Genomic DNA, 57,671 nt, shown 5'->3' on the forward strand with positions numbered 1-57,671 from the left:
GCGTCCTGGAGGATTCGAACCTCCGACCGCCTGGTTCGTAGCCAGGTACTCTATCCAGCTGAGCTAAGGACGCGCAGATCTTCTTGCTAAGAAGTTGTGAAGTAAATCACATTCATTTCTTACGAAACAAAAAAAAGGCCATCGGGCCAGTCAATGAATGGCGGTGAAGGAGGGATTCGAACCCTCGATACGGGATAAACCGTATACTCCCTTAGCAGGGGAGCGCCTTCAGCCTCTCGGCCACCTCACCGTTTTCATTGTTATATCTCAAAAGAGATATGGCGCGTCCTGGAGGATTCGAACCTCCGACCGCCTGGTTCGTAGCCAGGTACTCTATCCAGCTGAGCTAAGGACGCACTTTTTGTTGATAAATCAACGTTGCAAGAATGGCGGTGAAGGAGGGATTCGAACCCTCGATACGGGATAAACCGTATACTCCCTTAGCAGGGGAGCGCCTTCAGCCTCTCGGCCACCTCACCGTCTTGCGGAGGCACATATTACGTTTTACCGAAAATATGTCAAACACTTTCTTTGAAAAAATCTACGAAACTGGCTTAACCGTTGCTGATTTAATCAAAGTGACTATTAAACGAACTTTATCACTCTATTATGATGAAAAAAAGAGAGTCTTCTCTGAAAAAAAGACATTTATTTTCAAATAACTTTCTGAAGTTCGAATCAACATTATTGATGAATTCACAGCCATACTCAACACAATAGTTTCTGCAAATTTTCAAAAACAGTAAAAACTAAAAAGGCCAACCCTTCGGTTAGCCTTTTTCATTCAAACTAAGCTCTGTAAACAGGAGCGACTTAGTAGTTACCTGAAGCAACGTTGCCATTGCCTTTTTCAGCTTGAATGCGCATGTAGATTTCTTCACGGTGAACTGAAACCTCTTTCGGAGCGTTAACGCCGATACGCACTTGGTTACCTTTAACACCTAGTACAGTTACAGTCACTTCATCACCAATCATCAGTGTTTCGCCTACGCGGCGAGTCAAAATTAGCATTCTTTGCTCCTTGAGTAATCTCTAAATTTTCTTGCTACAAAGCTATTATCCAACAAAAGTTATATTTTCGTAAACTACCTTGTTAGCGAAAATCAGCCTAAAAAGGCATGTTTTTGTTGAATGTTTAATGCTTCACTAGACGTAATGTAAGCATCATGCAGAATGTTTGCTGCTGTATCCACACATTCGGGTGCTAAAACTAGCATCATAGTGAGTGCATTCGTTGCGCTGAAATTGATCTCAATATCTCGCTTTGCCAACAAATCGCATGCGTGCTCTACCATTCCATTGGCCTCAAGCCCCACTGCGGTCAACAGGCTTACCACTTCACTATTACGGATTTTGTCGCTGAACACCAGATCGAACTTGGCACATGCATCTTGTTTTATCATGATACCTGCCCGTTCTGTTTCCTCGATCACATTCCAAATGTCGATACCCAACATCTGACATTGTTTTGTAGCACTAGATAAATGTTCTTTATCGACTTCGATTATGGCAAGGTCACGTTGAATGGCTATACCAGAGACGGCTTGATTGCCTAACTCCCCCTTTACCAGACTGCCTTCATTAACATCAAATGTCGAAAGCACGCGCAGTGGCACATTATTCTTCCATGCAAATTGCACTGAAGGTAAATGTAATACTTTCGCGCCTCGGCTTGCCATCGCTTCCATGGAAGGAAAATCGATAACCGCCAATTTTCGCGCGTTTTTCACTACACGTGGGTCACAAGTATAAATACCATCAACGTCGGTAAAGATTTGACACTCATCAGCGCGCAATGCGCCTGCCAGTGCCACTGCGCTCGTATCTGAGCCACCTCGACCTAATGTGGTGATATCCCCGTTCTCATTCACACCTTGAAAGCCTGCAACAATCACGATTTGGTCTTGCTCAAGCAATCCCAGAATTGTCTTAGTATCAATGTGTTTAATCGTTGCGTCATTGTGTTGATTATCCGTCACAATATTCGCCTGTGCTCCGGTAAGCGAGCGTGCAGCATGACCCAATTTATTGAGTGTCATTGCTAACAGTGCCATTGACACTTGCTCACCAGCAGAGAGCAAAACATCAAGTTCTCGAGCTGTAGGCACGCTATCTATCTGTTTAGCGAGGTCCATCAGTCTGTTTGTTTCGCCTGACATTGCAGACACGACAACAACAACTTGATTGCCATCATTTTTCGCCTTAATGATGTGTTCAGCAACTTGGTGGATTCTTTCAATTGAACCCACTGAGGTTCCGCCAAACTTTTGCACGATAAGGGGCTTTTTCACCAGTCTTCACCTTCCCAAGACCGAAGTCTCTTTAGAACTGCTTACATCTTCAGTATTTCCTTTTAGAAAAATTATATAAGCAGTAGTTACAACAAAAACCAAATAGCCTAAATGACTCGGTTAACTTTTGGTCAATTAAACCACTTGGCTGCTAAAAAAAATTACGCTCAATCAAAGAAACTTGATTGAGCGTAATTTTAGTAGTTAAAAGCTTATAAGCGCTCTTCTAACCAAGGCTGAACTGTTTTAATTGCCTCTGGTAGTGCGGCTACATCAGTACCACCAGCTTGAGCCATGTCAGGACGACCACCGCCCTTACCACCGACTTGCTCAGCAATCATCTTAACTAGATCACCAGCTTTTACTTTACCAGTTAGATCTTTAGTCACACCAGCAATCAGACCAACCTTGTCACCTGTTACGTTGGCAAGCAGTACGACACCAGACCCCATTTGGTTCTTGATGTCATCAACCATAGTACGTAGGTTCTTGCTGTCAGCGCCTTCAAGAGCTGCGACTAGAACTTTTGTACCATTGACTTCAACCGCTTTGCCCATGATGTTAGCGCTTTCTGCTGCTGCCATCTTATCTTTTAGCTTCTGCACTTCTTTCTCTAGCGCTTTTGCTTTCTGTGCAGATTCTGCCAGTTTCTCTTCATACTTCGCGTTTTGAGCTTCAATCGCGTCTAATGCAGCCTCGCCTGTTACCGCCTCAATACGTCGAATACCTGCAGCAATGCCGCTTTCTGAAGTGATTTTGAATAGGCCAATATCACCTGTGCTTGATGCGTGAATACCACCGCAAAGCTCTGTCGAGAAGTCCCCCATAGACAGTACGCGTACTTCGTCGTCGTACTTCTCGCCGAATAGAGCCATTGCGCCTTTCTTCTTAGCAGACTCAATGTCCATCACGTTGGTTTCAATCGTGTGGTTACGACGAATTTGCGCGTTAACTAGACGCTCAACTTCTTTCAGTTCTGCTGCAGTTACTGCTTCTAGGTGTGAGAAGTCGAAACGTAGGCTGTCAGCTTTCACTAGAGAGCCTTTCTGCGTTACGTGCTCACCAAGAACTTGGCGAAGTGCTGCGTGTAGCAAGTGCGTTGCTGAGTGGTTTAGAGAGATAGCTGCGCGACGCTCTGCGTCAACGATAGTTGCTACTTCGTCGCCTTTCGCTAGAACGCCTTCTGCCATTACACCGTGGTGTGCGATTGCGTTACCTAGCTTTTGAGTGTCTTCAACACAGAATACACCAGCTTCAGTACGGATTTCACCAGCGTCACCACATTGACCACCTGACTCTGCGTAGAATGGTGTCTCACCAAGCACGATGATTGCTTTGTCGCCTGCAGATAGAGATTCTACTTCGTTGCCTTCAACGAACATCGCCGCTACAGAGCTAGAGCCTTTAGTACCTGTGTAACCACAGAATTCTGTTTGCGTATCAACTTTGATTGCTGCGTTGTAGTCAGTACCGAAGTTACCCGCTTCACGCGCACGTTGACGCTGCTCTTCCATCGCTTTCTCGAAACCTTCTTCGTCGATTGCGAACTCACGCTCACGTGCTACGTCGTTAGTTAAGTCAGCTGGGAAGCCGTAAGTATCGTAAAGTTTAAATACGGTTTCGCCGTCTAGTACTTTACCGTCTAGGTTATCTAGTGCTTCGTTTAGAATCGCCATACCGCGCTCAAGTGTACGACCAAAGTTTTCTTCTTCGATACGCAGTACTTTTTCAACCACAGCTTGTTGACGCTTCAGCTCTTCACCAGCCGTACCCATGATGTCAGCTAGAACGCCAACCAACTTGTGGAAGAATGCACCTTGTGCGCCCAGCTTGTTACCGTGACGAACTGCACGACGGATGATACGGCGTAATACGTAACCTCGACCTTCGTTTGAAGGCATAACGCCATCCACGATCAGGAATGAACATGAACGGATGTGGTCAGCGATAACGCGTAGTGATTGGTTTGATAGGTCTTCGTAACCGATCACTTCTGCTGCTGCTTTGATAAGAGCTTGGAATACATCGATTTCGTAGTTTGAGTGAACGCCCTGCATGATTGCAGAGATACGCTCGATACCCATACCAGTATCTACCGATGGTTTTGGTAGCGGTTCCATAGTCCCGTCTGCGTGACGGTTGAACTGCATGAATACGTTGTTCCAGATCTCGATGAAACGGTCACCATCTTCTTCAGGCGTGCCAGGACGGCCACCCCAGATGTGCTCACCGTGATCGTAGAAGATTTCAGTACATGGACCACAAGGGCCAGTGTCGCCCATTTGCCAGAAGTTATCAGACTCGTACGGCTTGCCGCCTTCTTTATCACCAATGCGAACAATACGATCAGCGGGTACGCCAACTTTCTTGTTCCAGATGTCAAACGCTTCGTCATCGGTTTCGTAAACAGTTACCAATAAACGATCCGCTGGCAGTTTAAGAACTTCGGTTAGGAATTCCCAAGCAAAGGAGATCGCATCTTCTTTGAAGTAATCGCCAAAGCTGAAGTTGCCTAACATTTCAAAGAATGTGTGGTGACGAGCAGTAAAGCCAACATTTTCTAGGTCGTTATGTTTACCACCAGCACGTACGCAACGCTGAGCCGTAGTCGCTCGAGTGTAGGCTCGTTTTTCTAAGCCTAAGAAACAATCTTTAAATTGGTTCATACCTGCGTTTGTGAACAGCAGGGTTGGGTCGTTATGTGGAACTAACGATGAACTTTCTACGATTTGGTGTCCTTTGCTCTCAAAGAACTTGAGGAACGCGTTACGAACCTCATCAGTGCTCATGTACATGCAGCTCTTCCTGAAAATAGTCGAGTTAGAATTTTGCCGTATTGTAGATCATGCAAACAGCTGAGACTAGTTTTCTTGAGGAAAAGAGGGAGTAGGAGAAAAAATTTGAAGCAAAACAAAAATCAGTGCGGACGACTGACCGTTAATCTTCGTCCTCAAAGCTCAGCGCGTAGCTGATTTGGTCAAAACTGTAGCCGCGATACTGCAGAAAACGAACTTGTTTTGCGTACTCTTTTTGGTCTTTGGCTTTAATACCTTTGAATTTCTTTTCTGCCGCCTGTTTAGCCAGTTCAAACCAATCTTGCGGCTCTTCAGCCATAGCTTGCTCAATCACCGATTCCGCAACACGCTTCTGGTTTAACTCTTGACGAATTCGACGCTCTCCATGTCCTTTGTATACATGCTGTCTAATTTGACTCTTCGCGTAACGTAAATCATCTAAATAGTTATGGTCTAGGCAAAAATTAATTGCGATGTCGATGTCTGATTCTTCATAGCCCTTCATCGATAATTTTTGGTAAAGCTCATACTGACCATGATCGCGACGGCTAAGCAATTGGATAGCTGCCTCTTTGCTCGATAATGTTGGCGCCTGGCGTTTTTGGTACATGATGATCCTAAAAGTATTTTTGCTGTACAGGCTCTCAATGGCCTTTGTGATAATTCGATTTTTGATTTCAATAGATACAACAAAGCCCCGCATTGCAGGGCTTTGTCATTTATTAATCTATGAAAGATTAAAACTCTTCAGCTTGCTCTGGCGCTTCACCAGCTTCAGGCGCTTCCGCAAGTGCTGGCGCTAGCAACATTTCACGCAGTTTTGTATCGATAGTTTTAGCCACTTCAGGGTGCTCACGCAGGTAGTTACACGCATTCGCTTTACCTTGACCAATCTTATCGCCATTGTAGCTATACCAAGCACCGGCTTTTTCAACTAACTTGTGCTTCACACCTAGATCGACAAGTTCACCTTCGCGGTTAAAGCCTTGGCCGTACATGATTTGTGTGTTTGCTTCTTTAAATGGTGCTGCAATCTTATTCTTAACAACTTTGATGCGCGTTTCGTTACCTACGACTTCGTCACCTTCTTTGATTGCGCCAGTACGACGGATATCTAGACGAACAGAAGCGTAGAACTTAAGTGCGTTACCACCTGTTGTTGTTTCTGGGTTACCAAACATCACACCAATCTTCATACGGATTTGGTTGATGAAGATACACATACAGTTAGACTGCTTTAGGTTACCCGTTAGCTTACGCATTGCTTGAGAAAGCATACGTGCTTGCAGACCCATGTGGCTATCGCCCATTTCGCCTTCGATTTCTGCTTTCGGTGTTAGCGCTGCAACAGAGTCGACAACCATAACATCGATAGCACCAGAACGTGCAAGTGCGTCACAGATCTCTAGCGCTTGCTCACCTGTGTCTGGCTGAGAAACTAGCAATGCATCGATATCTACGCCAAGTTTCTTCGCGTATACAGGATCTAGAGCGTGCTCTGCATCGATAAACGCACACGTTTTGCCTTCACGTTGCGCAGCAGCAATAAGCTCAAGCGTTAATGTTGTTTTACCTGAAGATTCTGGGCCGTAGATTTCTACGATACGACCCATTGGTAGACCACCAGCACCCAAAGCGATATCAAGAGAAAGAGAACCCGTTGAGATGGTTTCTACGTCCATTGCGCGGTTATCACCAAGGCGCATGATAGAGCCTTTACCGAATTGCTTTTCAATTTGACCTAGCGCAGCGGCGAGCGCTTTCTGTTTGTTCTCGTCCATTACTTTCTCCGATTTATTCATCTTCTTTGGGCGACGAATAGTAATTCATTTTTCTTAAGCAGAAGAACTGCTCAGCAATGAAAGTTATTATACTGTTGATTCATACAGTGTCCATACCTGTATGAAAAAAATTTGGCTGACCTAAAGTCGTGATTTGCTCTAGCCCTTATCAATGCTGGGCTAAAACAATTTAAGAAATTCTAGAGTAGATGTTGATACAATTGAGTCAGCGCATGCTCGACCGCTTTTTTGCGAACTTCTGCACGGTCACCAGTAAAATGCATGGTTTCGACTTGCTGCCAACTTTGGTTATCAGCAAAAGCAAAGCAGACCATGCCGACTGGTTTCTCTTCACTGCCACCCCCCGGCCCTGCAATACCACTGATGGACACACCGATGGTCGCATTGGAGTTTTTCATTGCACCCTGTACCATTTCAATCACAACTGGCTCACTCACTGCACCATGCGCTTCTAACGTTGAAGCTTGCACACCAAGCATCTCCATTTTCGCTTCATTACTGTAGGTGACAAACGCACGGTCAAGCCACGCTGAACTACCAGCAATGTCAGTAATGGCGGTTGCAACACCACCACCAGTGCATGATTCTGCGGTCGTTAAAAGATGCCCGTGTTTAGCCAATAATGCGCCTAAATCGGCACTCAATTTTGTTGTTTTTTCCATAGCCAAAATGCCCTTTGTCTCTTTTTACTTGATAGGGATTCACGTATCCTAAGCCGCTACGGAAATAAACAAAAGAACTTACCTGTGAAAGCTGAACAAAAACACACACCGATGATGCAGCAATACCTCAAGCTAAAAGCTGAGAACCCAGAGATTTTGCTGTTCTACCGCATGGGCGATTTCTACGAACTCTTTTACGATGATGCCAAGCGAGCTTCTCAGCTTCTTGATATTTCATTGACCAAACGTGGTGCGTCTGCAGGTGAACCTATCCCAATGGCGGGTGTGCCATTTCACGCCGTAGAGGGCTACCTGGCAAAACTTGTTCAGCTTGGTGAGTCTGTGGCGATCTGTGAACAGATTGGCGATCCGGCCACCAGCAAGGGCCCAGTAGAACGTAAAGTTGTGCGTATCGTTACACCAGGTACTGTGACGGATGAGGCGCTGCTTTCTGAGCGTGTCGATAACTTAATCGCAGCAATTTACCATCACAACGGTAAGTTCGGTTATGCGACGCTGGATGTCACCTCTGGTCGCTTCCAACTGACAGAACCAGAAACTGAAGAAGCGATGACAGCCGAGCTTCAACGTACCGCACCACGTGAGCTACTGTTCCCAGAAGATTTTGAACCTGTACATTTAATGGCGAGCCGCAATGGTAACCGTCGTCGCCCAGTCTGGGAGTTTGAGCTTGATACGGCTAAGCAACAACTCAATCAACAATTTGGCACAAAAGATCTGGTTGGTTTTGGTGTAGAACATGCGTCCTTAGGGTTATGTGCTGCTGGTTGTTTGATCCAGTACGTAAAAGATACTCAACGTACGGCTTTACCTCATATTCGCTCTTTAACGTTTGATCATCAGGATCAATCCGTCATCCTTGATGCTGCTACCCGACGTAATCTGGAAATTACTCAAAATCTAGCAGGCGGAACCGATAACACGCTCGCTGCAGTACTCGACCATTGTGCAACTCCGATGGGCAGCCGAATGCTGAAGCGTTGGTTGCATCAGCCTATGCGTTGCATTGAAACGTTAAACAATCGCCTTGATGCGATTGGTGAGATTAAAGAACAAGCTCTGTTTGCTGATCTTCAACCAACGTTAAAGCAAATTGGTGATATTGAACGTATCTTAGCGCGCCTTGCATTACGCTCTGCTCGCCCTCGCGATATGGCTAGACTTCGCAATGCCATGCAACAGCTACCAGAGCTAGAATCTGTCACCGCTTCTTTGACCCATCCGTACCTAACGAAATTGGCGAAGTATGCAGCTCCGATTGACGAAGTATGTGACCTGTTAGAGCGCGCGATTAAAGAAAATCCGCCGGTTGTTATTCGTGATGGTGGCGTCATCGCTGAAGGCTACAATGCGGAGCTCGATGAATGGCGAAAATTGGCAGACGGTGCAACAGAATATCTTGAGCAGCTTGAGCGAGATGAGCGTGAACGACACGGTATCGATACGCTTAAAGTAGGCTATAACAACGTTCATGGCTTCTTTATCCAAGTGAGCCGTGGCCAGAGCCATTTGGTTCCACCGCATTATGTACGTCGCCAAACACTCAAAAACGCTGAACGCTACATCATCCCAGAGCTTAAGGAACACGAAGACAAAGTACTTAACTCGAAATCTAAAGCGTTAGCACTTGAGAAACAGTTGTGGGAAGAACTGTTTGATCTATTGATGCCAAACCTTGAGAAGCTGCAAAACCTAGCTTCTGCTCTGTCTCAACTGGATGTATTACAAAACCTAGCAGAGCGTGCAGATTCGTTAGATTACTGCCGCCCAACGCTTGTGAAAGACGCAGGAATTCACATTCAAGCTGGTCGTCATCCAGTCGTAGAACAAGTAACAACAGAGCCGTTCATCGCGAACCCAATTGAGCTGAACCCAGCCCGTAAGATGTTGATCATTACCGGTCCAAACATGGGTGGTAAATCAACCTACATGCGTCAAACTGCGCTGATTGCATTGATGGCACATATCGGCTCTTATGTACCGGCAGAATCCGCACAGATTGGTTCTTTAGATCGTATATTTACTCGTATTGGTGCGTCAGATGATCTTGCATCTGGCCGCTCGACCTTCATGGTAGAAATGACCGAAACAGCCAATATTCTTCACAACGCAACTAAGAATAGTTTGGTGCTAATGGATGAAATCGGACGCGGTACTAGTACTTACGACGGTCTGTCTTTAGCTTGGGCAAGTGCGGAATGGCTCGCAACACAAATTGGTGCGATGACCCTATTTGCAACCCACTACTTCGAATTAACAGAGTTACCAAGCCAGCTGCCAAACTTAGCGAACGTTCACTTGGATGCCGTAGAACATGGAGATAGCATTGCCTTTATGCACGCAGTTCAAGAAGGTGCGGCAAGTAAGTCTTACGGTCTGGCTGTTGCGGGCTTAGCAGGCGTACCAAAAACGGTCATCAAAAATGCGCGTAACAAGCTATCTCAGCTAGAGCTACTGGGGCAAAACAGTGACACACCACGTCCAAGTGCAGTAGATGTGGCTAACCAGTTGAGCCTGATTCCAGAGCCTAGCGAGGTCGAACAAGCTCTGTCAGGTATTGACCCTGACGACTTAACGCCACGCCAAGCTCTTGAAGAGCTGTATCGCTTGAAGAAGATGCTGTAAACAGACTCACACCGACGAGCAAAAAAGAAAAAAGGCTATGGGGAACCATAGCCTTTTGTGTATCTAGTGAAATACGGATTATTTAATCGTCTTCTACGTTAAACAAGTTTTCCATATTCAAACCTTGTTTGATTAGGACTTCACGAAGACGACGTAAACCTTCCACTTGTATTTGACGTACTCGCTCACGTGTCAGACCAATCTCTCGACCAACTTCTTCCAGCGTCGAAGGCTCATAGCCTAGTAGGCCGAAGCGTCGTGCAAGCACTTCTTTCTGTTTCGGATTCAACTCTTCTAACCAATGAATCAACGATGATTTGATGTCGTCATCTTGAGTCGAAACTTCTGGATCAGAGTTGTTTGCATCAGGAATAATATCCAGCAGCGCTTTCTCACCGTCACCACCGATTGGCGTGTCGACAGAGCTAATACGCTCATTAAGGCGTAACATTTTGCTTACGTCTTCGACTGGAATATCTAATTGAGCAGCAATTTCTTCTGCGGTCGGTTCGTGATCGAGCTTTTGAGAAAGTTCACGCGCAGTACGCAGATAAATGTTCAGCTCTTTCACTACATGGATAGGTAGACGGATCGTGCGAGTTTGGTTCATCAACGCTCGCTCTATCGTTTGTCGGATCCACCACGTTGCGTAAGTAGAGAAACGGAAACCACGTTCTGGGTCGAATTTTTCGACCGCTCGGATCAAGCCGAGGTTACCTTCTTCAATCAGATCAAGTAGTGCTAGACCACGGTTACTGTATCGACGAGAAATCTTAACAACCAAACGTAGGTTACTTTCGATCATACGTTTGCGTGCCGCTTCGTCGCCACGTAGGGCGCGTCTTGCGTAAAGCACTTCTTCTTCGGCAGTAAGTAAAGGTGAGAAGCCAATTTCGCCCAAATACAACTGAGTTGCATCTAAGCTTTTACTGCTCGCGTCAAATTCTTCACGCGCAGTCGCTTTGCTTTCTGTGGATGATGATCTTTCGAGTTCGTTATCAATGGTCTTCACTGACGCATTGTCAAATGCAAACTCTTCAACTTTGGTTACTGTGTTGCTGATACTCATAACGCCTCCCCCTGGCGAGTTAGCAAGACATGACAACTCAATATGTCGCTAAATGATGTCGCAAGTTGTTTTTCAAAGTTTTAAGGCAAATAGCGTTTTGGATTCACTGATTTACCTTGATAGCGAATTTCAAAGTGTAGTTTGACCGACTTTGCACCTGAACTACCCATGGTGGCGATTTTTTGTCCGCTTTTTACGCTTTGTCCTTCTGTGACCAGCAGTTTGTCATTATGTGCGTATGCGCTTAAATAATTGTCGTTATGCTTTACTATAATTAAGTTGCCATAACCTCGTAGCGCATTGCCTGAATAAACGACTGTGCCGGCTGCGGTTGAAACGATAGGTTGACCACGCTGTCCTGCGATGTCGATACCTTTATTTCCCTGTTCTCCCGCCGAAAAGTTCTTGATTACTCTCCCTTTTGTTGGCCACAACCACTTTGAGACTTTATCACTCTTTGCTGTGGTAGTTGGCGCTTTTTGCTTCACTTTTTGGTTATCTTTTGAACCAACATACTCCTTTGTTTTCGATTGTTCAACCTTCTTTGGAGGCTGTTTTTGTACGACTTTAGGCTTAGTCTCTGTAGGTTTTTGACTAGAGTTTTTACTCGAAGGTTTAGGTTTAGAGGCTGTTGATGTTTTCGTCACTGGAGCTGGGGGTGTCGTAACAACAGGAGCCACAACGGGTTCAACTTTTTGACCATATTTAGGGGCGACATATTTCGGAGCCCAAAGTTTTAGCCTCTGTCCTGGGTAGATAGTGTAAGGCTGAGTTAACTCATTGTAACGAACAAGATCATTTACATCTTTATCTGTGACATAAGCTATGAAGTAAAGTGTATCGCCTTTTTTTACCTCATAATAACTCCCTCTGTAACTCCCTCTTTCAAGGCTTGAATAGTCTTTTTTTAGGCTAGAGACAGGTGCAGGGGAATGCGCTGCACAACCAACTAGTCCTGCAGCAAACACAAAGCTAATACCAATATGACGTAGTAACTTATTCACCTATCCCTAACCCTTAAGCTAAATCACCCGCAACCAGAGGTACGAACCGAACCATTTCTACAACGGTAGAGAGATATTCGTCTCCCTTACGCTCTATTTTTAATAACTGTTGTTCCGTATCTCCAACAGGAATGACCATTTTGCCGCCATCTCTTAATTGTGAGAGAAGAGCTTGGGGAATCACTTCAGCGGCAGCGGTAACAATAATAGCATCGAAAGGACCTCTCGCTTCCCAGCCCTGCCACCCATCAGCATGCTTAGTTGAAACATTGTAAATATCCAATTGCTTCAGGCGACGCTTTGCTTCCCATTGCAACGATTTAATTCGCTCAACGGAGTATACATGATCAACAATTTGCGCCAGTACCGCGGTTTGATAACCCGATCCCGTTCCGATTTCCAGAACACGACTCGCCGGCTCTAGCTCAAGCAACTCGGTCATACGCGCAACGATATAAGGCTGAGAAATAGTTTGTCCCTGACCAATTGGTAACGCATTGTTATCATAGGCTTGGTGCATCATCGCTTGAGAAACAAAGCTTTCTCGTGGCAAGCGTTGGATAGCATCCAGAACTCTTTGGTCTTTGATGCCACTGGAGATAAGAAACGCTATCAACCTGTCAGCATGTGGGTTACTCATTACTTCTCTTCCTTTAACCAACTATCCATAGCACGCAGCGACTCGTGAGCGGTGAGATCAACTTGCAGAGGCGTCATTGAAACTCGGCCATGCTCAATTGCATAAAAGTCCGTGCCCTCTCCTGCATCTTGCTCCTTTCCTGGTGGCCCTAACCAATAAATGTCATGGCCTCTCGGATCTTTCTGCTTGATCATATTCTCTGCGTGATGACGTGCACCTAAACGCGTAACTTCAATTTCACCTAAATTCTCTGATGGTAAGTCAGGCACGTTTACGTTCAGTAGACGATTCGTTGGAATCGGCGACGCTAAATGCTGTTGTACAATTTGACGTGCAATTTTAGCGGCGGATTCGAAATGTCGCTTACCCACTAGAGAAAAAGCCACCGACTGAACGCCAAGGAAATGACCTTCCATGGCTGCTGCTACTGTTCCAGAATAAAGAACATCATCACCCAAATTAGCGCCATGGTTGATTCCTGACAGAACAAGATCAGGCAAATCATCTTTCATTAGCTCATTCAGCGCGAAATGCACACAATCCGTGGGCGTGCCTTGCACTGAGTAGATATTTGGGGCAATTTCAGTCACGCGTAATGGTTGTTCTAATGTGAGTGAATTCGAAGCACCTGAACGATTTCGATCAGGTGCGACAATGGTCACTTCAGCGATATCTCTCAACTCATCAGCGAGGGCATGAATCCCTTGAGCATGAACACCATCATCATTGCTGATTAAGACTCTTAAGGGCTTCGGGTTTCGTGAATCCTGTTCCATTAGTATTCTCTTTCTACTTCAACCTCATTAACTAACTCACGAACAATAGAGGTCGCAAAAGATCCCGCATCCAGTGAGAAAGTCAGCGTAATGTTGTTACCTTCAACCGTCCAAGCTAAATCTTTTGGCTTCAGCGCAATATCGCGACGATCGTGGCGCATGCGATTACCACGAATCAACGCCATGAGGTCAGGCTCTTCGTCTAAAAACGGTTGCTCTAATGCCAGAGCCTCGGCTTGAGTAGGCAGTGCATTATCGCCAGCAAGCGCAGCGGTAATTGCCGCTTCACCTTGTGCAAATTGCACTTGCAAATCAGTGATGTTGTTTGCATCAATCAACTGAGTGCCTGAATTCGTCTGTGCAATGTCACCATCAATGAACTTATCAAACACACAATTCTCTAGACGAGCTGAAACGATGCGGTTGAAAATCCACGAACGAGCCGCTGATAAATACATGCTTCGCTTGTTTTGATTGCGGGTACGAACGTTTTCGCGTCCCCATCGACGTGCTTCTTCAAGGTTGTTGCCATCGTTACCAAAACGCTGACTACCAAAGTAGTTTGGCACGCCAACTTGTTTCACTTTTTCAAGACGTTGCTCTACATCCGCTATATCTGTCACTTCAGACAAAGTAACCACGAACTCGTTCCCTACTAGGTCACCAGGACGCAGTTTTTTATTGTGACGATCTGTTGCAAGGATTTCGATACTTGGGTATTGAGCCAAAAACGCTGAAAAATCTGGCGTTTCACCTTTTGGTAAATGGACACTTAACCACTGTTCCGTCACCGCATGACGGTCTTTAAGACCCGCCCAGCTAACGTCTTTCGACTTAACACCACAGGCTTTTGCTAACTCGTTAGCAACGAAGCTGGTGTTCTCGCCCGTTTTACGGATACGAACCATTAAGTGCTCGCCTTCGCCCGTAAAGGCAAAACCTAAATCTTCGCGAACCTGAAAATGCTCTGGCTGCGCTTTAATTTTTGCCGATGCAACTGGCTTACCCGTTAGGTAAGCCAATGAAGATAAAATGTCTGACATGATGTGTTTCCGCTGATATCACAGCTTAGAGGAGCAAATTGCTAGTTATTGCTTAAACAGAAGTACAACGGCTTCCGTTGCAATGCCTTCTTTGCGTCCAGTAAAACCGAGACGTTCTGTCGTCGTCGCTTTTACGTTGATGTTACTAATGTCGGTTTCTAGATCTTCGGCAATTGCCGCACACATTGCGTCAATGTGTGGTGCCATTTTAGGCGCTTGTGCCATGATGGTTACATCAGCATTGCCAAGGCGGTAGCCTTGCTCTTTGACTCGACGGTAAACGTCTTTCAGTAGTTCACGACTGTTTGCGCCTTTCCATTTATCATCCGTATCTGGGAAATGACGGCCAATATCGCCGGCAGCAATCGCGCCCAGCAGAGCATCCGTTAACGCATGCAACGCTACATCGCCGTCTGAGTGTGCAATCAAACCTTGCTCATAAGGGATTGCTACACCACCAATAATGACTGGGCCTTCACCACCGAATTTATGTACATCGAAACCATGACCAATTCGAATCATTTTCTATCCTTTCTCTTTATTCGCCGCGCTCACGGCTTAGATAAAACTCGGCTAACGCAAGATCTTCTGGCTGAGTGATTTTTATATTGTTCGCATTCCCTTGAACTAAGGCTGGCTTCTCGCCTAGCCATTCCAAAGCCGAGGCTTCATCGGTAATGGTTACACCCTGTTCTAATGCGTCAGCCAGTGCTTGAGTAAGCTGCTGAGTTTTAAACATTTGTGGAGTCAGTGCATGCCACAATGCTTCTCTATCTACCGTATGATCGATATCTTGTACTGCGTTTGCTCGCTTCATTGTATCTCTCACAGGAGATGCGAGAATGCCACCCGTTGAGTGAGCGCAGCAAACATCAATCAAACGGTCAATGTCGGATGTTAATACACATGGCCTTGCAGCGTCGTGAACTAATACCCACTCGCTTTCCAGATGCTCATTGACATAGTTTAGCCCTGATAACACAGAGTCTGCTCTTTCTTTACCACCAGCTACACGAATCACATCTGGGCGCTTAGCAATGGACAATTCTGGGTAATATGGGTCGCCGTCAGTAATGGCAACGACAACCTTAGAAATATTTGGGTGAGAAAGCAGTTTCTCTACGGTATGTTCCAGTACCGCCTTACCTTCGATCAATAAATATTGCTTAGGGCGATCTGCCTTCATTCTGCTACCCACACCAGCAGCAGGCACAATTGCGATATGCGATGAGTTCATATCCAACATTTTAATGGTTTTCCTCACCTATAATGCGGTAAAAAGTCTCGCCATCTTTAACTAAACCGAGCTCATGACGCGCACGTTCTTCAATCGCATCAAGACCTTGCCTTAAATCATCAATCTCAGCGAACATTTCATTGTTGCGAGCTTGTAGCTTGCTGTTCACTTGTTGCTGAACTTCAATTTCATCTTTTACTGTGTAGTAGTCAGACACTCCGTTTTTACCAAACCATAGAGTGTATTGAAGCAAGCCAAACAGTAGCGTAAGGGCTATAACAAAGATTCGCATATCGCTGCTAACATTCTGTACCGGAAGGAATTAGATAAGGTGACATATATAGCATAAATGCGAGGTTGCCTCTAGGGGAGAAAGGGAGACTCACACGCTCCTTACAAGAAATAAGCAGCAAAATGAAACAAGCTCATAGGAAGCGCTCCTTACCCATGACCAAAGTAAGAGCCAAAAATACAAACCTATAAATACAAAAAAACCGCCGTAGCGATGGTTTCAAAAAGCTATTTAGCGAAACTTTACTCAATAAGAATTAAGCTTGACCTTTAACTTCTTTAAGATCGCTTACTTGAAACATGGACTTAGCGCTTCCGTTATATAAAAAAACACCCCGCCAAAGCAGGGTGTTTTAAAAGCTTTAAGTTAAGCAGCTAATTCAGTGAAGAATTAAGCTTGACCTTTAACTTCTTTAAGACCGTTGAAAGGAGCGCGCTCACCTAGAGCTTCCTCGATACGGATTAGCTGGTTGTACTTAGCAACACGGTCAGAACGGCTCATAGAACCAGTTTTGATTTGACCTGCAGCTGTACCTACCGCTAGGTCAGCGATAGTTGCATCTTCAGTTTCGCCAGAACGGTGAGAGATTACTGCTGTGTAACCTGCGTCTTTAGCCATCTTGATTGCAGCTAGAGTCTCAGTTAGAGAACCGATTTGATTGAACTTGATAAGGATAGAGTTAGCTACGCCTTTCTCGATACCTTCAGCAAGGATCTTAGTGTTAGTAACGAATAGATCGTCACCTACTAGTTGAAGCTTGTCACCTAGTAGTTCAGTTTGGTGCTTGAAGCCATCCCAGTCAGACTCGTCTAGACCGTCTTCGATAGAAACGATTGGGAATTGGTTAGCTAGCTCAGCTAGGTAGTGGTTGAACTCTTCAGAAGTGAAAGTTTTACCTTCGCCTTTCATGTTGTAGATGCCAGCTTCTTTGTCGAAGAACTCAGATGCTGCACAGTCCATAGCTAGAGTAACGTCTTTACCTAGTTCGTAACCAGCAGCTGCAACAGCTTCTGCGATAACTTCTAGAGCTTCAGCGTTAGATTTAAGGTTAGGAGCGAAACCACCTTCGTCACCAACTGCAGTGCTGTAGCCTTTAGACTTAAGAACTTTAGCTAGGTTGTGGAATACTTCTGCACCGATACGTAGACCTTCTTTAAGAGTCTTAGCACCAACTGGTTGGATCATGAACTCTTGGATGTCAACGTTGTTGTCTGCGTGCTCACCACCGTTGATGATGTTCATCATTGGTAGAGGCATAGAGAACTGACCTGCAGTGCCGTTTAGCTCAGCGATGTGCTCGTATAGAGGCATGCCTTTCGCTGCAGCAGCAGCTTTAGCGTTTGCTAGAGAAACAGCTAGGATAGCGTTAGCACCGAATTTAGATTTGTTTTCAGTGCCGTCTAGTTCGATCATTACTGCGTCGATTGCAGCTTGGTCTTTAGCGTCTTTGCCAACTAGAGCTTCAGCGATTGGGCCGTTTACAGCTTCAACTGCTTTAAGAACACCTTTACCTAGGAAACGTGCTTTGTCACCGTCACGTAGCTCAAGAGCTTCGCGAGAACCAGTAGATGCGCCAGATGGAGCTGCCGCCATACCTACGAAACCGCCTTCTAGGTGTACTTCAGCTTCTACAGTTGGGTTACCACGTGAGTCGATGATTTCACGACCTAGAACTTTAACGATCTTAGACATTAATGTTTCCTCTCGTTTCAAATATAAATGTCAATCTTAAAGGGCAGCAGCACAACCTTCGCCGCCGCCCGTATCCTTTTACTTCTCGAATTCGCCGCGTGCGTTTTGGCCCGCAGCCTTAACAAAACCTGCAAACAATGGATGTCCATCGCGAGGAGTCGAGGTGAATTCTGGGTGGAACTGAGCCGCTACAAACCATGGGTGAGCTGGGTTCTCAATCATTTCCACTAACTTCTTGTCCGCAGATAGACCTGATACTTTTAGGCCTGCTTTTTCGATTTGCGGACGAAGCACGTTATTCACTTCGTAACGGTGACGGTGACGTTCATGGATCGTCGCGCTACCGTACAGTTCACGAGCTTTAGTCCCTTTCTCTAGGTGACATAGCTGTGAACCAAGACGCATTGTACCGCCTAGGTCAGACTTTTCAGTACGCTCTTCTACGCTACCTGATTCGTCTACCCACTCTGTGATCAAACCTACCACAGGGTACTTCGTCTCTTTGTTAAATTCTGTTGAATGTGCACCTTCCATACCCGCAACGTTACGCGCGTATTCGATTAGTGCAACTTGCATACCCAAACAAATACCTAGGTAAGGCACGTTATTTTCACGTGCATATTGAGCCGCACGGATCTTGCCTTCAATACCACGATCGCCGAAGCCACCTGGTACTAGGATTGCGTCCAAACCTTCTAGAAGTTCAACGCCTTTTGTTTCGATATCTTGTGAGTCTACATACTTAATTGTGACGCTTAGGCGGTTTTTCAAGCCAGCGTGTTTAAGCGCTTCGTTCACAGATTTGTATGCATCTGGTAATTCAATGTATTTACCAACCATACCGATGGTTACTTCACCAGTAGGATTTGCTTCTTCGTAGATAACCTGTTCCCATTCAGAAAGGTCTGCTTCAGGAGCAGTAATACCAAAGCGAGCACACACAAGGTCATCTAGACCTTGAGATTTAATCAACTGAGGGATCTTGTAGATAGAGTCTACATCCTTCATTGAAATTACTGCTTTTTCTGGAACATTACAGAACAGTGCGATTTTTTTACGCTCATTCGCAGGAATAACGCGATCGCTACGGCAAACTAGGATGTCTGGCTGAATACCGATAGATAGAAGTTCTTTTACAGAGTGTTGCGTCGGCTTAGTTTTCACTTCGCCCGCTGCCGCTAGGTAAGGAACAAGTGTTAGGTGCATGAACATTGCGCGCTCACGGCCTAGCTCAACAGCTAGCTGACGAATCGCTTCCATAAATGGTAGTGATTCGATATCACCAACAGTACCGCCAACTTCAACGATAGCCACATCATGGCCTTCAGAACCTGCAATAACGCGATCTTTGATTGCGTTAGTGATATGAGGGATAACTTGAATAGTTGCGCCTAGGTAGTCACCACGACGTTCTTTACGAAGTACGTCGGCATAAACACGACCTGCAGTGAAGTTGTTACGCTTGGTCATCTTGGTACGGATGAAACGCTCGTAGTGACCAAGGTCAAGGTCAGTCTCTGCGCCATCTTCTGTAACGAACACTTCACCATGCTGAGTAGGGCTCATTGTGCCCGGGTCAACGTTGATGTAAGGGTCAAGCTTCATCATAGTCACTTTAAGACCACGAGCTTCTAGAATAGCCGCAAGAGATGCTGCTGCAATACCTTTACCTAGAGAGGATACAACCCCGCCAGTAACAAAAATGTAATTTGTCGTCATGTTTAACCTGAAATTGGTTGAATGAGGGAAATGGAGTGCTTCTGGACGGGAGATAAATATACCAGAAGCTCCTTACCGCCACAACGTGAAATCTATCACACCGTAATTTTTTATTTTTTGCTTCAAATCAAAGTGAGCAAAGACAAACCAAAGTCCGTTTTCGTGTAACCAAACAAGCTGACCTTATATTATGTATTCTGCCAGTTTACCTCTGCCTCGATTCTTCTTGTTTTACTTCATCCCAAAAATGGTCGAGTTCTGATAAAGAACAATCTGTAAGTACTTTGCCTAACTGCTGGACCTTGCCTTCAACTTGTTTAAAACGTCGCGCAAACTTTACGTTTGCTTTTCCTAGCGCGACTTCTGGGTTTTTATCAAGGTGGCGAGCCAAATTGACAGTCGCAAATAGCAAATCACCGAGTTCCAACTCAACTTTCTCTTCATCGGGCTGAACTTGCAGTACCTCTTCCATGACTTCGTCAATTTCTTCTCGTACTTTATCGACAACCGGGCCAAGTGAATCCCAATCAAACCCAAATTTTGCACATTTTTTCTGAATTTTTGTAGCACGAGAAAGTGCCGGTAAAGAGTTTGGTATTGAGTCTAGGATACTTTCTTCCGCTTTGCCTACTAGGGCTTTTTCTTTTGCTTTTTCCGCTTCCCAGTTCGCGTTAATTTCCTCGTCAGATTCAAACTCAACATCTGAAAAAACATGCGGGTGGCGACGAGTCAGTTTTTCGTTCACGGTTTCGACGACATCCGAAAAGTCGAACAGCTCTTGCTCTTTCGCTAGCTGACTGTAAAAAATCACCTGAAACAACAAATCCCCTAGCTCTTCTTTTAGATTGGGCCAATCTCGATTTTGAATCGCGTCCACCACCTCGTAGGTTTCTTCTATTGTATGCGGAACGATGGTGTCAAAGGTTTGTTTTAAGTCCCAAGGGCAACCGTTTTCTGGGTCACGCAACTTCGCCATGATTTGTTCTAATTGTTCAATTGGATGACTCATTTTTTGTTCCTTTAAACCTTTCTACTAAAGAAAAAGGTGAGCGGCCAAAACCACTCACCTTCTACATTATATTTTCTCAGCAGCTTTCACTAAGTAATTGTTACTTTGACAAGGCAACAAGTTTTCGCGACTCCTGAGCATAGCCTACTATGTGATGCCCCTGAGCCGGCACGTCGGAATAAGTGCAGCTAACGCAGATAAAAAGCCAAATATGACGCAAGTGTAACTCTGTAAATAGTTGAAGTTGTAGCTAGGCGACAAACAAACGAGACTCCTGAGCATGGTTCACCATGTGATGGAGCGAGTGCGTGCAGTCAACAACGCTACAACGATAACTATGACGAGAGTTTTAGCCGAGGCGTTTCACCGTCATGACATCCTTGATCTGTTCCACACGTTTCGAAACCCGCGAAAGCACCTCAATATTGGTGACTTCTAGGTCAAAGTCCATGATGGCAAGTTGACGTCTGTAGTCGACTCGGTTCTTCATACTGGTCACTTTGATCTTTTCGTTGGCGAACAGTGTCGTAATGTCTTTGAGTAGACCACCTCGCTCCATCGCTTCAACACGCACGGTGAGGATGTATGACCCCACAAAGCCGCTGCCCCAGACTGTATCGATGATGCGCTCTGGCGCATGATGGCGCAGTTCTTCTAGCTGTTCACAGTCACTACGGTGTACTGAAATCCCACGACCTTGCGTTATGTAACCAGAGATATCGTCACCTGGAATTGGCTGACAGCAACGTGCTAGATGTGTCATTAGGTTATCGACGCCTTCTACTACAACTGCGTCTTTTTTCGGTCGGCTTTGCGCGGGTGATTTATGCTCAGCTTCTTGCAGTTTTTCCAGTGCTTGCTGATCTTCTTCCTCTGCCGTTGGCTTGTTAACTAACGCATTGATATGGTTAATTATTTGGTTGATACGCAAATCACCGCTACCTACACCAACATACAATTCATCTGGTGTTTTGACGTTAAACCGCTTGAGGGCGTAATGCTCTGCATCTTTTAACGTTGCGCCAATTTTGGCTAACTCATGCTCAAGGATTTCACGACCTGCTTCAAGGTTCTTCTCACGGCTTTGTTTTCGGAACCAGGCGTTAATTTTGGCACGCGCACGACCAGAATGAACGAAGCCTAATGATGGGTTTAACCAGTCACGTGATGGGTTAGGTTCTTTCTGAGTGATAATCTCGACTTGGTCACCCATATGTAATTTATGCGTGAACGGCACAATACGACCTCCGACTTTGGCACCGATACAACGGTGTCCCACTTCGGAGTGAATGTGATAGGCAAAATCTAGCGGCGTTGCCCCCATTGGCAAATCGACAACATCACCACGTGGTGTAAAGGCATAAACACGGTCATCAAAGACTTGGCTACGCAGCTCATCGAGCATTTCGCCAGAGTCAGACATTTCTTCTTGCCAATCCAATAGCTTACGCAGCCACGTGATCTTCTCATCATAACCGCTTCGGCTGCTTGCCCCTTCTTTATATTTCCAGTGCGCGGCAACACCCAGCTCCGACTCTTCATGCATTTGCTTGGTACGAATCTGGATCTCGATGGTTTTGCCTTCTGGCCCTAGAATTACTGTATGGATCGATTGATAACCGTTTGGTTTAGGGTTAGCAACGTAGTCATCAAACTCGCTCGGTAGGTGCTTGTATTTGGTGTGAACTACGCCTAAAGCCGCGTAACAATCTTGCAGTTTGTCTGCGATGATACGCACTGCTCGCACATCAAACAGCTCATCAAAGGCCAAACTCTTTTTCTGCATTTTTCGCCAAATGCTGTAGATGTGCTTAGGTCGACCACTCACTTCGGCATTGATGCCCGACACTTCCATTTCGTGCGTGAGGTCTTCAACAAAGTCTTTGATGTACTGTTCACGAACAATGCGTCGCTCAGAAAGCTGTTTGGCAATTTGTTTGTAAGTTTCCGGTTGTTGGTAGCGGAAAGCGTAATCTTCAATTTCCCATTTCAGCTGACCGATGCCTAATCGGTTTGCTAGCGGCGCATAGATGTTGGCACACTCTTTTGCCGCCGCACGTCGAACTTCATCTGGCGCTTTTTTAACTTCAATAAGATTACAAATTCGTTCCGCGAGCTTGATAACTACGCAGCGGAAGTCATCCACCATGGCAAGCAGCATACGGCGTACGTTATCTACCTGAGATGACGCTGCACTGCCTTCCATGTTGACGTTGAGTTGGCCAATAGCAGCCATTTCTTCAACGCCGTCGATTAATTTTATGATTTCTTTGCTGTATTTCTCTTCCAGAATTTCTCTGTTAAAAGCACCACTTGAAACCAAAGGAAACAGTTGAGCAGCCACTAAAGTGGCTTGATCCATAGACAAGGTGATCAAAATTTCGATCATTTCTCGTCCACGCCACAACAACAGCTCCGCTTGCTCGTTATCAGCTAATACCGTCTGGCAATCTCGATATACTTCGATTAAGCGTGAGGCTGTGTTTTTCTCTTGTCCTAGGCTAGCCACCCAGTTTTCGAGTTCAAACTGTTCATCTTGGTTTAAATGCGCGCTTCTTACCGCAACCATCTCATCATCCTAATTATTATATTCGTGTGGTTTGACTAACACCGTCCAGGTTAGTTCTTTTTACCGCGCGTACACGCTGGCTTTATGACCACCCACCACAAATAAGGGGTCAAAGTCCTAAAGTTAGGACTTTTCAAACAATGCCATCGATTCTAGATGACTGGTATGAGGGAACATGTCCAGCATACCTAATTTAGTTAATTTATAGCCTTGCTCTATCAAGCTTTGACTATCCCTAGCAAGGGTAGCAGGATTACAAGAAACATAAACTACACGCTGTGCGCCAAGCTCAGAAACTTGATCGATGATCCCACTCGCTCCCGCGCGTGCCGGGTCTAATAATACTTTATCAAACCGCTCTGCGGCCCAGGCTTGGCCTTCAAAATCTTGCTCAAGGTTAGCGTGATAAAATTGCGCGTTATTGATTTGGTTCAAAGATGCATTGTTTGTGGCTTTTTCTACCATCTCTGCAACACCCTCTACTCCAACCACGTACTTAGCTAATTTCGCAACTGGTAAACTAAAGTTGCCTAAACCACAGAACAAATCTAACACTCGGTCACTCTTTTGTGGGTCTAACCACTCAACCGCTTGTTTGACCATTTGTTGGTTTACACCTTGGTTTACTTGAATAAAGTTATTTGGTGCAAAAGGGATTTTCACTCCAACTTCTTGATAAAAAGGCATATCGCCTTCGATAAGGTCTAATTGTTCTGTCGATGGCATTAAGTACAACGATGCGCCATGACGTTTTGCCAACTCCGTTAGAGATTGAGTTTCACTCGTTGTCAGAGCGCTCAAGTGGCGCAGCGTAATACACGGCCCATTATCACCAAGTACCAGCTCTACATGACCTAATTGTTCCGGCTTTTTGAACGCTTTTAGGGCTGAGTAAATCTCTGGCAGCAAAACATTCAGTTCCGGTGCCAGCACTGGGCAATCGGTCACTTGCGCAATTTGCTTACTCTGCTTTTTACGGAAACCAAAATGTAGCTGACGTGTTTTTTTATCAACAAACAAGCTCACTCTCGCACGGCGACGGTAGGCCTGCGAATATCCCAATAACGGGGCATCTAGTTCAATGTCACTGCCTGAAAATTTTCGCATTAGCTGACGCAACGTTTGCTGTTTGTACGTCAATTGTTGGTCATAATCTAGATGCTGCAAATCACAGCCACCGCACTCATGATAATGTGGGCAAAATGGCTCCACACGAGCTTCACTCGGCTTAAGGATTTTAATCAACTTACCGCGAGCGTATTTGCTCTTTTCTTCCACCAATTGAGTGACCACCTCCTCACCCGGCAGTGCTCCATCAATAAACAATGGCTTCTTTTTGAGGTAAGCAATGCCTGCGCCGTGGTGATCTAAACGCTCTACTTGCACTGCTTGGTGCCGAGTATTGAGTTGGGTTTTCTTTTTCGGTTGAAAGATGCGTGCCATGCTCTATGCCTGATTTATGTGTAATTGCTCTTCGGCTTCACTATTCTTGATTGCAGCCGTTGTGTGATTCGAGTGACTTGATTATGCTTACCGTTTATTCGGTGACGTCACTTCTTTGCTCAAGGCTTTATCGTGCGCTTGAGAAATAATGCGTTATTTTCCCATATCCAGACTCCGATGTAATTAGATAACATGACCAGATATGGCTTACGAGCACGTGTAATTACACTAACTCTCGCTCCCACTCTCATTATTGGTTTATTACTGAGCGGCTTTTTCTCATTTAACCGCTACCAAGACCTTGAGAAACAAGTTATCACCACTGGTAACAGCATTATTGAGCCGCTGGCGATTGCCAGTGAAACTCATCTACTATCAGAAAGCCGAGAGGCGGTACGTCGCTTGATAAGCTACGCGCACCGCAAAAACTCCAAACTGGTTCGTAGTATCGCGGTATTTGATGAACATCATGAGCTCTTTGTGACCTCTAACTTTCATCCTAATTTTGAAGCCTTGATGTTTCCCAAAGATAAACCGATCCCGCAACTGGGTAATTCGGAAATCTACGAAAACTCACTGATATTGCGTGTCCCCATTTTGTCAGAAGGTCACTACTTAGCGGAGTTGTCGAACGAAAGCCAAGGCACAAAAGCGATTGGTTACATCGCCGTCGAGTTAGATCTCTCCTCCTTGAGGCTGCAACAGTATCAAGAAGTCTTCTCTGCTTTTTTAGTTCTGGTTCTCGGTCTTGGCTTAGCAAGTGTGTTTGCTTCACGTCTAATGCACGATGTGACCCAACCTATCACCCACATGAAGAATGTCGTTGACCGCATTCGCCGTGGTCATCTGGATGTGCGTATCGAAGGCAAAATGCACGGTGAGTTAGACCAGCTAAAAAATGGCATCAACGCCATGGCGGTATCGTTATCAGAATATCACGTGGAGATGCAGCACAGTATAGACCAAGCCACGTCCGACTTACGTGAAACGCTTGAGCAGCTAGAAATTCAGAACGTTGAGTTGGATATCGCGAAGAAACGCGCGCAAGAAGCGGCCAGGGTTAAGTCAGAGTTCTTGGCGAACATGTCGCACGAGCTGCGTACTCCGCTCAATGGGGTGATTGGCTTTACTCGTCAAATGCTTAAAACGCAGCTTTCTAACAGCCAAACGGATTACCTACAGACGATTGAGAAATCGGCGAACAACCTGCTGAATATCATCAATGACATTCTCGACTTCTCGAAACTTGAAGCGGGTAAGCTGGCACTCGAAAACATTCCTTTTGATTTCCGAGAAAGTTTAGAAGAGGTAATTAACCTACAAGCCACAAGTGCACATGAGAAAGGGTTAGAAATCACCCTAAAAGTGGACCCTAAAATTCCACCAGGTTTAGTTGGGGATCCACTACGTATCCAGCAAATTTTGACGAACTTAGTCGGTAACTCAATCAAGTTTACCGAGCGAGGCAACATTGATGTTAGCGTAGAAATGCGCTCTCAATCAGGAGACTCCGTCGAACTGCAATTCATGGTGCGTGATACCGGTATTGGTATCTCTGAGCGTCAGCAAGCGCAGTTGTTCCAAGCCTTTAGCCAAGCAGATGCAAGTATTTCACGTCGTTACGGCGGTACTGGTCTTGGTCTGGTTATCACTCAGAAACTGGTGAGCCAGATGGGCGGCGAAATCAGTTTAACCAGCCGTCTACACCAAGGTTCAACCTTCTGGTTTACGGTGCGCTTGCACTCAACCGAGATGCCAATGAGCGAACTGATTGAAGTGGAACTTCTGACTGGGAAGCAGTTACTGCTGATTGAACCAAACATGCAAGCCGCGTCCGTAACCCAACAGATTCTAAGTCAGGAGGGTATTTTAGTAACCTACCGCTCTTCGCTACCAAACAACGAAGAACAATATGATTATGTACTGTTGAATTTAGCGGCCAACCAGACTCACGATGCGGAAGTTATTACACCTTGGATAGAACAAGCGAAACGCATGGCTCCGAGTGTTCTCCTAGGGACACCGAGTACCGAATTGGCGCTTGCGGACCAAATAATGACAGAGCATCACGTCCAGTGCCTGACGAAACCATTGTCTCGCCGTAAGTTGCTACAAAGCCTGATTAGCGAACATGTAGAATCGCCACCGGTATTAAGCGCTCCAATTACGCCAAGCGAAGGGGACCGTTTACCTCTCACTGTACTAGCAGTGGATGACAACCCTGCAAACTTGAAGCTGATCTCTGCACTGCTCCGCGAACGAGTAGAAACCGTCACCGCCTGTAGCAATGGCCAGCAAGCGGTGAACCTGGCGACAGAGAAAAAGTACGATTTAATCTTCATGGATATTCAAATGCCACAAATGGATGGGGTGACCGCTTGTAAGCACATTAAAGAGTTGGAGCTAAATAAAGACACGCCAGTGATTGCGGTAACGGCACATGCCATGGCAGGGGAACGAGACCGCTTGCTCTCGGCAGGAATGGATGACTACTTGACCAAACCTATTGAAGAGCATGTGCTACAACAGGTTTTGGTTCACTGGAACCCAAATGCTTGTACAGAGAGCATTGGCAAAGTCGCCCCTTCATACGTTGATGAACCTGAAGGAAGCGCACCACAATCCGTTTCTTCGCCTCAGCAGGATGTGATTATTGATTGGCAAGCAGCCTTGAAACAGAGCGCGAATAAAGAGGATCTCGCTAAAGACATGCTACGCATGTTGATTGAGTTCATCCCTGAAGTAGAAGCAGTCGTTGACCAAGCTCTGGAGCAAGAAGATATCTCTCGTGATGACCTAATTCATGTCATCCATAAGCTGCACGGCAGTAGTTCATATTGTGGCGTTCCAAGGCTGAAATCACTCTGTGCGACGCTTGAGCAAGCACTGCGCTCAGGGATCAGTCTTGAGGAGGTTGAGCCTGAAATGTTCGAGCTGCAAGATGAAATGATTAAAGTAACAACAACCGCAAAGTTATACCTTGAACAGTGATCTATTGAAGAGAAACAAAAGCCAGAGCAAATGCTCTGGCTTTTTAGTATTTTGTTTAAGACTTACAAGCTAGGATTCAAAAATGACCGTCGCCACAGCGTAATGACGCTCATCGGAAATGGACAGGTGAATGTGGTTAACACCCATCGCATCCGCTATTTGCTTGGCTGTGCCCGTCAATGCGAGTACTGGTTTTCCAAGCTCATCGTTCGAGATGGAAAAGTCGTGAAACGTGACTCCTTTTGCGATCCCTGTCCCCAATGCTTTTGAGGCAGCTTCTTTAACAGCAAAGCGCTTAGCAAGATAACGACCTTGCAGCTTAAGCTGTGAGAATTTGGCCATTTCTTCTTCTGAAAGAATCCGCTGAGCAAAAGGTTCACCACTACGAGCTAACGCTTTTTCAATACGCTCAATTTCTGCAATGTCGGTCCCTAACCCTATAATCGCCATCTAGATAGCCCTATGACTGGCGAGCCTCAATCATCAATGCTTTCATGTCAGCAACCGCTTTATTTAAACCATCAAATACCGCGCGACCAATGATTGAGTGACCAATGTTGAGTTCGTAAATTTCTGGTAATGCAGCAATTGGTGCGACATTGTGATAAGTCAGGCCATGCCCGGCATTAACAATAATACCTAGATCATGTGCATAACTAGCACCAGCGGCAATCTTCTTCAGTTCAGCTTGTTGCTCGTCTTCTGTCGTCGCATCTGCATAATGGCCAGTATGTAGCTCAATAAACGGAGCGCCACACTTTTTCGCAGCTTCAATCTGTTGACGGTCAGCATCAATAAAGAGCGAAACTTTGATGCCTGCATCTGTCAGCTTTTTCGTCGCAGCTTTAATTTTTTCAAGCTGCCCTACTACATCTAAGCCACCTTCCGTCGTCAGTTCTTCACGCTTTTCAGGCACTAAACACACAAACTCTGGTTTAGTTTGCAGCGCAATCTCAACCATTTCGTCCGTCACTGCCATCTCTAGATTCATACGCGTTTGAATGGTTTCACGCAGAATACGTACATCACGATCCAAAATATGGCGACGGTCTTCACGTAAGTGGATAGTGATACCGTCCGCGCCTGCACGCTCAGCAATTTCAGCAGCGTGAACAGGATCTGGGTATTTTGTACCACGTGCATTACGTAGAGTGGCAATATGGTCGATATTGACGCCTAAATAAATTGAGCTCATTTTCCGTTACTCCGTGCTCTGGGGGTCTGAATGAAAAATTCACGACTTTTTAAAGGTTTGCCGCCAAGATACGGCTTTAAGGCTATACGTGTAAAGCGTTTTGCCGCTTTTAGCTGCTCTTTAGTGACGAACCGCCGCTCACTGATAGCAATCAGTTCATTCCCTAAAAACGTGAGGTTATCGCGCCTAACCGAAGCAATAAACCCTTTCTGTTCCCGGTAACGATAGGTCATTTCTGGGTCGACGGGCTCGCCGGTACCTGCACAATGCAAAAAATCCACGCCATACCCCATAGCAGACAGCAAGGCTAACTCAAAACGACGCAGTGCAGGCTCAGGGTTCTCGTTGTGCGCCAACTCGGTTAACGCATGCAAATAATCATGAAATAGTGCTGGCATCGGCACTTCAGCCATCAAAATACGGCCAATCAGTTCATTGACGTACATGGCTGAGTAGAGATTAATGCCCGTTAACGGCAAACCTAGACTTATCGGCTCGGCTTGACGCAAAGTTTTCATCGAGCCTTTCCCCGACCATTTAAGTAATAGCGGGGTAAAAGGTTGCAATGCGCCTTTTAAGTTCGAACGCTTACTGCGCGCGCCTTTGGCCATTAAAGTCATTCGGCCATATTCCTCACTAAATACATCAAGGATTAAGCTCGATTCACTGTAAGGGCGTCGGTGCAATACAAAACAGCGCTGTAAACCTTCGGAAGACAGATTACTCATCTAAGTCATTGTGCCTAAAAAGTGTGAAATAAAAAATAAGGAGCCGAGCGGCTCCTTATTTTAATCGATACTGATTTTTCATCGATGTTGGAGCGAAGCACCTTCGCAGCCAAGATTATAAATCGTCTATATAACCCAACGAACGCAACGCTCGTTCGTCGTCTGCCCAGCCAGATTTCACTTTTACCCAGGTTTCTAGGTAAACTTTACGACCGAACAATTCTTCCATATCCAAACGCGCTTCGCGACCAATGGTTTTAATCTTCTCGCCGCCTTTGCCAATCACCATTTTCTTCTGACCATTACGCTCAACAAGAATCAAGGCATTGATGTGGAAACCGTCGGTTTCGGGGTTGTAATCAAAACGCTCAATTTCAACCGTTACTGAGTATGGCAGCTCTTCACCAGTAAAGCGCATCAGCTTTTCACGCACAATCTCAGACGCCATAAAACGCTGAGAACGGTCAGTCACGTATTCTTCTGGGAAGTGATGCGTTGCTTTAGGTAAGTGATTACGCACGTGCTTACGCAGTACGTCAATGTTCTTACCTTGCTTGGCAGAGATTGGCACAACATCCACGAAGTCCATCTTCTTCGACATCTCCGCCATGTGTAGCATCACGTCGTTACGATCTTGTACGTTGTCGACTTTGTTTACACAAAGCACAACTGGGAAGTTCGATTTTTGAAGTTTGGTCAGCACCATCTCATCGTCTTTAGTCCAATGCGTACCATCGACTAAGAAGAACACAAGGTTTACATCACTCAATGACGAGTTAGCTGCACGGTTCATCAAACGGTTGATCGCACGCTTTTCTTCAATGTGAAGTCCAGGCGTGTCGACGTAAATCGCTTGGTAATCGCCGTCCGTATCCACACCCATAATACGGTGGCGTGTCGTTTGCGGCTTACGAGAGGTGATCGAAATCTTCTGACCCAAAATCTTGTTCAAAAGTGTCGACTTACCTACGTTTGGACGACCAACAATAGCAATAAAGCCACAGTGTTGGTTTTCTGGCGAGCTTGGCTCACCCTGTGATGCGAAAAACGCATCGATATCGAATTCGTTATCAGCCATTTGTTAATTGCTCAAGTGCTGTTTCAGCAGCCGCTTGTTCTGCCTTGCGGCGGCTGGTGCCTTTACCGATTACAGGCTTATCCACACCTGCTACTTCACACTCAACCGTGAACTCTTGGTTGTGCGCTTCACCTTTAATATTAGTCACTGTGTAGACAGGCAGCGGTTTTCTTCTGCCTTGTAGGAACTCTTGTAGGCGAGTTTTCGGATCTTTCTGTGAAACGCCTGGTTTAATGGCTTCAAGGCGTGAGTTGTACCAACTCAGTACAATGCCTCGCACGACTTCAAGATCGCTGTCTAGGTAAATTGCGCCAATAATGGCTTCAACCGCATCGGCTAAAATAGAGTCTCGGCGGAAACCGCCACTCTTCAATTCACCTGGACCTAATTTTAAATAATCTCCTAGATCGAATTCACGACCCAGTTCCGCCAATGTATGTCCACGAACCAAAGTAGCACGCATACGGCTCATGTCACCCTCGTTCACTTTCGGGAAACGATGGTACAGATCATCAGCGATGACAAAACTTAAAATTGAATCGCCCAGAAACTCAAGACGTTCATTATGCTTACTGTTGGCGCTGCGGTGAGTCAGCGCCAAGTTGATAAGCCCGGCATCTTGAAACTGGTAGCCGAGCTTTCTCTCTAGTTTATCAATTGGAGAATTCATACTCTCTCGATATAAAATGGTTAGTGAATACCACCGATGCGGTTAAAACGCACACCAGTTGGAATCCATGAAGGTAGAACGCTATCTGCGCCACGATCAAACTCGAAGCTGATCCAAATGGCGACAGCTTTGCCGACTAAGTTTGCTTCAGGAACGAAGCCCCAGTAACGGCTGTCAGCACTGTTGTCACGGTTATCACCCATCACAAAGTACTGACCTTGTGGTACAACCCACTCTGTCGTGCCGCTGCGTGGGAAATATTGCTCCACGCGGTTACGCACAAGAGGGTTAACCAAAATATTGTGCTCAACGTTACCCAATTTCTCATCCAGTTGGATCATTGGAATACCGTTCGAGCTAAACTGACTTTCTTCAACGTTGCTCAGTTTAACTGGCTTACACGCCGATTCGCCTTGGCTTTGCACGCAAAGCTGCTTATCACCTGAATAACGCACGATATCACCAGGTAAACCAACTACACGCTTAATGTAGTCCACACTTGGTTGTGGTGGGTATTTGAATACCACGATATCACCACGCTCAGGCTTACCAGTTTCCACTAGCTGAGTACGCCATACTGGGTCTTTTAGACCGTACGCGTACTTCTCAACTAAAATGAAATCGCCAACCAGCAAGGTAGGCATCATTGAGCCTGATGGGATTTGAAATGGTTCGTAGATAAAAGAACGTAATACTAAAACGAACGCGATCACAGGAAAAATAGAGACGCTATTTTCAACCCACCAAGGCTGACGCTCAACTTTTTGCAAGGTCACTGCATCCAAACCATTAGACGTCTGAGCTTGAATCTCAGCCAGTTTTTCCTGACGCTTTTTCGCGAAAACCAGCTTTTCCAATAGCCAAACCACGCCAGTTACCAAAGTCGCAATAACCAACATCAGTGAGAATGTATTCGCCATTAAATTCCCTTATCTAAAAATACGAAAGTGAAAGAGCCGAAACCCTTTCACTTATTTTAATATCTAACGTCTTAAGACCGACAAGTGTGAGACAAAGTTCAACTTTAGTCTTTACCTACGTGAAGGATGGCTAGGAACGCTTCTTGAGGCAGCTCAACGTTACCGATCTGCTTCATGCGTTTCTTACCTTCTTTCTGTTTCTTCAGAAGTTTCTTCTTACGACTTACGTCACCGCCGTAACATTTCGCAATAACGTTCTTACGCAACTGTTTTACCGTTGAACGAGCGATAATGTGGTTACCAATTGCCGCTTGGATTGCGATATCAAACATTTGGCGAGGGATGAATTCTTTCATCTTCTCTACCAACTGACGACCGCGAGTCTGAGACTGATCTTTGTGTGTGATCATCGCCAATGCATCAACAGTGTCACCGTTAAGAAGAACGTCTACACGTACCATGTTCGAAGCTTCAAAACGCTGGAAGTTGTAATCCAAAGATGCGTAACCGCGTGATGTTGATTTCAGACGATCGAAGAAGTCCAGTACCACTTCAGCCATTGGAATATCGTAAGTCACAGCGACTTGGTTACCGTGATAAACCATATCAACTTGACTGCCTCGCTTTTCAACACACAGGGTGATTACGTTACCTAGGTACTCTGAAGGCACAAGGATATTACAACGTGCAATCGGTTCACGAATTTCTTCAATATCATTGATCGCTGGTAGTTTTGCTGGGCTATCAACATACAGCAGATCGCCATCCGTCTTCTCAACTTCGTAAACTACCGTTGGTGCTGTGGTGATAAGATCCAAGTCGTATTCACGCTCTAGACGCTCTTGGATGATTTCCATGTGCAACATGCCAAGGAAACCACAACGGAAACCAAAGCCAAGTGCCGCAGAGTTTTCTGGCTCGTAGAATAGCGATGCGTCGTTAAGGCTTAGTTTGCCTAGTGCGTCACGGAAGTTCTCGTAATCGTCAGAAGATACAGGGAACAGACCTGCGTAAACCTGAGGTTTAACTTTCTTAAAGCCTGGTAGCGGTTTATCACAACCATTCTTCGCTAGAGTCAGCGTATCACCAACAGGGGCACCAAGAATGTCTTTGATGCCACAAACAACCCAACCTACTTCACCAGTACGAAGGGTATCGGTATCTACTTGTTTTGGCGTAAAGATACCAAGGCGGTCTACACCCCAAACTTGGCCCGTACTCATCACTTTGATCTTATCGTTCTTCTTCAGTTCGCCGTTTTTAATACGCACTAGAGAAACAACGCCAAGGTAGTTATCAAACCATGAGTCAATGATCAGCGCTTGTAGTGGCGCATCTGGATCACCTTCCGGTGCTGGAATCGCTGACACAATGTTCTCTAGAACGTCGTCAACACCGATGCCTGTCTTCGCAGAACAGCGAGTTGCTTCCATTGCATCGATACCAACGATTTCTTCAATTTCTTCCGCTACACGCTCAGGATCAGCTGCAGGTAGGTCAATCTTGTTTAAGATTGGCACAACCTCTAGATCCATTTCGATCGCGGTGTAACAGTTAGCCAGTGTTTGAGCTTCAACACCTTGACCCGCATCCACAACCAATAGCGCACCTTCACAAGCCGCTAGAGAACGTGATACTTCATATGCAAAGTCAACGTGCCCCGGAGTATCGATGAAGTTCAGCTGATACGTCTCACCGTCTTTAGCGGTGTAGTTTAGCGTCACACTCTGAGATTTGATGGTGATGCCACGCTCACGTTCAAGATCCATAGAATCCAGAACCTGTGCGGCCATTTCACGATCGGTTAACCCGCCACAAACTTGGATTAGACGGTCTGATAGGGTCGACTTACCATGGTCGATGTGGGCGATAATCGAAAAGTTACGAATGTGCTTCATAGATTTAGGGTGACTAACTCTTTACAAATAGGGACAGTAAGAAACGCCATCTACTGACGGCATTTCAATCAAGTTGGCAGATTCTACCGAATTTCGTTAACGGGCGCACGTAATTTAAAGTACATACCCAAATAACCTTTAGTGGAGGGGGACAGCACTTACTGGATTGGCTCTCCAAGTACCCGAACGAGGGTAACTTGGCGCTTGGATTCATCTTCTAACGGACGAGAAACACGTTTTGCGATCCACATTCCACCAGCGGCAAACAATACCGATGCCAATATGATGATGCCTTCCCCGCCGGCTGTCAGCGGCGCTAATAGGAAGTGACCAAACATCGCACCGATAATCAAACCAAACAATGGCAGTAAATAAACCGCCATTGCTGATTTTATTAGGCTTGACTCAGGAAAACCAATCTCGACGACTTGACCTATTTTCACCGATTTATCCGTGCGCAGGTGCCAAGATAAACTCTTGTTACCAATGGCTTTAGTAACAACGCCCGTTCCACAGCTTTTCTGTGAAGAGCAACTACTGCAACTGGTCTGCTGTTCGCAACTTAAATCAATTTCGAATTGCTTGCCGCGACGATGCACGTCTGTCACGGTAGCCAACGCGGTCATCATTGTTATTTACTCTTTGTTACATTAAATGTGACAGATTGGGCGATACGCTGTGCTGTGGTCGGTGGAATGTCTCCTACAACAGAGATTTCATGTTGACCGCTCACAAAACTGTGTAGCGTTCTTCTGCCTTGGCGAACCAACTGCCCTTTTAACGAATGCTCATCTTTGTTTGCTACGTAAACAGAGAAGCTAAACAGACCATCAGAATACAGCTGGCTCTCCACCATTTGGTTAGTAACGGCCATACGATAGCGGTTGAGCTCGTTCGGTTCGAAACCCTCAGGGATCCAACCAACCTGCCAATTACTGGTCCCAATATCGCCTTTTGGCATGGTGAGAACAGCAGGTAATTGAACATCTTGCAGGCCACTCATTAACTCTGCGATTTTTGGGTTTACCGTGTAAGAAATAGTGCGATATTGTTCAAGCATTTCACCATCGCGGTCCACAAGGTCGGCACGCAACGGCAATTTACTCTTTTCATCGATCCATAGTACGTATGAATAGCGCAGACCGTCTTTAGGAACAATACGCAGCACTTGTGTTGCCACACCAGCTTCACGAGCTCTACCCACTTTTACATAGTCGTAATACAAGTTTAGCTCATCGATATTGGTGTTGAGCATAGGCATAGTCGGAGCGACCATTTTACCTGACTCAATGGTGAACGGTTCTAAACCCGTTTCGATATAACTTACTTCAGTTCCGCGACGAATCACTTCACGCACAGGGCCACTTAAGTAGACAAGATGAGCATATTGATCGTCACCATGCGTGGCATGACGATACAGCAACGGCTCAATGCTGTTCTTTTTGATAAGGATATAAGAGAGTTCGTAACTTAAATTCTTACTCGCCTCGCTCATTTGATGCAATAAAGCCTCCGCTGGCTTGTCACCAGCAAAGGCTTGAGAAGACATCATACTGAACAGAGCGCAAGCGCTGATCAGAAATTTTTTCATTCAATATCCGGATTCAGATTTGCATCTTGTTGAGATGCATCACTGTTAATTCGTAACTGCAATTCGTAGTCTCGCAGCATAGCATGAACACGCTTGCGCTGCTCTTGCATATTTGCCTCGCCTACAGAACGTTCTACAGACTCACGAGTCAAACTCACTGGTTCTGCGCTGCCAGCAAACGGAACCGTCTGCAATACAGGTAATTGATCTGTTTGCGGCGACATTGAATCGCTACCACCGTACTGCTGTACACCTAAAATAACAACAAGCGATACACATGCAGCAACAGCAACTTGACCAAACTGCGTCAACCAACCTGGCAACTGACGTTTTGCTTTTTGCGGTTCTGGTTGCGACTCTTTTGGCGTATCCGCAATTGAGATAACATTTGCACTGTGCGAATCAAACGCACGGTGTGCAGGTTCATCTTCTAACGCTAACGCCACGCTTTCAGCAATATTCCACTCAGGTTTTGCTGGCGCTTCGCCTCGCATCACATCACCAATCAGGTGATAGTTCTGCCAAGCATCACGGCTCTCTTGGTCTTGCTCTAACTCTTGAATTAAAGCCTTATCGACCAATTCTCCATCCATGAGAGCTGAAAGTTTTTCTTTGTCAGCCATTATTTTCACCATAGTTATTACTTGTACTAGCGTTGCAAAAGAGGTCTGATTTTCTTTTCCACCGCCTCACGAGCACGGAAGATACGCGATCGTACCGTTCCTACCGGGCAATCCATCACTTCTGCAATTTCTTCATAACTCAAGCCATCGAGCTCTCGTAATGTCATTGCGGTTTTTAAATCTTCAGGTAAAGCTTCGATTGCACTGAACACCACCCGTTGCAATTCTTTGGACAACGTTAAGTTCTCAGGGTTCGATATTTCTTTAAGTGCACTACCTGTTTCGTAAAATTCAGCATCTTCAGCATCGACATCTGTCGCTGGAGGTCTACGCCCTTGAGCAACAATGTGATTTTTCGCAGTATTCACTGCAATGCGATACAGCCACGTATAAAACGCACTTTCCCCACGAAAGCTAGGGATAGCTCGGTAAGCTTTAATAAACGCTTCTTGTGCTACATCTGGTACATCGCCAGGATTACTAACGTATCTGGAAATAAGATTACATACCTTATTCTGGTACTTTGTTACCAACAGGTTGAATGCTTGCTTATCGCCATTCTGAACTCGCTCAATCAATACTTGATCGGTCAGCTGCTCGTTCATTCGAGCGGATACTCCTATTTGTTATGCCCCTACTCTTCTCAGATATGGGTACTAATTATGCAAAACGTAGTATTGACACCACTGCTTACTTGAGCACTATTGTGACCCTAACGTGAATGAGAAAGTTCCATGGTTTCTCAAGTTTTTTGTCATTGTTTTTTCACAATGTGATGTCTGTACCCAAATGACCACCGCTGCCTGACTTTAGTCTAAGTTTGACAAGCGAGCATCTTGGAGGGAAATGGGTATAATGAATGATCTCTGTCCCAGATTGTGCTGGGTCGGGCATGGAAAAGCAATGGCATTGACAAACTATTACTTTTCATTTGCATGGCTAATGGCTATCTGAACACCGCGTTACAAATTATAACTTAGGAAGCATGCTAATGCTCTGCATGAAAAAGAAGAGTGGCTCAGTCACCGCCGTAACACGGACGTCGATAGGTCTCCCAACTTAGCCCTTAGCGACAGATGTCGCGATAATGGAATGCACATGGTGTGCAAATAATACACAAGGTAACTTTGTTACCTTAGCTTGGGATTATAAAAGTTATATGAACACAAATCGTGAACATGAGTGTGATGTATTAGTGGTAGGGAGTGGCGCGGCAGGTTTGTCGTTGGCTTTGCGCGTTGCTAACCACTGTAAGGTGATGGTGCTGAGTAAAGGACCACGCAGCGAAGGGGCGACCTACTATGCTCAAGGCGGTATCGCTGCCGTATTTGATGAGTCAGACACCATTGATTCACACGTTGAAGACACGCAAATCGCCGGGGATGGTATTTGCGATGAGGAGACCGTAAGGTTCATTGCTGAGCATTCAAAAGAGTGTGTACAGTGGTTGATTGACGGTGGTGTCCCATTTGATCGTGAAGAAGATGACTCTGACGATGAACCTCGCTACCACTTAACTCGTGAAGGTGGTCATAGCCGTCGTCGTATTCTTCACGCGGCAGATGCGACAGGTATGGCGATGCAAACCTCCCTGCAAGATAACGCTCATAACCATCCAAACATTCATGTTCTCGAACGTCACAATGCTCTGGACTTAATCACCGAAGACAAAATTGGCGGTGATAAAAACAAAGTTATCGGTGCTTATATTTGGAACCGCAACGAAGAGCATGTCGAAACCGTGCGAGCCAAATTTGTGGTTCTCGCTACAGGTGGTGCTTCAAAGGTTTATCAATACACCTCTAACCCAGATGTGTCGTCTGGTGATGGTATTGCGATTGCTTGGCGTGCAGGGTGTCGTGTGGCGAATATGGAATTTAACCAGTTCCACCCTACGTGTTTATATCACCCAGAAGCACGTAACTTCTTGCTGACTGAAGCGTTGCGTGGCGAAGGTGCTTACCTGCGTCGTCCAGATGGCTCTCGCTTTATGCCGGATTTCGATGAACGTAAAGAGCTTGCTCCGCGTGACGTCGTGGCTCGTGCTATCGACTTCGAAATGAAGCGTTTAGGTGCCGACTGTATGTATCTCGACATCAGCCATAAGCCTGCTGACTTTATTACGAAACACTTCCCAACCATTTATTCACGTTTGATGGACTTGGGCATTGACATGACTAAAGAGCCAATCCCAATCGTACCTGCTGCACACTACACTTGTGGCGGTGTCATGGTGGATAGAAATGGCTGCACCGATCTGAAAAATTTGTATGCGATTGGTGAAGTTAGCTACACCGGGCTGCATGGTGCTAACCGCATGGCATCAAACTCACTTCTCGAATGCGTGGTTTATGCTTGGTCTGCGGCAAAAGATATTCTAAAACATCACACTAACGTTGAGCTACCTTCACAGGTGCCATGTTGGGATGAAAGCAAAGTAACCAATAGTGATGAAGAAGTGATCATTCAGCACAACTGGCACGAGCTTCGTCTGTTTATGTGGGACTACATGGGCATTGTGCGAACTGACAAGCGTTTAGAGCGCGCCTTACGCCGTATCCAACTGTTGCAACAAGAAACACACGAGTACTACAGCAATTTCCGAGTGTCGAACAACTTATTAGAACTGCGTAACCTTTTACAAGTAGCAGAGTTGATGGTTCGTTGTGCGATGCAGCGTAAAGAGAGTCGAGGTTTGCACTACACGCTTGACTATCCGAACCAACTGGAAAACAGCGGCCCAACGATTTTGGTTCCAGCTAAACAGCTTTAACTTTACCAAGTAAACTATTACATCAGCAGGGAGCATTAGCTCCCTGTTTCATTTCCCATTGGCGTAATACCAAAGATAGTTGACGATACTGCTCATCGTCACAGCTATCACGCCAAATCGTAACACTACGGCCAGATTGCAATTGGAATGTTATCTTGAATGGTGATGCCGATGTATCGACTCGCTGTAAATGACCCTTTTCGGACTCAATATCTTCCGAGTATTCGCCATACTCAAGGGCATCAAACCTGACCGAGCCATCGCAGTGCACATACCAATGCCCATGACTTGTAGGTTGAACAAGGCCTTGGCTTGAGAGAGCCTTAACAATCAGTAATAACAAATAAGTCGATAATACGAGCGGAATGCTAGAGAAGATAACAGCCCAAGTCATCAATAAGAAAAGTACAACATTGAGGACTCGGGCAGTCAGAGAGGGAGAAGCAGTAAAATTAACGAACTTTGCTGAGGTTATGGGCGACAATTTTATCAACCATTGCTGCATGACCTAAATTTTCGCTACGGCCATGCCCCATTACCCAAGTAAACAGATCAGGATCATCGCATTCAAGTAAAGAAACAAAGTCACGCTGCTCTTGTTCACTCAGAGTATCAAAGCACTCTTCAAAAAACGGCATAATTACTACGTCAAGCTCAAGCATGCCTCGACGACAAGCCCATTTAATACGCGCTTTTTCTTCCGGAGTGTACATTCACTATTCCTTCATAGATGTCTTGTTGTTAGTGCGGAGTGTAACAAGGGATGTGCTACGTCACTAGTGTGCGGGTCACAATACGATAGTGAAAGCAGACAAATGTTGATTCGTAAATCGCTCCCCTAGTATCTCAAGGTTATTTGGGTATAACATAGCGGAAAAATATCTTCAAAAGGCATTGTAATTATGGAATGGCAAACTCGTTTTTCAGCATTACCTCTCTCAACTCAAGACGCACTTCCAGAGTTATCTATCTCACTGCTGGATAACTTCGGCATGATCACCATGATCGGTGATGATAAAAAATCATACTTACAAGGTCAGGTTACCTGCGATGTTGTTTCTTTAGAACAAGACCAATCAACACTGGGCGCACATTGTGATGCGAAAGGAAAAGTGTGGAGCGTGTTCCGCCTTTTCCATCATCATGATGGCTACGGCATGATCCAACCAAAATCGGCGATTGACGTAGAACTTAATGAAATAAAGAAATACGCTATTTTCTCTAAAGTAACGATTGAAGCTTCTGATGACGTTATCTTAGGTGTTGCTGGCGTCAAAGCCGACGAATTCATTTCAACAATGAGCAAGACAACTGGCAGCGTTCGCCCAGTTGACGGTGGCACAGCAGTGCAAGTTGCACAAGATCGCTGGTTACTGATATTAAGTGCGCCAGAAGCACAGCAAATCGTTGAAACTACCGACGCTGTCTTTACGACAAATGAGCTTTGGAATCGTTTCGATATTGAGGCAGGTTTACCATTTGTCTCTGCATCCGCGCAGAATGCTCACATTCCACAAGCACTTAACGTGCAAGCTTTAGGAGGCATAAGCTTCACAAAGGGCTGCTACACGGGACAAGAAACGGTAGCACGAGCGAAGTATCGCGGTACCAATAAACGTGCGATGTATATCGTAAAAGGTGCAACTTCTGCTCCATTCAGTGACGAACCAATTGAGCTCGAACGCAGCGTAGGTGAAAACTGGCGTTCAGTAGGTGCTTTATTAAATCACTACCAGTTCAGTGACAATCACGCGATTGGCCTGATCGTGCTGCCTAATAATCTCGATGAGGACACTCGTCTTCGTTTGGTTGCGCAACCAGAATGTGAATGGACAATCGAATCACTGCCTTACAGTCTTGATGATGAGTAATACAATCAATACTCCTTTGATGCAATTTCTCACAGACCAACACATTCCGTTTCGTCTGTTACCGCATCAAAGACCAGCAACCACCATTGAGGATGCCGCGCACCAACGCGGCATTCGCCCCTCTCAAATGGTGAAAGCAATCTTGCTACGAGACATGGGTAATCAATATGCACTCGCCTGTGCGCCAGGTGATCGTAGCGTTGATCCCAAAAAAGTGCGCTCGTTACTGAAATGTCGCCGGATGACTTGTGTTGATCAAGCCGATGTTGAGTCCATCACTGGTTACAAAATTGGTACTGTCACTCCTCTGCTACTAAAACGTCATATGCCAATCGTGTTCGACCCTAGCTTACTAGAAGAACAGGAAGTCACGATCAGCAGTGGCGATCGCATGGCTGGACTGGCGCTTTCTATCCAAGATCTTATCCAATTGTGTCAGCCGACCGTAGCTGAGATCTGTCGTTAATCGTCTAAAAACAATGTAATGACACGTAGTGTTTCTATCACTGCGTGATCTCGCTCATATCTACAAAAATAGACATGAGAATTTTTAATCACATATAAAACATAAATAGTCACAAAGATAAAACTCGTATATGCTGAATTTGTTGGTTAAGTTTCAAACAAGCACTTAACCAATATAAAGTGAGTCAGCTAGCTGAGTGACAGCATTCATGCAGTTAGTTATCCACTTTTGTGTAATGCATCTGTGACTATTCGCCCGCTGAAGCGGGCTTTTTTTTACGTGGAACTTTTTCTCTTTCATTTCCTCTAATCGTTAGAACGTAAAGTGTGTTACGCGAAGCACGACCTTAATAGAAACAACTAGCAAACAACCGTTTTCGTTCTATTCTTAATTCTGTAACAAAACTATTGCTTAATGCGTCACGTAAAAAGGAGTGTATTGGGTAAGGGTTCCTTTAGAGAGGTTATTTTTGGGGTAATCCTCACGCTATTTAAGAGATGACACTGTCAAATTGTCTAAGACAACACAATTCTCTGACGCAACACCCTACATCTGTATTTAATACTATTGCTGTCACAATAATTTTCGCGTCCAGAACGTAGAATACCTAGGCTAGGTTAGATAAAAGGAAAGTAAATATGAGACTGTTTAAGCGCTATACACCAAGTATGATTGCTAAACATATAAGTCGTCTTTTTAAAGGAAGAATTTATATTTACGGGGTCGGTAGATTCGAGTTTGATAACGGTAAGTTAATACTGCCGGAGAAAGCAGAGCAACGCCATTTCCGAGCGGTCAAAGAGATCAATCAAGAAATAATGAAACTCCGATGCGCATATGCTTAGCAAAATGTTGATAAAACAAAGGCTGGATTAACCAGCCTTTTGTGTATTTGAAGTTCGCTTTGCACTTACTGACGCGCCAGATCCGGCAAGTGTCCCTTTAAACCAAGCGCGCGCTTCATGATCTCATCTTTCGCTCCCGGCAGTTGCCCCGCTAAACTTAAGCCAATGCCACGAACGAGCTTCTTAGCTGGGTTCTCGCCAGAGAACAAATCTCGAAACCCTTGCATAGTAGCGATCATCTTTGCCGCTTCCGCTTTTCGCCAACGCTCGTAGCTTCTTAGGCTGCGTTTACTGCCGATATCTTGTCCCTGCTTCCAAAGTGCTAACACCTCTTGAGCAAGACTGGCCGCATCTAATAAACCTAAATTCACACCCTGCCCCGCTAATGGGTGAATGGTATGGGCCGCATCACCAACCAGCGCGACTCGCTCGACGACAAAATCTCGCGCATAGCGCATTTTCAAAGGAAACGCAGCACGCTCTCCCACTACTTCACATAGACCAAGTCGAGCATCAAACTCACTCGTCAACGATTTATTGAAATCATGTTCACTCATTGCCACTAACTGCTCTGCTCGATTTGGCTCCGTGGACCAAACAATAGAGCACATATCTGGTTGCGACATTGGCAAAAATGCCAACGGTCCGTGAGGAGTAAATATCTGGCGCGCAATGCTGTTGTGTGGCATAGCAGTTTTGACATTCGCGACCAAAGCATGATGACCATAGTCCCAATGCGTTAATGGAATATCCATTTGATGGCGAAGCCACGAATTCGCCCCATCGGCTCCGACCACTAATTTAGCGGTCATGGCTTGGCCATTATCGAGCGTCAGCCAGCTTTCTTGCTCACCGACCGCGAGAGTCGCGCAACGTGCAGGCATAAACATAGTGACGTTATCGAGCTTTTGGACTTGTTCAAGCAGCGCAAGTTGAATCACACGATTCTCAACAATATGCCCTAAATCAGGTTGTGCCATACTTTGTGCATTAAATTCAATGCTGGCAAAGCTATCTTGTTCCCATACTTCCATGCCATGGTAAGGCGAAGCTCGGCGCTGTTCTATGCCCTGCCAAGCACCAAGTTTACGCAAAATCGTCTCACTAGAGCGGCTCAGCGCAGACACACGAACATCGGGTAATTCTTTCAACGAATCATCTGGCACTTTACCTTCAATAACGGCGACACGCAGATCACTGTCTTTGAACGCGGCAGCAAGTGCCAACCCAACCATCCCTCCGCCGATGATGGCGATATCTACACTTTGCATCATTGCTTTTTATTACCTAATTCAGTGCGGCCGTTCATCGTTTTACCAAACCAAGTGTATGGCGTATTAGCGGCTGCTTAAAAATAGAAAGGTTATCCATCGCTGCTAAGGCAGTATTTCGGCCAATTCGCATCGCGGGTAAATCATTTGAAAAAACATGCACCAAGGCACTGGTTAGCCAAATAGTTTCGCTTCGATCTGCTTCTCTACGTTGACTAAAGCGCATCAGGCCTTGATAAAGACCCACATCCTCACTTTGCTGTACAATTTCTTCTGCTAGTGAGACTACATCGCGAATACCGAGATTAAAGCCTTGTCCAGCTATCGGGTGCAGCGTTTGTGCCGCATTTCCAACAATCGCAAAGCGATGTGAAATATTTTGCTTTCGATGACGAAGAAGTAATGGGTAACTTGCACGACGCCCCACTTTTTTCATCGCGCCTAAACGCCAACCAAAATCGTTCTGTAAATGCTGGAGAAATGCTTGATCAGATAACTCAAGAACGGCTTGGGCTTCTTCAGGGTGCAAACACCAAACTAAGGACATTCGATTGTCACTCATTGGCAATAAAGCAACAGGGCCATTTTCAGTAAAACGTTCAAAGGCTCTACCTTGATGAGGTTCTTGAGTCACAATATTGGCAATGACAGCCACTTGTTCAAAATCTTGCTCAGAAAGTTCTAGACCAATTTTCTGACAACAGGTCGAAACAGCACCATCTGCAGCCACCAGCAGTTTTGCTTCAAGTTGCTCACCACTTTTCAACGTCACATGGGTACAGTTTTGCTCGCGCTCGATATCGGTAACGGAGTCAGGACAAAACAGCGTAATTGACTCGCTGCTGTCTAATAATTCTTGATATACACGCCCAACATCGGCTAATTCTACAACATACCCTAGAGCTTCAACCCCAACCTCTTGCTTGGTAATCTCCGTCATCCCAGCATGAGAACGGTCAGAAACGTGGATATGTTCAATGGGTGTGACAAACGGTTCTACTGACGTCCAGAGCTGTAGTTGACGCAACAGATTGACAGTACCGTAAGACAATGCGATTGAGCGAGAGTCAAAACCAGGGTGCATATCTGATTGTGCTTTAAAAGGCTCAACGACGGCAATGCGGAGCTTTCCCTGAGACAAATGGTCAATCGCCAATGCTAACGTTGCACCAGCCATGGCACCACCAGCAATGACTACATCATATTGCTTCATACTAACCTCTGGACGGTCTACGATTAGTGAATAGTAGGTTTTTTGTCGCTGCTTTCAGGACGAACACCAAATTCAGCATGAATCGTTAGTACGCAAGCTTTGATGTGCTCAATCACTTGCTCTAGCAATTGCGCTTGTTCACCAAGATCGTCATCTTCATCAATGCCTAATTTGGTAATCTCTTCTAGATCAGCCAGTGCTTCTTTAGCGTCATCAGATGCTTTGTTAAGCGCAACGCCTGCTAGACCTAGCCCAGAAATAAAGTGGTTTACAAAGTCGGACACACTGTCGGCTAATGCGAATAAGCCTTCTTCGCCCGGCTCATCTGGCAATAATAAAGACAGCTCCATCGACGTGCCAGTTAGTTCATTGACAGTAACAGTGAATACGCTTTGAGCAAAAGCTAGTGCGGTAGAAGGCCAACCCATACCATCATTGGTGTAGTCAAACAGAATAGGCTGCCAAGTTTGATCATTGATCGCCAATCCACCACTTAACATGCCGACAAATAAGCCATGTAACTCCGCCGGTGTTACTGCTAGGCTTGCAGATTGCAGTTCAGCAGCAATAGATTGGTATTCAGGAAGGGTGATTTCACTCATAACTTGGCTCATTCTTGCGTAATAATGTATTGGTATATCCTACCATCAAGGTTAGTGGTCTGAAACGGCTATCAAATTCAATTTTGGACAGCATTTGTTCAATTTGCCCAATTCCTGTGTGATCTCGTCATCATTTCTCTTTCTGTGATGGGAAATGCTTGAATCTTAATAGCGGTTTTCCTATAGTTTGCTCCTCGGTAGTTGTATGAAGCAACACCTTAGATAGCGCGAATATAGAGTTTATTCATCATGAGCAATCAAGCGATCGACGTTGAAATATTAGGCAAACTTACACGAGTGAATTGTCCGACAGGACAAGAAGAGTCTCTTGTTGCAGCGGCAAAAGATCTGGATCGCCGATTGAAAGAAATGAGCGAACGTACTAAGGTAACCAATGAAATCCAACTGCTGACCTTTGCTGCATTGAATATTTGCTATGAGTTGCACACCAAGTCATACGAATCCAATGGTCAACAGCAAGAAATTACTGAGCGAATGGAAAAGCTCACCGCGTCTTTAGAGAACGCACTAAGCAAAGTTACGCAAGGACAGCAGTAAATACAAAATTTACCCTGGGGTGTGCGTCAGCAGGATTTAAGTCCCTGAGCCGATAAGCAATACCTAAGGGTTAGTATTTGGTAACTATTGAGCAAGCTCGGCATGCACCGAGAAGCCTACGGTTGTCATTGCTGATCCGCCTTGAACCAGCTGGTTCAAGGGCCACAATCCTCAACGGCACCCTGGGGTATTCTCTCTATGTCAGACCTCTCTCGACAAGACTTCCGCAAACTGATTCGTGAAAAGCGCAACGCTCTGTGCAGTGATACGCAATACCAAGCGGGAATCGACCTTATTACTCAATTTTCCCAACTTCCTGAAATCGATCAGGCGCAACATATTGCCATCTACCTTTCTGCAGACGGTGAGCTTGATACTAAACCGCTCATTGAATGGTTATGGCAACAGGGAAAATCGGTTTATCTGCCCGTCATCCATCCCTTTTCTAAAGGTCAGTTACTGTTTCTTCAGTATGTAAGTGATGAACAGCTCGTCTACAACAAGTACGGCATCTTAGAGCCCAAGCTCGATATCAGACACCTCAAACCCGTTCGCCAGCTTGATTTAATCTGCACGCCTTTAGTTGGGTTCGACAGTATCGGACACCGCTTAGGCATGGGCGGAGGGTACTACGATCGTACTCTGTCACGTTGGTTTATAACTGGAGAGGGAGCTAAACCTGTTGGTATCGCTCATGACTGCCAACATGTAGAACGCTTACCAATTGAAAGCTGGGACATTCCATTACCTAAGATCGTGACCCCAAGCCAAATATGGCAATGGGAAAGTGACAAGTAAGCCGCTATAATCACGCCCGCAAACGTTAACGAACATCTATTCAGGAGATTGGCATGACTCAAGATGAAATGAAAAAAGCGGCTGGTTGGGCAGCACTAAAATATGTTGAGAAAGGCAGCATTGTCGGTGTTGGTACTGGCTCTACCGTGAATCACTTCATCGATGCACTAGGCACTATCAAAGATGATATTAAAGGTGCAGTGTCTAGCTCTGTCGCTTCAACTGAGCGCCTTAAAGAGCTTGGTATTGAAGTATACGAGTGTAACGATGTAATGAAGCTGGATGTGTATGTTGATGGCGCAGATGAGATCAACCCAGCACGTGAAATGATCAAAGGCGGCGGCGCGGCTCTGACTCGTGAGAAAATTGTCGCAGCAATCTCTGATAAGTTCGTATGTATCGTTGACGGCACTAAAGCAGTTGACGTACTTGGCCAGTTCCCATTGCCTGTTGAAGTAATCCCAATGGCACGCTCTTACGTGGCTCGTGAATTGGTAAAACTAGGTGGTGATCCAGCTTACCGTGAAGGCGTTGTGACTGACAACGGCAACGTGATTCTGGATGTGCACAATATGCAAATTACCAACCCGAAAGAAATGGAAGACAAAATAAACGGCATCGCTGGTGTGGTGACTGTGGGTCTTTTCGCTCATCGTGGTGCTGACGTAGTGATCACTGGCACACCAGAAGGTGCAAAAATTGAAGAATAAATAACAGCCCAAAATGAACCTATCTGGTTCACTTTTCTGTTATTTCATTACATACGGTGCTGCAAGGCACCGTTTTTTATTCCTTTCTATAAGAAAATTATCTCTTATTCCGTAATTTTCTTACCCAAAGCAATTTTTTTTTGTTACTTTATTGAACAGAAGACGCACAGGGAAACGTTTGTCTTCCTACAAAACTGTTAATTATCCCCTTTTTAATAGTTTTGCCCAATGTGCGCCACATTAGCCCACCTTTCCATTTTAAGGACGAGAAAAAATGGCCAAAGTTTCACTGGAAAAAGAAAAGATTAAGATCCTCTTGTTAGAGGGGCTCCACCCTTCTTCAGTTGAAGTTCTTCAAGCAGCTGGTTATACCAACATTGAATACCATAAAGGTTCCCTTCCGGAAGAAGAACTAATTGAAGCAGTAAAAGACGTGCACTTCATTGGTATCCGCTCCCGTACGAACCTATCCGAAGAGGTAATCAATGCGGCGAACAAGCTGGTTGCAATTGGCTGTTTTTGTATTGGTACTAACCAAGTAAACCTAGATGCAGCAGCAAAACGCGGTATTCCTGTCTTTAATGCACCATTCTCTAACACTCGAAGCGTGGCAGAGCTTGTACTTGGGCAAATCCTTTTACTAGTGCGTGGTATTCCTGAAAAGAATGCACTTGCACATCGCGGTATTTGGAAGAAAAGTGCAGACAACTCTTACGAAGCTCGTGGTAAGTGCCTTGGCATTATCGGATACGGTCACATTGGTACGCAGCTTGGTATTATTGCCGAAAACTTAGGTATGCGCGTTTACTACTACGATATTGAGAACAAACTGTCCCTTGGTAATGCGACGCAAGTACATACCATGAGTGAACTATTGAACAAATGTGATGTGATTTCTTTGCACGTTCCCGAAACACCGGAAACGAAAAACATGATGGGTGAAGCTGAATTTGCTCGAATGAAACCAGGTTCCATCTTTATCAACGCGGCACGTGGCACCGTTGTGGATATTCCTGCACTTTGCCATAGCTTAGAAGCTGGTCACCTTGCTGGCGCTGCAATTGATGTATTCCCAACTGAACCAAAAACGAATGCTGACCCGTTCGAGTCTCCTTTACAAAAATTCGATAACGTCATCCTTACTCCACACGTTGGTGGTTCAACGCAAGAAGCACAAGAGAATATCGGCTTAGAAGTGGCGGGCAAACTGGCTAAGTACTCTGATAACGGCTCGACACTTTCAAGCGTAAACTTCCCTGAAGTGTCATTGCCAGAACACAGTGGAGAGTGCTCTCGTCTGCTTCATATCCACAAGAACCGTCCTGGTATTCTAACTCAGATCAACACCATCTTTGCTGAAGAAGGCATTAACATTGCCGCGCAGTACCTACAAACAGCCGCTGAAATAGGCTACGTAGTGATCGACGTTGAAACTGAACGAGCAGAAGAAGCTCTAACAAAGCTCAAAAACATTGAAGGCACAATCCGTGCTCGTATCCTTCACTAAACAGTGAAACAGAAACGACAAAGGCAGGGGTTGTAACTCCCTGCCTTTTGCTTTTTACTGTTTGCTAAGCCTTACTTTAGCTTATAAATGACATCGACTTGATCGCGAATGATCATGGTTGAATCTTGGTAGCTATTCGCTCCTTCTTTACTATCCATCGCCATTGAACGCATTAACACAGGCTGAACGTGCATCTGTCTGTAATTGATCTGCCATACATCGCCCAACTTTTTCTCAAAACCAGTCGCTAATGACCCTGCTTTTTCTCTTGCGTCCTTAATCGCAGCCATTCGTGCCTTTTGCTGATACTCGGCTTGGTTGCTTACCTTAAGTTGAATATTATCAACCTGATTAATTCCCGCTTCTAACGCCATATCTAGGTATTGGTTAAGGTTTTTCAGATCCGTCACCGTGACATCAATACTGCGAGATGCTCGATACCCAACAAGTTCTGCTTTTCCTGATTTAGGGTAATGGTACTGAGGAGCAAGGTATAAATTCGAGCTAGTAATATTGTCTTTTGACAAGCCGGCATCCGATAAGCTTTTTAGAAACTCTTCAACGGTTTTATCTACGGACAATTTCGCTTGTTCGGCCGTCATTGTCGTATCGACTACTTTTACAGAAAACGTAGCCATATCAGGTGTGGCCGTCACTTCGCCATACCCCGTTGTCGTAACATGAGCAAACTCTGGCGTATTCGCCAAAACTGAAGCACTGGTAAGGCTGAGTGCTGAAGCCAGCAAAAATGAATACAATTTCATTCAATAAATCCATCCATACAAAATTAAGTACTTAATCTCAGATTCCAACATCACTATCATGGCTGAGAAAGCGTGTGGTTTCATAATAGAAACTTCCGCCGATTATCCAAGCACCCATAGTGACTTCTAACACAACTTTGACTATGTAACATTGGCGTAATTTTTAAACAAAACACACTTAAGTTACGATATGCAGCTCTGACAAACTTATTGAGGTAGATGCTGCTGCGCATACCCCACTATCGCGTGTGAGATTTCTTGTAATACCCCAGTTTCTAACTGCCAGTGGTGCCAATAAATCCGATGGGACATTAAAAAACCTGGAGTCACATCAACCAACACACCTCTGTCTAATTCGTCGGTAATTTGCAAGCGGGGGATCAAGCAATAAGCAACACCAGCTAACGCCACTTTTAGAAACGCTTCAGAACTACTGATGTTGTGATGAATAACGCTGTCAGGATTGACGTTAAAATGCTCGGTAAGAAATGTTTTATGTAGATCATCATATTGGTCATATGAAACGGCCGGTGCTTTTGCCAATGTCTGATTATTTACGCCTTTAGAAAAATAACGCTGATAGAACTCTGGGCTCGCGACACAAACATAATCGATGCGACCTAAATAGTCTGCTCTGCATCCGGGGATTGGCTGGGACTCCAAGCTGATCGCTCCTGTCACTTCGCCACTTTTGAGTTTTTCAATAGAGCGGTATTCACCATAGATAGTCAGTTTTAGTTCAACTTGACGCTGCTTCATAACATTTTGCAGCGCTGGCAGTAGCCATGTTGCAAGGCTATCTGCATTAGTCGCTAAAGAGAGTTGCACAGGTCGCGTACTGGTATCATTTTTTAGTTCGGGGAGAATTTCATGCTCTAGCAAGCGTACTCGCCGATAAAGACCCAACAATTTTTTACCAATTGGCGTTGGCTTAGGTGGCTGGCTTCGAATTAAAACAGGCTGCGCGAGAAACTTCTCTAACTGCTTGATACGTTGAGAAATGGCGGATTGAGAAACAAATAAATGCTCGGCAGCACGCTCAAAGCTACCCTGATAAACTATAGCGTCTAATGCCTCAATCCATTTGTAATCTAACCCTCGCATACCTTTCCTCTCACTCTTGATCAAACGCCTCCCGTTAAATTAGTCTATCTAATGTAAGATTAAAATCATTAATTATACTTATTTAGATAAACGCTTTATCTTTCCCTTTTCTGTAAATGTATTTGTTATTTTGAAGTGAGGTGAAGTGTGAGCTTGTGGGTTCTATTGCAAGGTTTTGGTTTAGGAGCATCAATGATCATTCCGATCGGCGCGCAAAATGCGTATGTTTTGAATCAAGGCATAAAGCGTAACCACCACCTAACAACCGCCACTATTTGTAGCGTGCTAGATATGATTTTCATCTCTCTAGGTATCTTTGGTGGTGGTGCAATTCTGTCTCAAAATGAAATCTTACTGACGTCGGTGACACTTGGTGGTATTGCTTTCTTGAGCTTCTATGGACTGCTCTCGCTAAAAAGTGCTTTTAAGCCAGAGAGTGAATCGGAATCAAAAGGGGAGATCGTAGCTCGAGGTCGTCGAACGGTTATTCTAGGTGCGTTAGCTGTCACTGTGCTTAATCCGCACTTATATTTAGATACAGTCGTTATTCTAGGTTCGATCGGTGGACAATTTGAAGGCCATGATCGCATTGCTTTTGCACTAGGTACGATTATGGCTTCCTTTGTTTGGTTCTACACTTTATCGATAGGAGCAGCCAAACTAGGTCCAACACTCTCTCAACCAAAAGTGAAAAAAACCATCGACATTGCAATCGCAATGATGATGTTCACAATAGCGTATATCTTAGCGAGTGAGCTTATTGATAAGTATTGGTAATCACCAGGTAGTAAGGCAGCAAAGACATGGAGTCACTAAAACGTATTTATAACAACAATAGAGAGCGATTCAACGCGCTCTCTATTCCTTTTCGGGAATGGCAGCACGAAGCCATCTTAGACTTTGAGACAGATATACGCATTGCGAGAGAGCTTGGTTGGACGGGTACGCATACCAAAAGCCTCTTTTTAACACTCAAAGGACAAGGTTACGCGGTTTATCTGACAGATAAGGACTCGCGCCTCGATGCCAAGCAGATTAAAGCGATTACAGGTAAACGTCCCTCTATTTGTAATGACGATGAAATGGTCGAAGTGTTAGGTTGCGTACCCGGCGCGGTTTGCCCAATAGGCTTACCGGAATACATCACTATCATTGTTGATACCAATCTCTATCAACATCAAGAGTTGCTCTATACGCCTGGCTTACCTGAGTTCACATTTGGATTTGCAGGTAAACATCTAAAACGCCTCTTACTTGCTGGTCATCACACCCTTTACGAAATATAAAAAAGCGAGGCCTATTGGCCTCGCTTTCGAATATCGACTGCTTTTGATTAAGCGTCGACTTTGTTCAGGTGAACATCCATTTGTGGGAATGGAATCTCGATACCATTTTCATCCAATGCTTCTTTAATACCTTGCATTGCATCAAAGTATACGCCCCAGTAATCTGCAGTTTTCACCCATGGACGAACCACAAAGTTAACTGAAGAGTCTGCTAACGTAAGTACACCAATTGTGATATCTGGGTCTTTCAAGATACGTGGATCTTTCTCTAGCGTCTCACGAATCACTTTCTTCGTTAGTTTAAGGTCTGCTTTGTATGAAACACCAATCACTAGGTCGACACGTCGTGTCGCATGGCGAGAGTAGTTAGTAATGGCACCGCCGATAACTGAAGAGTTAGGCACAACAACCATTTTGTTGTCTGGTGTTTTTAGAACTGTTTGGAAGATTTGAATTGCTTCAACACTACCCGCTACACCACCGATTTCTACGTAGTCGCCTGATTTGAATGGACGGAACGCAACAATAAGTACGCCTGCTGCAAAGTTTGATAGTGAACCTTGTAGTGCAAGACCAACAGCAAGACCTGCCGCACCAATCACAGCAACAACAGAAGCGGTTTGAACTCCTAATCGACCAAGAGCCGCGATTAGCACGATTACAAATAGCAAGTAACGAACAAGACCGTGAATAAATTCAACGACGGCCTTATCCATGTTTTTCTTTTCTAGTACTTTAGAAACACTACCAGCGACTGCCTTAACGATAAGATTACCGATAAACAGAATAAGCACCGCAGAGATAATGTTCACACCGTACTGAACCAGTAGATCTGAATTGTTTGTCAGCCAAGTTTCAGCCTGAGTTAGACCATCCGTTAAAGTGGTATCGATACCCACCGATTCACCTGCCATAATTCTTATCCTCAAAATAAAGAGATATAAATCCAATTGCCGTTAATTTATGAACCTTGTTTTTTAAAGGCTCTTTTCTAAAACAACATCCCTATTGCTCCACTGAACAGTGTCAGATTTTTGGCACAATATCCCAACTCTGACTTTTTTCAAAGTCAGAGTTTCGCAAAGATATGCAAAACAAGACTTTATCAGAGCTTTCTGACACTGACTTGTTACAGGTTACGCAATGCACTCTGATTTCGCCACTCTTAAGACTGATATTCCCATGTTTTCTTTAAAAAAAACGTTAAAGGTGAGATATCTCACTAGCAAATACAACCTAACGCATAAAAATATCGGGAGAAAGCAGAGGGGAAGAAAATGATAGATATAAAAAAACCCGCTCAAAGAGCGGGTTTTTAAGTAACTTAATCAGTAACGATTATAGTACGTCAACTGCGTTAAGGTCAGCAAATGCTTGCTCTAGACGAGTAACCATTGAAGCTTGGCCTGCACGTAGCCATACGCGTGGATCGTAGTACTTCTTGTTTGGTGCATCTTCACCAGTTGGGTTACCGATCTGACCTTGTAGGTAATCGTGGTTTTCAGCTTCGAACTTACGGATACCATCCCAAGTAGCCCACTGTGTATCAGTATCGATGTTCATTTTGATCACACCGTAGCCGATAGATTCACGGATTTCTTCTAGAGAAGAACCTGAACCGCCGTGGAATACGAAGTTTAGAGAGTTCGCTGGAAGACCGAATTTCTCAGAAACGTGCGCTTGAGAATCACGTAGGATAGTTGGAGTTAGTACAACGTTACCTGGCTTGTATACGCCGTGTACGTTACCGAAAGATGCTGCGATAGTGAAACGGTGGCTGATTGCGCTTAGTTTCTCGTATGCGTATGCAACGTCTTCTGGAGAAGTGTATAGCTCAGACGCATCCATATCAGAGTTGTCAACGCCGTCTTCTTCACCACCAGTACAACCTAGTTCGATTTCTAGAGTCATGTTCATTTTAGCCATGCGCTCTAGGTACTTAGCAGAAATTTCGATGTTCTCTTCTAGAGACTCTTCAGAAAGGTCGATCATGTGAGAAGAGAATAGTGGCTTACCAGTTTGCGCGAAGTACTCTTCACCAGCGTCTAGTAGACCGTCGATCCAAGGAAGTAGTTTCTTAGCTGCGTGGTCAGTGTGTAGGATTACTGGAACACCGTAAGCTTCAGCTACAGCGTGAACGTATTTCGCACCAGCAACAGCACCTAGGATTTGAGCTTCTTGACCTTCAAGTTTTAGACCTTTACCAGCAAAGAAAGCAGCGCCACCGTTAGAGAACTGAACGATAACTGGAGCTTTAACTTTTGCAGCTGCTTCAAGTACTGCGTTTACAGAGTCAGTACCCACACAGTTTACTGCTGGAAGTGCAAAGCTGTTTTCTTTTGCAACTTCAAATACTTTCTGAACGTCATCGCCAGAGATAACACCTGGTTTTACGAAGTCGAAGATCTTAGACATGGATGTAATCCTATTTATCTGTCGTTTTTAAACAAAACTTGTTAAGTTGAAAATCTTGCAAACGTTTGCTCACAACTGAGGCTATTCTAGCAGAGTTCCTCACACGTTGCAGCAAACAAGAAAGCGGGAGAATCACTCCCCCGCTTTGCTTTAATTACTTAGCGCGTGCTTCTAGCATTTCTACTGCTGGAAGAACTTTACCTTCTACGAACTCAAGGAAAGCGCCGCCGCCAGTAGAGATGTAAGATACATCCGCTTTGATACCGAACTTGTCGATAGCTGCTAGCGTGTCACCACCGCCTGCAACAGAGAAGCCTTCAGAAGCTGCGATAGCTTCAGAGATACCTTTAGTACCTGCTTCGAAGTTCTTGAATTCGAATACGCCTACTGGACCATTCCATAGGATAGTCTTAGCGTTTTTAAGGATTTCAGCTAGTTCAGCTGTTGAATCTGGACCAAGGTCGAAGATCATGTCGTCGTCTTGTACTTCAGAAACGTGCTTAATTTCAGCTTCTGCGTTCTCGTCGAATGCTTTCGCACATGCAACGTCAGTTGCTACTGGAATTGCACACTCGTCCATTAGCTTCTTAGCTGTTTCAACTAGGTCTGCTTCGTATAGAGACTTACCAACGTTGTGGCCAGCAGCTGCGATGAATGTGTTAGCAATACCACCACCAACAACGAGTTGGTCAGCGATTTTAGATAGAGACTCAAGAACCGTTAGCTTAGTAGAAACTTTTGAACCACCTACGATAGCAACCATTGGACGAGCTGGCTTGTCCATTGCTTTGCCTAGCGCTTCTAGTTCGTTCGCTAGTAGAGGACCAGCACATGCTACGTCTGCGTGCATACCAACGCCGTGAGTAGATGCTTGAGCACGGTGAGCCGTACCGAATGCGTCCATTACGAATACGTCACATAGTGCTGCGTATTTCTTAGATAGCTCTTCGTCGTTTTTCTTTTCGCCTTTGTTGAAGCGAACGTTTTCAAGAACAACAAGTTCACCCGCATTTAGCTCTAGGCCATCTAGGTAGTCTTTTGCTAGCTTCACTTCGCAATCTAGTGCGTCGTTTAGGTAGTTAACAACTGGTTGTAGAGAGAACTCTTCAGCGTATTCACCTTCAGTTGGGCGACCTAGGTGAGACGTAACCATTACTTTAGCGCCTGCTTCTAGGCAGTGCTTAATAGTTGGAAGAGATGCGATGATACGTGCATCCGAAGTTACTTTACCGTCTTTTACTGGCACGTTTAGGTCAGCACGGATAAATACACGTTTACCTGCAAGATCCAGGTCAGTCATCTTGATTACAGACATGATGTGTCCTCTCAAATATTTAATAATTAAAGTTTTTGAAAACTCGGCAACCCTGCCAAGCCTGTTAATTCTTCAAACTGGTTATAGATATGGAGATATTATGGATTTATTTCAAGGCTAGAAATAAAAATTCTCCATCACTTCTTCGTCATTACTGTTCCACTTGCGAAGAAGCTTGCATTGCTAAGGCAGTATCCAGCATCCGGTTAGCAAAGCCCCATTCGTTGTCGCACCAAACGAGCATTTTTACGAGTTGCCCGTTACTCACTCTAGTCTGGCTTCCATCCACAATCGCACTATGGGGGTCGTGGTTAAAGTCGATGGAAACGAGTGGCGATTCAGTATAGTCAACAATGTTACGTAATGTACACTGAGATGCGTTAACAATGGTTTGATTTACGTCATTAACTTTCACATTTGTACTAATTGTGACACTTAAATCCATTGCAGTGACGTTAACCGTTGGAACACGAACAGAAATTGCTTCGAATTTGTTGGAAAATTTCGGGAAGATCCTTTCAATCCCCTTATGCAACTTAGTGTCCACCGGAATAATAGATTGGCTTGCAGCACGGGTACGGCGTAAGTCGTTATGATACGCATCAATTACTTGTTGATCGTTCATGGACGAATGAATTGTGGTAATGGTGCCAGACTCTATGCCGAAGGCTTCGTCTAGTACTTTAATGATGGGAACGATACAGTTGGTGGTGCAAGAGCCATTGGAGACAACACGGTGCTCGTCTTTCAGAGTTTCGTGGTTCACGCCATAGATAATCGTATTATCTAGGTCGTTTGCGCCCGGGTGCGAAAACAGTACTTTCTTCGCGCCTGCTTCTATATGCGCTTGCCCATCCGCTTGCGAACCAAATACGCCAGTGCAATCCAAGACAATATCAACTTCTAAATCACGCCAAGGAAGTAATTCGATTTCGGAGAGATGGAGAATGCGAATGGAATCATATTCACCGCTGTCATGATGAACATGCAAATGTTCTTGGTCATGGGAAATTTTTTTACCAAAGCGACCATGACTGGTGTCATATTGCAGTAGGTGTGCCATCGCCTCTGGCTGTGCTAGTTCGTTTACCGCCACAACCTTGATCTGCTGGTGTTTTCCGCTTTCATACACCGCTCGCAGAACATTACGACCTATACGTCCAAATCCATTGATCGCAACCTTTAGCATTTATCCTTCGCCCTACCAAAAATTTCGTGTCACAGATACTACCTGATCAGGCTGACAAACGCACCTGTTGAATCAAAGTAAAGCAGGATTAAAAAAAGGTCGAGACTATGCTCGACCTTATTACAACGATAGATAATTAAAATGCGACGTCTAAACCTAACCAGTAGCGACGACCATCTTCAATATATCCGTATTCTTCGTAACTGATTTCCTCGTCCAGCAAGTTATAGATAGCGCCTTTAATACGAGTATTGTCGGTTAACTGGTATGTCACACCGGCGTCCACAAAGGTATAAGCTGGCTCTACGATACTGTTTCTTGATGGGCCAGTAACCGGATCCATTTCTTTACCTCGGTACGTGACTTTCGCCCAGCTCTCTAGATCTGTTGTCGTTTGCCAAGTCACATCCACATTAAACAGATGCTTTGGTAACTGCTGCAGCGGCATGCCTTTGTATTCACCTGTTTTTTGCTCTGAGTCGGTAAATGTGTAGCTCGAGCTGAGGTAAATGGTTTCCGTTAATGGCGATGCTAAGGTCGCTTCAATACCTTGTGTGACCGCTTCGTCCACGTTAATGCGGTACGTTGGATCTGCACCCCA

General features: G+C 45.2%; 54 protein-coding genes, 4 tRNA genes and 1 other RNA gene (1 of these 59 cut by a window edge). 13 read left to right on the top strand and 46 right to left on the bottom strand.

Features of this window, described 5'->3' with window-relative positions; all coding sequences use genetic code 11:
- The 10 genes from R8269_RS09960 to pncC all read right to left on the bottom strand — a co-directional run bounded on the left by R8269_RS09960 (position 1) and on the right by pncC (position 7,550).
- Positions 1-73: transfer RNA gene (locus R8269_RS09960), tRNA-Arg, on the bottom strand.
- Between the two features lie 85 nt (positions 74-158).
- Positions 159-250, bottom strand: a tRNA-Ser gene (locus R8269_RS09965).
- 29 nt (positions 251-279) lie between these two features.
- Positions 280-356: transfer RNA gene (locus R8269_RS09970), tRNA-Arg, on the bottom strand.
- Positions 357-387: 31 nt separating this feature from the next.
- A tRNA-Ser gene (locus tag R8269_RS09975) sits at positions 388-479 on the bottom strand.
- Between the two features lie 334 nt (positions 480-813).
- On the bottom strand, positions 814-1,011 hold the full coding sequence (gene csrA / locus R8269_RS09980; protein WP_004415691.1) for a carbon storage regulator CsrA: 198 nt from the start codon (positions 1,009-1,011) through the stop codon (positions 814-816).
- 92 nt (positions 1,012-1,103) lie between these two features.
- The gene (locus R8269_RS09985) at positions 1,104-2,291 is read right to left on the bottom strand and encodes an aspartate kinase (protein ID WP_005383803.1); all 1,188 of its coding nucleotides are present in this window, start codon (positions 2,289-2,291) and stop codon (positions 1,104-1,106) included.
- Positions 2,292-2,503: 212 nt separating this feature from the next.
- Positions 2,504-5,086: an alanine--tRNA ligase gene (alaS, locus tag R8269_RS09990; protein WP_047103161.1), complete on the bottom strand. Its 2,583-nt coding sequence runs from the start codon at positions 5,084-5,086 to the stop codon at positions 2,504-2,506.
- A 142-nt stretch (positions 5,087-5,228) separates the two neighbouring features.
- Positions 5,229-5,696, bottom strand: a complete 468-nt coding sequence (gene recX, locus R8269_RS09995; RefSeq protein WP_017633543.1) for a recombination regulator RecX — start codon at positions 5,694-5,696, stop codon at positions 5,229-5,231.
- A 127-nt stretch (positions 5,697-5,823) separates the two neighbouring features.
- Positions 5,824-6,867, bottom strand: coding sequence for a recombinase RecA (gene recA / locus R8269_RS10000; RefSeq protein ID WP_005380874.1), 1,044 nt, complete (start codon positions 6,865-6,867; stop codon positions 5,824-5,826).
- Positions 6,868-7,067: 200 nt separating this feature from the next.
- Complete coding sequence (pncC, locus tag R8269_RS10005) at positions 7,068-7,550, bottom strand: nicotinamide-nucleotide amidase (protein WP_005380875.1); 483 nt, start codon at positions 7,548-7,550, stop codon at positions 7,068-7,070.
- Between the two features lie 84 nt (positions 7,551-7,634).
- Here pncC and mutS point away from each other — a divergent pair, with 84 nt between their 5' ends.
- Positions 7,635-10,196, top strand: a complete 2,562-nt coding sequence (mutS, locus tag R8269_RS10010) for a DNA mismatch repair protein MutS (RefSeq protein ID WP_104979687.1) — start codon at positions 7,635-7,637, stop codon at positions 10,194-10,196.
- A gap of 82 nt (positions 10,197-10,278) precedes the next feature.
- Here mutS and rpoS read toward each other — a convergent pair whose 3' ends face one another.
- The 13 genes from rpoS to rlmD form a co-directional block, all read right to left on the bottom strand.
- Entirely contained in the window at positions 10,279-11,265 is a 987-nt protein-coding gene (gene rpoS, locus R8269_RS10015; RefSeq protein ID WP_005380887.1) for an RNA polymerase sigma factor RpoS, read from the bottom strand.
- A gap of 80 nt (positions 11,266-11,345) precedes the next feature.
- On the bottom strand, positions 11,346-12,269 hold the full coding sequence (locus tag R8269_RS10020) for a peptidoglycan DD-metalloendopeptidase family protein (RefSeq protein WP_017633546.1): 924 nt from the start codon (positions 12,267-12,269) through the stop codon (positions 11,346-11,348).
- A 13-nt stretch (positions 12,270-12,282) separates the two neighbouring features.
- A complete protein-coding gene (locus tag R8269_RS10025; RefSeq protein WP_005380892.1) occupies positions 12,283-12,909 on the bottom strand; it encodes a protein-L-isoaspartate(D-aspartate) O-methyltransferase in 627 nt (208 codons plus the stop codon).
- Positions 12,909-13,685: a 5'/3'-nucleotidase SurE gene (gene surE / locus R8269_RS10030; protein WP_005380894.1), complete on the bottom strand. Its 777-nt coding sequence runs from the start codon at positions 13,683-13,685 to the stop codon at positions 12,909-12,911. Before surE ends, R8269_RS10025 begins: the two co-directional genes overlap by 1 nt.
- Positions 13,685-14,728, bottom strand: a complete 1,044-nt coding sequence (truD, locus tag R8269_RS10035) for a tRNA pseudouridine(13) synthase TruD (protein WP_017821624.1) — start codon at positions 14,726-14,728, stop codon at positions 13,685-13,687. The genes surE and truD overlap by 1 nt, the downstream gene beginning before the upstream one ends.
- Positions 14,729-14,773: 45 nt before the next feature.
- The gene (gene ispF, locus R8269_RS10040) at positions 14,774-15,250 is read right to left on the bottom strand and encodes a 2-C-methyl-D-erythritol 2,4-cyclodiphosphate synthase (RefSeq protein ID WP_005380896.1); all 477 of its coding nucleotides are present in this window, start codon (positions 15,248-15,250) and stop codon (positions 14,774-14,776) included.
- Between the two features lie 16 nt (positions 15,251-15,266).
- Positions 15,267-15,974: a 2-C-methyl-D-erythritol 4-phosphate cytidylyltransferase gene (gene ispD, locus R8269_RS10045; protein WP_005380898.1), complete on the bottom strand. Its 708-nt coding sequence runs from the start codon at positions 15,972-15,974 to the stop codon at positions 15,267-15,269.
- Position 15,975: 1 nt separating this feature from the next.
- A complete protein-coding gene (gene ftsB, locus R8269_RS10050) occupies positions 15,976-16,257 on the bottom strand; it encodes a cell division protein FtsB (RefSeq protein WP_005380907.1) in 282 nt (93 codons plus the stop codon).
- 390 nt (positions 16,258-16,647) lie between these two features.
- On the bottom strand, positions 16,648-17,949 hold the full coding sequence (gene eno / locus R8269_RS10055; RefSeq protein WP_005383785.1) for a phosphopyruvate hydratase: 1,302 nt from the start codon (positions 17,947-17,949) through the stop codon (positions 16,648-16,650).
- 78 nt (positions 17,950-18,027) lie between these two features.
- Positions 18,028-19,668, bottom strand: coding sequence for a CTP synthase (locus R8269_RS10060; protein ID WP_021034029.1), 1,641 nt, complete (start codon positions 19,666-19,668; stop codon positions 18,028-18,030).
- Positions 19,669-19,873: 205 nt separating this feature from the next.
- On the bottom strand, positions 19,874-20,677 hold the full coding sequence (mazG, locus tag R8269_RS10065; RefSeq protein WP_005380912.1) for a nucleoside triphosphate pyrophosphohydrolase: 804 nt from the start codon (positions 20,675-20,677) through the stop codon (positions 19,874-19,876).
- A gap of 349 nt (positions 20,678-21,026) precedes the next feature.
- Positions 21,027-23,246, bottom strand: a complete 2,220-nt coding sequence (gene relA / locus R8269_RS10070) for a GTP diphosphokinase (RefSeq protein WP_005380915.1) — start codon at positions 23,244-23,246, stop codon at positions 21,027-21,029.
- Positions 23,247-23,369: 123 nt separating this feature from the next.
- A complete protein-coding gene (gene rlmD, locus R8269_RS10075; protein WP_025768846.1) occupies positions 23,370-24,689 on the bottom strand; it encodes a 23S rRNA (uracil(1939)-C(5))-methyltransferase RlmD in 1,320 nt (439 codons plus the stop codon).
- Positions 24,690-24,881: 192 nt separating this feature from the next.
- On the opposite strand from rlmD, the gene barA reads away from it, so the two are divergent.
- Positions 24,882-27,680, top strand: a complete 2,799-nt coding sequence (gene barA / locus R8269_RS10080) for a two-component sensor histidine kinase BarA (protein WP_033907441.1) — start codon at positions 24,882-24,884, stop codon at positions 27,678-27,680.
- Positions 27,681-27,749: 69 nt separating this feature from the next.
- Here barA and acpS read toward each other — a convergent pair whose 3' ends face one another.
- From acpS to rpoE, 11 genes are all read right to left on the bottom strand, one after another.
- On the bottom strand, positions 27,750-28,130 hold the full coding sequence (acpS, locus tag R8269_RS10085) for a holo-ACP synthase (protein WP_005380927.1): 381 nt from the start codon (positions 28,128-28,130) through the stop codon (positions 27,750-27,752).
- Between the two features lie 10 nt (positions 28,131-28,140).
- On the bottom strand, positions 28,141-28,875 hold the full coding sequence (gene pdxJ / locus R8269_RS10090) for a pyridoxine 5'-phosphate synthase (protein ID WP_005384579.1): 735 nt from the start codon (positions 28,873-28,875) through the stop codon (positions 28,141-28,143).
- Positions 28,872-29,603: a DNA repair protein RecO gene (gene recO, locus R8269_RS10095; protein WP_005384578.1), complete on the bottom strand. Its 732-nt coding sequence runs from the start codon at positions 29,601-29,603 to the stop codon at positions 28,872-28,874. Before recO ends, pdxJ begins: the two co-directional genes overlap by 4 nt.
- Positions 29,604-29,718: 115 nt before the next feature.
- Complete coding sequence (era, locus tag R8269_RS10100) at positions 29,719-30,681, bottom strand: GTPase Era (protein ID WP_005380931.1); 963 nt, start codon at positions 30,679-30,681, stop codon at positions 29,719-29,721.
- Complete coding sequence (rnc, locus tag R8269_RS10105; RefSeq protein ID WP_005393907.1) at positions 30,674-31,351, bottom strand: ribonuclease III; 678 nt, start codon at positions 31,349-31,351, stop codon at positions 30,674-30,676. The genes era and rnc overlap by 8 nt, the downstream gene beginning before the upstream one ends.
- 20 nt (positions 31,352-31,371) lie before the next feature.
- A complete protein-coding gene (gene lepB / locus R8269_RS10110) occupies positions 31,372-32,271 on the bottom strand; it encodes a signal peptidase I (protein WP_138939848.1) in 900 nt (299 codons plus the stop codon).
- A 104-nt stretch (positions 32,272-32,375) separates the two neighbouring features.
- Complete coding sequence (lepA, locus tag R8269_RS10115) at positions 32,376-34,169, bottom strand: translation elongation factor 4 (protein ID WP_005380934.1); 1,794 nt, start codon at positions 34,167-34,169, stop codon at positions 32,376-32,378.
- Positions 34,170-34,327: 158 nt separating this feature from the next.
- Positions 34,328-34,798: a SoxR reducing system RseC family protein gene (locus R8269_RS10120; protein ID WP_005380936.1), complete on the bottom strand. Its 471-nt coding sequence runs from the start codon at positions 34,796-34,798 to the stop codon at positions 34,328-34,330.
- Between the two features lie 2 nt (positions 34,799-34,800).
- Positions 34,801-35,760: a sigma-E factor regulatory protein RseB gene (gene rseB, locus R8269_RS10125; protein ID WP_005380941.1), complete on the bottom strand. Its 960-nt coding sequence runs from the start codon at positions 35,758-35,760 to the stop codon at positions 34,801-34,803.
- A complete protein-coding gene (locus R8269_RS10130; RefSeq protein ID WP_005380944.1) occupies positions 35,757-36,383 on the bottom strand; it encodes a sigma-E factor negative regulatory protein in 627 nt (208 codons plus the stop codon). The genes rseB and R8269_RS10130 overlap by 4 nt, the downstream gene beginning before the upstream one ends.
- A 26-nt stretch (positions 36,384-36,409) precedes the next feature.
- A complete protein-coding gene (gene rpoE / locus R8269_RS10135) occupies positions 36,410-36,988 on the bottom strand; it encodes an RNA polymerase sigma factor RpoE (RefSeq protein ID WP_005380946.1) in 579 nt (192 codons plus the stop codon).
- Between the two features lie 554 nt (positions 36,989-37,542).
- Here rpoE and nadB point away from each other — a divergent pair.
- The gene (gene nadB, locus R8269_RS10140) at positions 37,543-39,156 is read left to right on the top strand and encodes an L-aspartate oxidase (RefSeq protein ID WP_005380947.1); all 1,614 of its coding nucleotides are present in this window, start codon (positions 37,543-37,545) and stop codon (positions 39,154-39,156) included.
- Between the two features lie 22 nt (positions 39,157-39,178).
- Here the strand turns inward: nadB and R8269_RS10145 are convergent, their stop codons facing one another.
- On the bottom strand, positions 39,179-39,640 hold the full coding sequence (locus tag R8269_RS10145) for a protein YgfX (RefSeq protein ID WP_230623489.1): 462 nt from the start codon (positions 39,638-39,640) through the stop codon (positions 39,179-39,181).
- Positions 39,609-39,869, bottom strand: a complete 261-nt coding sequence (locus R8269_RS10150) for a succinate dehydrogenase assembly factor 2 (RefSeq protein ID WP_005380951.1) — start codon at positions 39,867-39,869, stop codon at positions 39,609-39,611. The genes R8269_RS10145 and R8269_RS10150 overlap by 32 nt, the downstream gene beginning before the upstream one ends.
- 189 nt (positions 39,870-40,058) lie before the next feature.
- Here R8269_RS10150 and ygfZ point away from each other — a divergent pair, with 189 nt between their 5' ends.
- The 3 genes from ygfZ to R8269_RS10165 all read left to right on the top strand — a co-directional run bounded on the left by ygfZ (position 40,059) and on the right by R8269_RS10165 (position 42,338).
- Complete coding sequence (ygfZ, locus tag R8269_RS10155) at positions 40,059-41,027, top strand: tRNA-modifying protein YgfZ (protein ID WP_054577171.1); 969 nt, start codon at positions 40,059-40,061, stop codon at positions 41,025-41,027.
- Positions 41,020-41,493 (top strand): aminoacyl-tRNA deacylase, encoded by a 474-nt coding sequence (locus tag R8269_RS10160; protein WP_005384562.1) that lies wholly within the window; start codon positions 41,020-41,022, stop codon positions 41,491-41,493. The genes ygfZ and R8269_RS10160 overlap by 8 nt, the downstream gene beginning before the upstream one ends.
- 638 nt (positions 41,494-42,131) lie before the next feature.
- On the top strand, positions 42,132-42,338 hold the full coding sequence (locus R8269_RS10165) for a DUF1107 domain-containing protein (protein ID WP_005380970.1): 207 nt from the start codon (positions 42,132-42,134) through the stop codon (positions 42,336-42,338).
- 65 nt (positions 42,339-42,403) lie between these two features.
- Here R8269_RS10165 and R8269_RS10170 read toward each other — a convergent pair whose 3' ends face one another.
- From R8269_RS10170 to R8269_RS10180, 3 genes are read right to left on the bottom strand one after another with little or no spacing between them, the layout of a single operon-like run.
- Positions 42,404-43,612, bottom strand: a complete 1,209-nt coding sequence (locus R8269_RS10170) for an FAD-dependent 2-octaprenylphenol hydroxylase (RefSeq protein WP_318222524.1) — start codon at positions 43,610-43,612, stop codon at positions 42,404-42,406.
- A 31-nt stretch (positions 43,613-43,643) separates the two neighbouring features.
- Positions 43,644-44,822, bottom strand: a complete 1,179-nt coding sequence (gene ubiH, locus R8269_RS10175) for a 2-octaprenyl-6-methoxyphenyl hydroxylase (protein ID WP_213969993.1) — start codon at positions 44,820-44,822, stop codon at positions 43,644-43,646.
- Positions 44,823-44,845: 23 nt separating this feature from the next.
- Complete coding sequence (locus R8269_RS10180; protein ID WP_258476521.1) at positions 44,846-45,424, bottom strand: YecA family protein; 579 nt, start codon at positions 45,422-45,424, stop codon at positions 44,846-44,848.
- A 249-nt stretch (positions 45,425-45,673) separates the two neighbouring features.
- On the opposite strand from R8269_RS10180, the gene R8269_RS10185 reads away from it, so the two are divergent.
- The 5 genes from R8269_RS10185 (at position 45,674) to serA (ending at position 48,997) form a co-directional block, all read left to right on the top strand.
- Positions 45,674-45,982 carry a cell division protein ZapA gene (locus R8269_RS10185; RefSeq protein ID WP_005384553.1) on the top strand — a complete coding sequence of 103 codons (309 nt, stop codon included), beginning with the start codon at positions 45,674-45,676 and terminating at the stop codon, positions 45,980-45,982.
- A gap of 8 nt (positions 45,983-45,990) precedes the next feature.
- Positions 45,991-46,175: non-coding RNA, 6S RNA (gene ssrS, locus R8269_RS10190), on the top strand.
- Positions 46,176-46,180: 5 nt separating this feature from the next.
- Positions 46,181-46,780, top strand: a complete 600-nt coding sequence (locus R8269_RS10195; RefSeq protein ID WP_017633556.1) for a 5-formyltetrahydrofolate cyclo-ligase — start codon at positions 46,181-46,183, stop codon at positions 46,778-46,780.
- Between the two features lie 53 nt (positions 46,781-46,833).
- The gene (gene rpiA / locus R8269_RS10200) at positions 46,834-47,490 is read left to right on the top strand and encodes a ribose-5-phosphate isomerase RpiA (protein ID WP_005380982.1); all 657 of its coding nucleotides are present in this window, start codon (positions 46,834-46,836) and stop codon (positions 47,488-47,490) included.
- A gap of 274 nt (positions 47,491-47,764) precedes the next feature.
- The gene (gene serA / locus R8269_RS10205; RefSeq protein WP_017821632.1) at positions 47,765-48,997 is read left to right on the top strand and encodes a phosphoglycerate dehydrogenase; all 1,233 of its coding nucleotides are present in this window, start codon (positions 47,765-47,767) and stop codon (positions 48,995-48,997) included.
- 71 nt (positions 48,998-49,068) lie between these two features.
- Here the strand turns inward: serA and R8269_RS10210 are convergent, their stop codons facing one another.
- Positions 49,069-49,761, bottom strand: a complete 693-nt coding sequence (locus tag R8269_RS10210) for an oxidative stress defense protein (protein ID WP_005384550.1) — start codon at positions 49,759-49,761, stop codon at positions 49,069-49,071.
- Between the two features lie 207 nt (positions 49,762-49,968).
- Positions 49,969-50,865 carry a LysR family transcriptional regulator ArgP gene (locus R8269_RS10215; RefSeq protein WP_005380990.1) on the bottom strand — a complete coding sequence of 299 codons (897 nt, stop codon included), beginning with the start codon at positions 50,863-50,865 and terminating at the stop codon, positions 49,969-49,971.
- A gap of 147 nt (positions 50,866-51,012) precedes the next feature.
- Here R8269_RS10215 and R8269_RS10220 point away from each other — a divergent pair, with 147 nt between their 5' ends.
- Both R8269_RS10220 and R8269_RS10225 read left to right on the top strand, forming a co-directional pair.
- A complete protein-coding gene (locus R8269_RS10220; protein WP_031780897.1) occupies positions 51,013-51,642 on the top strand; it encodes a LysE/ArgO family amino acid transporter in 630 nt (209 codons plus the stop codon).
- Between the two features lie 26 nt (positions 51,643-51,668).
- Positions 51,669-52,151 (top strand): YbaK/EbsC family protein, encoded by a 483-nt coding sequence (locus R8269_RS10225; protein WP_005380994.1) that lies wholly within the window; start codon positions 51,669-51,671, stop codon positions 52,149-52,151.
- Between the two features lie 47 nt (positions 52,152-52,198).
- Here the strand turns inward: R8269_RS10225 and mscS are convergent, their stop codons facing one another.
- The 5 genes from mscS to R8269_RS10250 form a co-directional block, all read right to left on the bottom strand.
- Complete coding sequence (gene mscS / locus R8269_RS10230; RefSeq protein WP_005384548.1) at positions 52,199-53,065, bottom strand: small-conductance mechanosensitive channel MscS; 867 nt, start codon at positions 53,063-53,065, stop codon at positions 52,199-52,201.
- A gap of 424 nt (positions 53,066-53,489) precedes the next feature.
- Complete coding sequence (gene fbaA / locus R8269_RS10235; RefSeq protein WP_005380996.1) at positions 53,490-54,566, bottom strand: class II fructose-bisphosphate aldolase; 1,077 nt, start codon at positions 54,564-54,566, stop codon at positions 53,490-53,492.
- Positions 54,567-54,720: 154 nt separating this feature from the next.
- On the bottom strand, positions 54,721-55,881 hold the full coding sequence (locus R8269_RS10240) for a phosphoglycerate kinase (protein ID WP_005384547.1): 1,161 nt from the start codon (positions 55,879-55,881) through the stop codon (positions 54,721-54,723).
- A gap of 151 nt (positions 55,882-56,032) precedes the next feature.
- The gene (gene epd / locus R8269_RS10245) at positions 56,033-57,070 is read right to left on the bottom strand and encodes an erythrose-4-phosphate dehydrogenase (RefSeq protein WP_005384545.1); all 1,038 of its coding nucleotides are present in this window, start codon (positions 57,068-57,070) and stop codon (positions 56,033-56,035) included.
- Positions 57,071-57,206: 136 nt separating this feature from the next.
- A protein-coding gene (locus R8269_RS10250) for a ligand-gated channel protein (protein ID WP_005380999.1) crosses the window boundary here: on the bottom strand, positions 57,207-57,671 show its final stretch. 1,494 nt of this gene lie beyond the right edge of the window; the window shows 465 of its 1,959 coding nt (coding positions 1,495-1,959); its start codon lies off the right edge, out of view; it ends in the stop codon at positions 57,207-57,209.

The sequence above is a fragment of the Vibrio sp. Vb0667 genome, from assembly GCF_033391095.1.

What these genes read in the sequence shown, in the direction of transcription:
- R8269_RS10160 (WP_005384562.1), top strand. Translation starts at nt 41,020, where the DNA reads ATGAGTAATACAATCAATACTCCTTTGATGCAATTTCTCACAGACCAA.
- ispD (WP_005380898.1), bottom strand. Translation starts at nt 15,974, where the DNA reads ATGTTGGATATGAACTCATCGCATATCGCAATTGTGCCTGCTGCTGGT.
- ftsB (WP_005380907.1), bottom strand. Translation starts at nt 16,257, where the DNA reads ATGCGAATCTTTGTTATAGCCCTTACGCTACTGTTTGGCTTGCTTCAA.
- rpiA (WP_005380982.1), top strand. Translation starts at nt 46,834, where the DNA reads ATGACTCAAGATGAAATGAAAAAAGCGGCTGGTTGGGCAGCACTAAAA.
- R8269_RS10180 (WP_258476521.1), bottom strand. Translation starts at nt 45,424, where the DNA reads ATGAGTGAAATCACCCTTCCTGAATACCAATCTATTGCTGCTGAACTG.
- nadB (WP_005380947.1), top strand. Translation starts at nt 37,543, where the DNA reads ATGAACACAAATCGTGAACATGAGTGTGATGTATTAGTGGTAGGGAGT.
- R8269_RS10170 (WP_318222524.1), bottom strand. Translation starts at nt 43,612, where the DNA reads ATGATGCAAAGTGTAGATATCGCCATCATCGGCGGAGGGATGGTTGGG.
- csrA (WP_004415691.1), bottom strand. Translation starts at nt 1,011, where the DNA reads ATGCTAATTTTGACTCGCCGCGTAGGCGAAACACTGATGATTGGTGAT.
- barA (WP_033907441.1), top strand. Translation starts at nt 24,882, where the DNA reads ATGACCAGATATGGCTTACGAGCACGTGTAATTACACTAACTCTCGCT.
- ygfZ (WP_054577171.1), top strand. Translation starts at nt 40,059, where the DNA reads ATGGAATGGCAAACTCGTTTTTCAGCATTACCTCTCTCAACTCAAGAC.
- recA (WP_005380874.1), bottom strand. Translation starts at nt 6,867, where the DNA reads ATGGACGAGAACAAACAGAAAGCGCTCGCCGCTGCGCTAGGTCAAATT.
- R8269_RS10150 (WP_005380951.1), bottom strand. Translation starts at nt 39,869, where the DNA reads ATGTACACTCCGGAAGAAAAAGCGCGTATTAAATGGGCTTGTCGTCGA.
- truD (WP_017821624.1), bottom strand. Translation starts at nt 14,728, where the DNA reads ATGTCAGACATTTTATCTTCATTGGCTTACCTAACGGGTAAGCCAGTT.
- recX (WP_017633543.1), bottom strand. Translation starts at nt 5,696, where the DNA reads ATGTACCAAAAACGCCAGGCGCCAACATTATCGAGCAAAGAGGCAGCT.
- alaS (WP_047103161.1), bottom strand. Translation starts at nt 5,086, where the DNA reads ATGTACATGAGCACTGATGAGGTTCGTAACGCGTTCCTCAAGTTCTTT.
- R8269_RS10210 (WP_005384550.1), bottom strand. Translation starts at nt 49,761, where the DNA reads ATGAAATTGTATTCATTTTTGCTGGCTTCAGCACTCAGCCTTACCAGT.
- rnc (WP_005393907.1), bottom strand. Translation starts at nt 31,351, where the DNA reads ATGAATTCTCCAATTGATAAACTAGAGAGAAAGCTCGGCTACCAGTTT.
- ispF (WP_005380896.1), bottom strand. Translation starts at nt 15,250, where the DNA reads ATGATTCGAATTGGTCATGGTTTCGATGTACATAAATTCGGTGGTGAA.
- rseB (WP_005380941.1), bottom strand. Translation starts at nt 35,760, where the DNA reads ATGAAAAAATTTCTGATCAGCGCTTGCGCTCTGTTCAGTATGATGTCT.
- R8269_RS10165 (WP_005380970.1), top strand. Translation starts at nt 42,132, where the DNA reads ATGAGACTGTTTAAGCGCTATACACCAAGTATGATTGCTAAACATATA.
- rlmD (WP_025768846.1), bottom strand. Translation starts at nt 24,689, where the DNA reads ATGGCACGCATCTTTCAACCGAAAAAGAAAACCCAACTCAATACTCGG.
- R8269_RS10240 (WP_005384547.1), bottom strand. Translation starts at nt 55,881, where the DNA reads ATGTCTGTAATCAAGATGACTGACCTGGATCTTGCAGGTAAACGTGTA.
- R8269_RS10130 (WP_005380944.1), bottom strand. Translation starts at nt 36,383, where the DNA reads ATGGCTGACAAAGAAAAACTTTCAGCTCTCATGGATGGAGAATTGGTC.
- mazG (WP_005380912.1), bottom strand. Translation starts at nt 20,677, where the DNA reads ATGAGTCATCCAATTGAACAATTAGAACAAATCATGGCGAAGTTGCGT.
- acpS (WP_005380927.1), bottom strand. Translation starts at nt 28,130, where the DNA reads ATGGCGATTATAGGGTTAGGGACCGACATTGCAGAAATTGAGCGTATT.
- epd (WP_005384545.1), bottom strand. Translation starts at nt 57,070, where the DNA reads ATGCTAAAGGTTGCGATCAATGGATTTGGACGTATAGGTCGTAATGTT.
- serA (WP_017821632.1), top strand. Translation starts at nt 47,765, where the DNA reads ATGGCCAAAGTTTCACTGGAAAAAGAAAAGATTAAGATCCTCTTGTTA.
- relA (WP_005380915.1), bottom strand. Translation starts at nt 23,246, where the DNA reads ATGGTTGCGGTAAGAAGCGCGCATTTAAACCAAGATGAACAGTTTGAA.
- R8269_RS10215 (WP_005380990.1), bottom strand. Translation starts at nt 50,865, where the DNA reads ATGCGAGGGTTAGATTACAAATGGATTGAGGCATTAGACGCTATAGTT.
- pncC (WP_005380875.1), bottom strand. Translation starts at nt 7,550, where the DNA reads ATGGAAAAAACAACAAAATTGAGTGCCGATTTAGGCGCATTATTGGCT.
- lepB (WP_138939848.1), bottom strand. Translation starts at nt 32,271, where the DNA reads ATGGCGAATACATTCTCACTGATGTTGGTTATTGCGACTTTGGTAACT.
- R8269_RS10120 (WP_005380936.1), bottom strand. Translation starts at nt 34,798, where the DNA reads ATGATGACCGCGTTGGCTACCGTGACAGACGTGCATCGTCGCGGCAAG.
- lepA (WP_005380934.1), bottom strand. Translation starts at nt 34,169, where the DNA reads ATGAAGCACATTCGTAACTTTTCGATTATCGCCCACATCGACCATGGT.
- R8269_RS10025 (WP_005380892.1), bottom strand. Translation starts at nt 12,909, where the DNA reads ATGAGTAACCCACATGCTGACAGGTTGATAGCGTTTCTTATCTCCAGT.
- rpoS (WP_005380887.1), bottom strand. Translation starts at nt 11,265, where the DNA reads ATGAGTATCAGCAACACAGTAACCAAAGTTGAAGAGTTTGCATTTGAC.
- eno (WP_005383785.1), bottom strand. Translation starts at nt 17,949, where the DNA reads ATGTCTAAGATCGTTAAAGTTCTAGGTCGTGAAATCATCGACTCACGT.
- rpoE (WP_005380946.1), bottom strand. Translation starts at nt 36,988, where the DNA reads ATGAACGAGCAGCTGACCGATCAAGTATTGATTGAGCGAGTTCAGAAT.
- R8269_RS10060 (WP_021034029.1), bottom strand. Translation starts at nt 19,668, where the DNA reads ATGACGACAAATTACATTTTTGTTACTGGCGGGGTTGTATCCTCTCTA.
- recO (WP_005384578.1), bottom strand. Translation starts at nt 29,603, where the DNA reads ATGAGTAATCTGTCTTCCGAAGGTTTACAGCGCTGTTTTGTATTGCAC.
- era (WP_005380931.1), bottom strand. Translation starts at nt 30,681, where the DNA reads ATGGCTGATAACGAATTCGATATCGATGCGTTTTTCGCATCACAGGGT.
- mscS (WP_005384548.1), bottom strand. Translation starts at nt 53,065, where the DNA reads ATGGCAGGTGAATCGGTGGGTATCGATACCACTTTAACGGATGGTCTA.
- R8269_RS10195 (WP_017633556.1), top strand. Translation starts at nt 46,181, where the DNA reads ATGTCAGACCTCTCTCGACAAGACTTCCGCAAACTGATTCGTGAAAAG.
- pdxJ (WP_005384579.1), bottom strand. Translation starts at nt 28,875, where the DNA reads ATGAGCTCAATTTATTTAGGCGTCAATATCGACCATATTGCCACTCTA.
- surE (WP_005380894.1), bottom strand. Translation starts at nt 13,685, where the DNA reads ATGGAACAGGATTCACGAAACCCGAAGCCCTTAAGAGTCTTAATCAGC.
- R8269_RS10185 (WP_005384553.1), top strand. Translation starts at nt 45,674, where the DNA reads ATGAGCAATCAAGCGATCGACGTTGAAATATTAGGCAAACTTACACGA.
- R8269_RS10225 (WP_005380994.1), top strand. Translation starts at nt 51,669, where the DNA reads ATGGAGTCACTAAAACGTATTTATAACAACAATAGAGAGCGATTCAAC.
- fbaA (WP_005380996.1), bottom strand. Translation starts at nt 54,566, where the DNA reads ATGTCTAAGATCTTCGACTTCGTAAAACCAGGTGTTATCTCTGGCGAT.
- ubiH (WP_213969993.1), bottom strand. Translation starts at nt 44,822, where the DNA reads ATGAAGCAATATGATGTAGTCATTGCTGGTGGTGCCATGGCTGGTGCA.